The following is a 56,326-nucleotide window of genomic DNA, read 5'->3' on the forward strand; positions in this document are numbered from 1 at the left end:
ACGCTCGGCTGGGAAACCCCAGCCGAGCGCCTGCAAAAACTACTCGCGGCCCGATCAGACCAACCACGTGTTGCAACAACCCCTAGAAACCGCCATCGGTTGGGGGCCTTTGTGCTGGTGGGCGCGGACGGTTTCGAACCGCCGACATCTGCTTTGTAAGAGCAGCGCTCTACCCCTGAGCTACGCACCCGTGGATGAGGCAACAGCGTACATGGCCGAGGGGGCAGCGCCGCAAACTCATGATCTCGGGGTGAGCGCGGGGGGTGTGCGGGGGGGTAGCCCCACCATTGAGACGGTGGGCCGCCGGATCGGACTCGGTGGGTTCTGTTCGTACGGTGGGGGCGTCAAGACACGACTCTCTGGGGGACGATCACCGTGGCCGCAAGCCGTAACCGCAGTCGTACGCTTCTCGCCGTGGGTGGGGCCGTGGTCATCGTGCTCTGCGTCAGTGGGTGCGGCGGCGCGGACGCCTCGGACGCGCCTGCCGAGAAGCGGGCGTTTCCCCTCAGTGGCAAGACGCTGACGATCGAGGCCGAGAACGCGTCGGTCGAGCTGGTGCCCGCCGATGTGAAGGACGTCGAGGTGACCCGGCGGGTCGACGGGTGGGTGTTCATGGGGACCGGGCCCGACGCCAGGTGGAAGATGACGGACTCCACGCTCAGGCTCGCGGTCGAGTGCGACGCGGTGGCGAGCGACTGTACGTCGCGGAATCAGGTGAAGGTGCCGCGCGGGGTGGCGGTGACGGTGACGGGGGACAACGGGAGCGTGACCGCTTCCGGGTTCGACACCGCGCTGCGGATCAATTCGGACAACGGCTCGGTGACGGTACGGGACTCCAGCGGGCCGCTCGACCTGGACAGCGACAACGGGGCGATCACGGCGGAGGGCATCACCGCCAGGACCGTGTCCGCGACATCGAACAACGGAGCGGTACGGCTCGGACTCGCCGTGGTGCCCGACAGCGTGGACACCAGCACAGACAACGGGCAGGTCACGATCGATCTGCCGGGCTCGGGGACGTCCTACGCCGTGTCGGCGTCGAGCGACAACGGCAAGGTGAACGTGGACGTGCCGACCGACGACAGCAGCGCCCATGTGCTGAAGGCGCGTACCGACAACGGAAAGATCACCATCCGAAGCGCGAACTAACCGGCCCGTGTGTTCGTCACTACCTGGTGGGAGAATGAACCAGGCAGGGCGAACTCGGCACGGGAGAGGGATGTGACGGCGACACACGCGCAGCCGCACGCAAAAGCGAAAGCGAGTGCCGTCCGTGACTTCCTCACGCTGATGCTGCTCCCGGTGCCGCTGGTCCTGGCCGTGCTGCCGACGGCCTACGCCGGCGGGGGTACGCGGCGCTGGTTCGGCGGCCGCGGGGAGAGCCGGCGAGCCGACGCCCAGGCCGCGAAGGACGCGGCGGCCGCCGCGTTCTACGAGCTGGACACCGCCCAGCGCGATCTGCGGATCTCGATCGAGACCATCACGGCGGTGGACAGCTCGCCGGGGGCCCGCCGGGCTGTGGACGGTTTCGCGGCTCTGGGGCAGCGGATCGACGAGGCGAGCAGCCGCTATATCAACGCGGTGGACGCGCACGATCTGGACCGCGACGACCTCGAGCCCTCTGCCATGTCCACGGCGCGCGGTGAGCTGACGAAGGCCAAGGACGAGCTGAACCGGATCAAGGGCGAGCTGGACCGCTTCGAGCAGGGGCTGGGGCCGCTGCTCGACAAGGCGGAGACACAACTGGCGCGGCTCGCACCGGCCGTGGAGCGGGCGCGGCAGGCGCTCCTCTCCGCGAGCAACGCTCTCGACGCGGTGCGCGGCTCCGGACTGCGAGCGGACGATCTCGCCGCCCGGCTCGCCGCTCTCGGTCCTGAGCTGACCAAGCTCAACCAGGGCGCGGGGCAGCATGGCGTGCCGGAGACACTCCAGCGCGCCGACCGGGTGCTGCGTGACGCCGAGGCCGTACGGGTCGAGGCGGAGCGGCTGCCCGAGCGCGCCCAGGAGATAGACCGGCGGCTGGTGTCGCTGCGCACCCGCGCCCAGGCCCTGACGAACCGCGCGGGCTCCGTCGAGCCCGTGCTCAGCGAGCTGCGCCGCCGCTTCACCGCGGCCTGCTGGCAGGATCTTCAGCATGTCCCCGACGATGCGGCGGGCAGCGTCCGTCAGGCCGAGGAGAAGCTGAAGGAAGCGGGCACGGCGCGCGAGGAGCAGCGGTGGGCGGACGCCACGGCGCTGCTCAGCACGGCGCGGGCCTTGCTGAACAGCACCGACGAGGCGGTGTCCGCGGCCGGTGACCGGCTCCAGCGGCTGAACGCCGTGTCGAAGGATCCCCAGCAGGAGATCGAGCGCACGCGGTTCGCGATCCGGGACGCCCAGCGGCTGGCCATGGCCGGCCGGAATACGCCCGAGCCCCGCCATGCCCGTCCGCTGGACGACTCCGTGGCGAGGCTGGACCGGGCGGTGGCCGCGCTGGAGGGCCGCCATCCCGACTACTGGCACTTCCTGACGGAGACCGAGGCGGTACGGCAGGCCGTCGCCCATGTGGTCTCGGAGATCCGCGAGGCGCGCGGGGCGGGACACGGCGGCTGACCCGGGCCCGGCCCGACGGCTTACCGGGCCCGGCGCTGATCCGGGCCCGGCGACCACCCCGGCCCGGCGCTGATCCGAGTCGGCGCCGTACCCGGGCGGACGGCTGACCCGGGTACGGCGACTGCCCGGGGCCGACGGCTGATCCAGGCCGGCCCTGATCCGGGCACGGCGACTACCCCAGGCAGGCGCTGACCCGGGCCCGGCGACTACCCCAGGCCGGCAGCTGATCCAGGCCGACGCTGCCCCGGATCGGTGGCCGATCCAGGCCGACGCCGCCCCGGGCCAGCGGCTGATCCAGGCCGACGGCTGATCCAGGCCCGGCAACTGCCCCGGCTCGGCGCTATCCGGGCAGGCGCTGACCCGGGCACGGCGACTGATCCGGGCACGGCGGCTGATCCAGGCGGACGGCTGACCCGGGCACGGCGACTGCCCCCGGGCCGGCGGCTGGTCCAGGCCGACGGCTGATCCAGGCCCGGTGACTGCCTCGGCCCGGCGCTACCCCGGGCCGGCTCTGACCCGAGCACGGCGACTACCCCGGGCCTTCGCTGACCCGGGCACGGCGACTGCCCAGGCTCGGCGCTGATCCAGGCCCGACGCTGCCCCGGGCACGGCGGCTGATCCGATCCCGGCGCGGGCCCGCTCCCCGTGTTGATCCGGGCCTGGCGGCGGATTTGTCCCCCGCGCGTGGCGGGCGGATGCTGGGTGTACGTATGTATCGCCAAAGGAGGCCGTCCATGGCCACCCAAGCGCTCCGTCGCCAGACCCGGCGGCATGTCATGCTCGACGAGCATCTGCCCGTCGATCACCGGCTCAACCAGGTCTACCGCATCGGGGCCGGAGTGACCGGCCTGATTCTCATCGCTTTCGGGATTCTCGGGCTGATCGACAAGATCGGCTTCTTCGACACCGGCGGGGCCACGGTCGCGGGCCTGAATACCAACGGCACGCTGAGCGCGATCTCCATCGGTGTGGGCCTGCTGCTCCTCGTCGGCATGGTCATCGGAAAGAACACCGCCTCGACCCTGAATATGGTCCTCGGCGTCCTTTTCATCGCCAGCGGCTTCATCAATCTCGCCCTGCTGGAAACCCCCTACAATTTCCTCGCCTTCCATATCCAGAATGTGCTGTTCAGCTTTGTGGTGGGCGTGATGCTGATGTTCTTCGGGATGTACGGGAGAGTGAGCGGCGGGTTGCCGCACGACAATCCGTACTGGCGCTCCCGCCACCCGGAGCAGGCCGAGCACGAGCAGCGCCTCAGGGCCAAGGGCGGCAGGGGCCGCCTGGGCGTCGGATAGCCGGAAGGCGGACAGCCCCGCAGAAAGCCAGGACCCGGATAGCCTGGACCCATGCCTCGTTACGAGTACCGCTGCCGCTCCTGTGGTGACACCTTTGAGCTCAGCCGCCCCATGTCGGAGTCCGCTGCCCCCGCGTCCTGTCCCGTGGGTCATGACGACACCGTGAAGCTGCTGTCCACCGTGGCGGTGGGCGGTACGGCCAAGGGCGGCGCCCCTGGCCCCGCCCCGTCGGCCGGTGGTGGCGGAGGCTGCTGCGGCGGTGGCTGCTGCGGCTGACCGACCGGCCGACGGGAGCGGTCAGCCGAGCGGGTCCGGGCCGTGCGGGTCAGCGGCGAGCGTGAGGCGACGCAGGATCTCCTCGCCCGCCGCCACACCCGTATGCGGGAGCGCGTCCACGTGCGGGGCGCTCCAGCCGGTGTCGGCGAGTTCGCCGTGGCCCGGCCGCCAGCCGCGGTCGGCGGCCAGCAGCAGATCGGCGTCGAGGAGCGAGTCCCCTGCGGCCAGGGTGAGTTCCGCGCCGGTCCTGCGGGCGACCTCGCGCATCGCGGCGCTCTTGGTGAGCGGACGCGGTACGGCGTAGATCTTGCGGCCCTGTAGGGAGACGGTCCAGCCGCGCCCCCCGGCCCACTCGGCGAGTTCCTTCACCCAGCCCTCGGGCAGCAGGGCGCGGTCGACGACGAGATAGGCGAAAAGGTCCTCGGCGATCCGCTCCTTGAGGAGCCACGCGGGGTCGGCGGCGGAGAGCAGATGGGCGCGGACTTCCGCGAGGGTGGCGCACTCGTCGGTCAGCCGGCCGGTCACCTGCGCGTGCCAGTCGGGATCGGACACACCGTCGACCAGCAGATGGCCGCCGTTGGCACAGATCGCGAACCGCGGTGCGGGGCCGGGGAGATGGATCCGGCCGTACTGCTCGCGGGTGCGGGTGGTCGTCGGTACGAAGACGGTCGTGCGGGCGAGTCGGTCGAGCAGTCCGGCGGCCGTCTCCGTCAGATACGACAGTGGTCTGCTCTCGTACACCTCGACACAGAGCAGCCGTGGTGCCTCGGCGTCCGGCATCGGGAGCTGGAGCGCCCCGGTCGAATAGATGAGGGTGCGGTCGAGGTCGCTGGCCACCAGAGCCGCCGGCGCCAGAGAAGTGTTCAGAGATGTGTTCAGGGAAGTGGTCACGGCGTGGCCACCGCCTTGCCGTCGGCGCCGGTCGCACCGCGCGTGTACCGGGGGTGGATCAGCCCCACGCAGGTGTACGGAAGGCCGTCGACCTCCTCCACGGGCACTCCGCGCTGTTCGGCCAGCAGCCGGACATGGTCGAGGTCGGCGCCCGCGTCGCGCTGAGCGAGGATCTTCCACGGAACCCGGCGCAGCAGGACGCGGGTCGTCTCGCCCACCCCCGGCTTGACGAGGTTCACATCGTGGATGCCGTACTCCTCGCTGATCCGCTCGACCGCCGCCCAGCCCTCCCAGGTGGGCGCGCGGTCCGCCGAGAGCAGCTCCTTGACCTCGGCGTCCACGGCGTCCGCGACCTCGTCGAAGCGGGCCGCGACGGTGTCCAGGAAGTAGCCGGAGACATCCGCACCGGCCAGTTCGCGGTAGTGCTTCGCCCCGTGGAAGTCATGGGGACCGACCAGGTCGGACCGCAGGACGGTACGGGAAATCAGCCCGGAGACCGTCGAGTTGAGACAGGCGGACGGGATGAGGAAGTCCTCGCGGGTGCCATAGGTCCGTACGCAGCCGCCCGGGTCGGCGAGGACCGCGATCTCGGGGTTGAAGCCGTCGAACGCGGCGAGGGCCTGGGCCAGTTCGCGGGTGATGGCGCCCTTGCCGGTCCAGCCGTCGACGAAGACGACATCGGCGGGATCGTGGTGGGCGGCCAGCCAGCGCAGGGCGTTGGTGTCGATGCCACGGCCGCGCACGATGGAGACGGCGTAGTGCGGCAGGTCCAGTCCGCGCCGCTGCTGGGCCCAGCGCCGCATCAGGACGCCGACGGGCGTGCCGGCGCGGGCCAGGGAGACGAGGACGGGGCGGGGTGACCGCTCGGCGAGCACGGTCTCGGTGACGGTACCTACGGCCCGGGCGATACGGGCTGCCGAGGTGTCCAGGGCGGACTTGAAGAGCTGCTGGTACTGAGCGCTCGGCTGGTACTCGACCGGAAGGGATTCGGCGTAGTGCGCGCCGCCGCTCTGTATGGCCTCCTCGCGCTCCTCCGTCGGGGCCTCCAGCTCCACGTCGGACAGGTCCTGGAGGAGCCAGCCCACATCGTCGGGCGCGTACGAGGAGAAGGCGGGGCCGCGCAGGGGTTCGGGCAGCATGGAGGGTTCCTGCCGTTCAGGTTCACGCGAGGGCGAGGGCGAGGGCGTGGCCGTAGACGTTGACGAGGGCGTTGACGCGGAGGCGGTCGCGGGCGTGGATGCGGGGGTAGTCGAGGGCCCCGGGAGGTACGAGGGCACGACGGTCAGCACGATGCGCGGTATGTGCGCGCCGAGCTGCGCCAGCAGTCCGTCGGGGGCGTGCAGCTCGGCGGAGTCGGCCACGGAGTCCACGACCGCGACCACGGCGTCGAAGCCGCCGCCCGCGACGTTGTACGCGTACCGGTCGCCGGCGCCGTCACCGTCCGGGAAGGCCGCGGTATCGTGCGCGGGGAAGACGAGACGGCTGCGGATCGCGTATCCGGGGTCGTCCACGGCCAGCACCGGCGACCGGGTCGTGGTGGAGTACCGCACCTCCGCGCCGACGGTCCGCTCCAGCTCCTCGGCCAGCCGCAGCGGGGCGTACATCAGCTCTTCGAAGCCGAGCACCAGGACGCGCCGGGCGTCGCCCAGCTCGTCGGTGACGGCGGCCGCCATGGCGGGCAGCGCGGACTCCAGCCGGGCCCGGTGGGCGGGGGTGAAGCCGTGGCGGCCGCCGTCCGGCAGCCCGGCAGGCCAGTCGAGTGCCACACGGGCCACCCGCGCCCCGTCCGGCATCGCATCCCGCACCGCCGGCCCCGCGCCTTCAAGAACGGGAACCGCGCCAAGAGCCGGGGCCTGGGCCGCAGCCTGGGCAGGTGCCGGGGCCTGGGCCGACGCCGCAGCCTGGGCCAACGCCGGAGCCGCTGCCAGTACCGGCGCCTCGTGCTCTGCCACGAGCGCCTGGCCCTTCTCCAGGACCCCGTCCGGCAGCCGGACCGTGCCCGAGGCCAGAGCGACCAGATCGACGCGCGCCCCGATCTCCTGGGCGAACTCCGCGAGCCGCCCCTGATCGGCCGCCGAGCGCATGTCGACCAGGGCGACGATCACGTACCACGCGCGCGGATAGCGCTCATGGAGGGAGCTGATGGTGTTGAGGACGGTGTTGCCCGTGGAGAACTCGTCGTCGACGAGGACCAGCGGGCCGTCCCCGGCGAGCAGCCCGGGATCCTCCGGCAGCAGCAGATGCGAGGTGGCGTGCGAGTGCGCCTCCTCGAAGCCGCCCGCCCCCGCGACACCCGTGACCGGGCGGCGCGTGGAGTGGAGGTACGGGGCGCGGCCCACGCCGTCGGCGACCGAGTGGCCGAGGCCGGTCGCGGTCTCCGCGTAGCCGAGCACCACCGCCCGCTCCACGTCCGCGCCCAGCAGATCCCGTACGCGTTCGCCGAGCTCGACCCCTGTTCCGTATACGACCCGGGGGCGCTGCGGCACATGCTTGCCCAGCACATTCGAGACAAGGAGGTGGGCCCGCTTGGGGTTGCGGCGCAGCGCCAGACCGAGCAGATCCCGCAGTCCCTCCCCACCCGCGAGTTCGACTCCCAGCCGCTCAGCGACCCATGTCCCCGACCACGTCATATTGGCGATCTCTTCCTTCGTCACTCGGCGAGGCCGGCGGTGAGCAGCTCCACGAAACCGATGTCCTCCCGCGCCACACCGAAGACCTCGGCGCGATGGAGGGTACGTACGGCCCAGGCGCGGTGCGGCTTCACCTCGTTCATCTTGTTCGTGTACGCCGAGCGCAGCACACCGCCCCCGCCCCGCTCGGGCCGCAGGATGTCCTGGGCGTCGCTGAATTCCTCATGGCTGACGACCGACAGCGCGTGGACGGGCGGGACGTGCGAGGGATGGATGCAGGTCTTGCCCTGGAGCCCATTGGCGCGGTCGAGCTCTATCTCGCGCAGCAGCCCGTCGAGGTCGTGCTCGATCAGGGCCGTACGGAGCTCCTCGGCCCGGCCTTCGAGGAACGGGCTGCGCCGCAGCTGCGGTTTGAACATCCGCTCCTGCAGCCGGAAGTACTCCCAGACGGGACCGGTGATCGTGAAGCCCGTGCCGTCGGCGCGTCCCAGTACGTTCACGACGTCCGCGATGACCCCGGCCACGATCCGTACGTCGTACGCCGTCATGTCGGGGGCCCGCCGCAGCCCGTACGCCGAGCAGAAGTCGGTGACACCCAGGCGCAGCGCCAGCACCCGGTCGCGGTACTTGTCGACGACGTTGGCGATCCCGGTGAGCGTCGCCGTCCGCGTCTCCAGGTGCAGCAGCTCGGGCGATTCCAGCACAGGCATCGCGTACAGCCTGCGGCCGCTCGTGTTTTCCGCCTCCGCGAGCGCTTCCAGGAAAAGCGTCCCGCGCTCCTCGGTGAATTTGGGGAGTACGAATCCGGACAGCAGCCGGATGGAGGCACCGAGGCGCCGCACCAGGTCCGGAATCTGATCGGGCTCACGGACCCGGATGAAGAGCAGCGGCGTCTCGTCGCCCCGCTCGTCGAGGTCCTCGAACTGCCGGATCAGATTCTCCTCGGCCGCCTCGACCTCGGAGTCGTCGATGGAGTCCTCCAGGCACAGCACCATGGAGACGACCCCGCGACCGACCAGTTTCACCACATCGTCGGCGAGCCGCGGCCGGGTGGCCGGGCTGTAGAGGGTGGCGCCGAGAGCGGCCGACAGCAGGACGGCCGGGGAGTCGGCGGTGAACTCGCACGGCTCCTGATGGAACAGCCGCTGCCGGGCGGCGGCCGGGATATGCCCGAAATGACGCATGTGGATCCCCCGTACTGCCGATGTGGCCGTATGGTCATGTGGCCGGTAATAGTACGTACGGACGGGTGTCAAGAGTTCCCACGCCGCATGAAATCCTGGTAACTCGTCCGCTTCGCGCGCGTGTCCTGTGACGTCGTGAACCAGCCCCACGTTGTCCGCGCGGGCGGTGGGAAGGCAGGATGACCGGCATGACGCACGCGATGCTGAAGGGCTCGAACGTCCCCCTCGACGCCATGGCTGTACGAGCCGTGCTGCGCTGGTCCCCAGGGCCCGGGATCCCTGACGTGGACGCCTCCGCCCTGCTGCTCGGCGCCGGGGGCCGGGTGCGTTCCGACGAGGACTTCGTGTTCTACAACCAGCCGCGGCATCCGTCGGGGGTGGTACGGCGGCTGCCCAAGAAGCAGGTCGGTGAGCAGCTGACCGATACGGTCGAGGCCGATCTCACCGCGCTCGACCCCTCGGTCGAGCAGGTGGTGCTCGCGGCCTCCTCGGACGGCGCGAGTTTCCAGCATGTGAACGATCTCCGGATACTTCTGTACGACGCTGCCGCGGCCGACGGCGAACCGCTGGCCGTCTTCGATGTCAGGCCGGAGACCGGTGAGGAGACCGCGATCATCTGCGGCGAGCTCTACCGGCGCGGGGACGCGTGGAAGTTCCGCGCGGTGGGGCAGGGGTATCCGACCGGCCTCGTCGGTCTGGCCACGGCGTTCGGCATCTCGGTGGACGAGACGGAAGGGGCCGCCGACGACCCGCTGTCCGCGACCGCTCCCGACCCGTCTCAGGCCGCCGAGACGTCCGTACAGCTGCCGCCTCAGCCGGCCCAGCCGCCCACCCAGCCGTTCGCACAGCCGGCGTACGGATATCCGCAGCCCGCGCTGCCGTCGGCCCCGCCCACGTACGGCTATCCGCAGCCGGTGTCGGCGCCGCAGCCCGCGTACGGCTATCCGCAGCCGGCCGCCGCGGCGGCGCCCGCGCCCGACCCGAATTTCCGGCTCCCGCCGATGGGCCCGCAGTTCATCCGCCCCTAGGCCCTGTCCGGCGGATCTTCGCGGGACAGGACCTGGGCCGCGGACGCCCGGGGCGCCGCGGCCGTCCGCGGTCAAGGCCGCCTCAGGTCTTCGTCTTGTAGCCGCGCCCCCACTGCAGGCCCCAGCCGAACAGCCGGTCCAGCTCCGCCTGGAAGCCGTAGACGAACTTCACCTCACGGCGCACCGTCAGCTCGCCCTTGACCCTCTCCATCGAGAACACCGCGCAGGACCGGGCCTGCGGGGCGTGCTCGTCGAGTTCGATCTCGATGCGCGGGCCGTTGCTCGGGTACAGCGTCACGGTGGCGTGCGTACGGTCGAAGGCCGGCGTCTGGTCGTAGATGTAGACGAAGACCAGCAGCCGCTTGATCTCCTCCTGGTGGTCCAGGTTGATGAAGATCGTCTCGCCCGAGGCGGCACCGAACCGGTCGTCGCCGCTGAGCTTGACGTACGGCGGCCCGTTGAGGTCCCCGAAGAAGTTGCCCAGCGGCTGCACCACGCCCTTGCTGCCGTCGGTCAGCTCGTACATGCAGCCGAGGTCCAGGTCCACATTGACCATGCCCTGGGTATGGGCCTGCACCACCTCGGGCTTGAAGAGCTTGAGGGGGTTGCCCAGCAGCCGGCCGCTCTGCTTGGACCGTCCTTCGATGTCGGACGTACGCATCTGCCAGGAGAGGTTCACCCGCAGATTGCCGGTGGCCGCTCCCTGCTTGGAGAGCGAGACCGTCGACCGCCGCTTGGTCAGCTCGATGGAGTTGGACGCGGCACTGCCCGAATCGAATTGCGATGCCCTTTGCCCTTGCCACAGGTTGTCCCAGAAGGCCATGCCCACCCCTCCTCTGTCGTCAACTCGCCACCACCACACGGAACAACGGGGCGGCCGAGAGGCTTCCGCCTGTCGGCCGCCCCGTTCAGAGCGTTCCCTGATTCCTGTCCGGGTCACACCCCGGAGACCGGCTCACCGGAGGGCTCACCGGAGCACGGCTCAGACGTGCAGTGCCGCCTTGTCGCCGTCGGTGTCCTTGTCGCCGCCTTCCGCCTGCAGTGCCTTGTTACGGCGCACCGAGGACCAGAACGAGGCAGCGATCAGGACGATTCCGACCAGACCCGTGATGACCTCGTTGATCGAGTGCTCGATGGTGACCAGCAGGATCACGGCGAGCGCACCGATCGCGTAGTGCGCGCCATGCTCCAGGTAGACGTAGTCGTCCAGGGTGCCCTGGCGGACCAGGTAGACCGTGAGCGACCGGACGTACATGGCGCCGATACCGAGGCCGAGCGCCATCCAGAAGATCTGGTTGGTGATGGCGAAGGCGCCGATGACACCGTCGAAGGAGAAGGACGCGTCCAGGACCTCCAGGTAGAGGAAGAGGAAGAACGCGGCCTTGCCGGCCAGGCCGATGGCAGAGACCGGCTTGCCCTCCGCCTTGGCCTTCTCCTCCTCCTCGTGTTCCTGCTCCTCCTGCTCCTCGAGCCGGTTCTCGAAGAAGCCCGAGAGGCCGCCGACGATGAGATACGTGATCAGACCCGCGACTCCGGCGAGCAGCACGGTGGCCGACTTGTCCTGATAGCCCGTGCTGGTGTGGGCGTGGGTGGCGAAGGTCAGCGCGGTGACGAGAAGGACGATCAGCGCGATGCAGACCGACAGCATGTCGACCTTGCCGAGCTTGGCCAGCGGGCGCTCCAGCCAGCTCAGCCACTTGATGTCCCGCTCCTCGAAGATGAAGTCGAGGAAGATCATCAGCAGGAACATACCGCCGAAGGCGGCGATGCCCGGGTGGGCGTCGGTGACCAGGGCTTCGTACCGGTCGGGGTTGTCGAGCGCGATCTGGACCGCTTCGATGGGCCCGACCTTGGCGCTGATCGCGACGATGACGACGGGGAAGACCAGCCGCATGCCGAACACCGCGATGAGGATGCCGATGGTGAGGAAGATCTTCTGCCAGAAGGCATTCATCTTCTTCAGGACCCCGGCGTTGACGACCGCGTTGTCGAACGACAGCGAGATCTCAAGGATCGACAGGATCAGTACGATCCCGAACGCCTCCCACCCCCACTGCCAGGCCGCGAAGGCGAGGCCGACCGCCGTGATGGCGAACGACCAGCCGAAGGTTTTCAGGATCACTGGCTACCCCATCTGGTGATTAACGGGTTTTCCCCCGCGCAGCATGCTGCTTTACGAAACGTTGACCCCGAAGTCTAGAGCGATGCCCCGAAGCCCCGACGCGTACCCCTGTCCCACCGCCCGGAACTTCCACTCGCCGCCATAGCGGTACAGCTCGCCGAAGATCATCGCGGTTTCGGTGGAGGCGTCCTCACTGAGGTCGTAGCGCGCGAGCTCCTGTCCGTCGGCCTGGTTGGCCACCCGAATAAAAGCGTTGCTGACCTGCCCGAATGTCTGGCCTCGATTGTCGGCCTCATGAATCGAGACCGGAAAGACGATCTTGTCGCAGGTGACCGGCACCTTGGAGAGGTCGACGAGCAGCGACTCGTCGTCGCCGTCGCCCTCACCCGTCAGATTGTCGCCGGTATGTTCGACGGATCCGTCCGGACTCGTCAGATTGTTGTAGAAAATGAACCATTCGTCGCCGAGCACTCTGCCTGACTCGCAGAGGAGTGCGCTGGCGTCGAGGTCGAAGGGCGCTCCGGTGGTGGAGCGCGCATCCCAGCCGAGCCCGACCAGCACCTGGGTGAGGTTCGGTGCGGCCTTGGAGAGGGAGACATTGCCTCCCTTGGCGAGCGTGACGCCCATGATGGTGAGTCCTCCCCGAGGTGATGTGGTGCCGTGCTGCCGGCAAGACGCGCCTGACGTCATGCCCGTTCAAGCCCTGTTCATGCCGTTCGTTCCCGTACCGATGCGCGTCCGGCGCCGCACGGAGTGTGCGGCGCCGGACACGGAAGGACCAGGTCCTGTCGGCTCAGACGTTGACGCCGAAGTCCTGCGCGATGCCGCGCAGTCCCGAGGCGTACCCCTGGCCGATGGCACGGAACTTCCACTCCGCGCCATTGCGGTACAGCTCGCCGAAGACCATCGCGGTCTCGGTCGAGGCGTCCTCACTCAGGTCGTACCGCGCCAGTTCGTTGTTGTCGGCCTGGTTGACCACGCGGATGAAGGCGTTGCGGACCTGGCCGAAGGACTGCTGGCGGCTCTCCGCCTCGTAGATCGAGACAGGGAAGACGATCTTCTCGACGTCGGCGGGGACCGTCGCCAGGTTGACCTTGATGGCCTCGTCGTCGCCCTCGCCCTCACCGGTGAGGTTGTCACCGGTGTGTTCGACGGAGCCGTCGGGGCTCTTGAGGTTGTTGAAGAAGATGAAGTTCCCGTCGACGGCGACCTTGCCCTCGGCGTTCGTCAGCAGGGCGCTGGCGTCGAGGTCGAAGTCGCTGCCGGTGGTCGTACGGACGTCCCAGCCCAGACCCACGGTGACCGCGGTCAGGTTGGGCGCGGCCTTGGTCAGCGAGACGTTTCCGCCCTTGCTGAGGCTGACTCCCACGAGTCCTCCCTATGGTTTCTCGGGGCCGGCGACCGTGATCGGCGGCTGCCGCCGCGGGTCGCGCCCCTGAAGCGTTGGCATCGGATGAACGACTGGATCCTAGTGACCGGTTCCCCGTCGCTGTGCGATTTCGGGGCGGCCGGGGCGCATTCAGAGCGTCCGGGGCGCATTCAGAGAGTGGCGAGCGCCTTGACGTACTCGTCGAGGTCCCTGGCGTCCGGCAGACCGTTGATCACGGTCCAGCGCACGATGCCCTCCTTGTCGATGATGAAGGTGCCGCGCACGGCGCACCCCTTTTCCTCGTCGAAGACGCCGTACGCGCGCGACACCTCGCCGTGCGGCCAGAAGTCCGACAGCAGCGGGTACTCCAGGCCCTCCTGCTCGGCGAAGACGCGCAGGGTGTGGATGGAGTCGTTCGAGAGGGCGAGCAGCTGCGTGTCGTCGTTGACGAACGAGGGCAGCTCGTCGCGGAGGGCGCACAGCTCGCCCGTGCACACACCGGTGAAGGCGAAGGGGTAGAAGAGGAGCACCACGTTCTTCGCGCCGTCGGGTCCGCGGAAGTCGGACAGCCGCACGGTCCGGCCGTGGTTGTCCTTCAGTGCGAAGTCCGGGGCGGGGGCGCCGACCTCGATCGCCATGGAGCACGTCCTTTCACAGGGTTCCGCGGATGCCGTCACATGCCGTCAGACACCCTCCAGCCTATGCACGGGCCCCCGCCGACAGAGATCGGCGGGGGCCCTCAAGGCTGCTTGTTACCGGCTGCGTCTTGCGCGCTCGATGCGGCGCTCGGAGTCAGCGCTTGGACTTCGCCGCCTTGGGAGTGACGAGCCGGCTGCCGGTCCAGTCCTTGCCGGCGTTGACGCTCTTGGTCTGCGACAGGCCAGCGGTCTGGGCGGCCTCGTTGATGTCGCTCGGTTCGACGTAGCCATCCCGGCCGGTCTTGGGCGTCAGCAGCCAGACCGCTCCGCCCTCCTCGATCAGACCGATGGCGTCCACCAGCGCGTCCGTAAGGTCGCCGTCCTCGTCACGGAACCACAGCAGGACGGCGTCAGCCACGTCCTCGTAGTCCTCGTCGACGAGCTCCTGGCCGATGACGGCCTCGATGGACTCGCGGAGCTCCTGCTCGACGTCGTCGTCGTAGCCGATCTCCTGGACCACCTGTCCGGGTTCGAACCCCAGCCGTGCTGCCTGGTTGGTCCGTTCCTCCGCGTGGTCCGCGGTCGCGCTCACGGATTGCCTCCTGATCATGTTTCGGAAAATGCTTCAGCCACGCGCGTGCGCGAGGCATTGGCCGTAGTCCACACGGACGGGACGGATCGCGCAAGTACCCGACCGCCGAGACCGCCGAAACGGTGACGATCCGGGCCGCTTCATCGCATCTCCTGCCACTTCGGCACCGCCTCCTGTGACACACCCCATATATTTCCTCCCACTTTGCAATGTTATGCCGCTTCCGTACGCCAATCGGGTCCGAACGGCCGAACGAAACGCATAGACGGGTTGGGCGTAAGGTTGCGATTTGACCGACGTGGGGACCGGCTTCGGAGCGGGATTTCCCGGAGACCACTGGTTACCCCTCAGTAGAGATGACGTTTCCGCCGTCGCGGTACACGATGGAGGCGGCGTACGTGCCCATGCCCTGGGCCGCTCCGTGGGGTCACCCGCGGGCCCCGGGCCCGCGTAGAAGCAGTATCCCGACGGCGTGCACTGCATCGATCGCGTGCAGGGGCACGACACGACCAAACAGCGAAGGACAAGCGTGGCTTCCGGATCCGATCGCAACCCGATCATCATTGGCGGCCTTCCCAGCCAGGTCCCGGACTTTGATCCCGAAGAGACCCAGGAGTGGCTCGACTCGCTCGACGCCGCTGTCGACGAGCGAGGCCGTGAGCGCGCCCGTTATCTGATGCTCCGGCTGATCGAGCGCGCGCGCGAGAAGCGCGTGGCTGTGCCCGAGATGCGCAGCACGGACTACGTCAACACCATCGCCACCAAGGACGAGCCGTTCTTCCCCGGCAACGAGGAGATCGAGCGCAAGATCCTCAACGCGACCCGCTGGAACGCGGCCGTGATGGTGTCGCGCGCGCAGCGCCCGGGTATCGGTGTCGGTGGCCACATCGCCACCTTCGCCTCCTCCGCCTCCCTGTACGACGTGGGCTTCAACCACTTCTTCCGGGGCAAGGACGACGGCAAGGGCGGCGACCAGATCTTCTTCCAGGGCCATGCCTCCCCCGGCATCTACGCCCGCGCCTTTCTGCTCGACCGGCTGAGCGAGACGCAGCTCGACGCGTTCCGCCAGGAGAAGTCGAAGGCCCCGTACGGCCTGTCCAGCTATCCGCACCCGCGGCTGATGCCGGACTTCTGGGAGTTCCCGACCGTCTCGATGGGCCTCGGCCCCCTCGGCGCGATCTACCAGGCCAGGATGAACCGCTACATGGAGGCGCGCGGCATCGCCGACACCTCCGACTCGCATGTCTGGGCGTATCTCGGCGACGGCGAGATGGACGAGCCCGAGTCGCTGGGCCAGCTGTCCATCGCCGCCCGCGAGGGCCTGGACAACCTGACCTTCGTCGTCAACTGCAACCTGCAGCGCCTCGACGGCCCGGTGCGCGGCAACGGCAAGATCATCCAGGAGCTGGAGTCGCAGTTCCGCGGCGCCGGCTGGAATGTCATCAAGCTGGTCTGGGACCGCTCCTGGGATCCGCTGCTCGCCCAGGACAGGGACGGCGTCCTGGTCAACCGGCTGAACACCACGCCGGACGGTCAGTTCCAGACGTACGCCACCGAGACCGGCTCGTACATCCGTGAGCACTTCTTCGGTGACGACCAGCGGCTGCGCGCCATGGTCGAGAACATGTCCGACGACCAGATCCTGCATCTGGGCCGCGGCGGTCACGACCACCAGAAGGTCTACGCGGCGTACGCGGCGGCCAAGGCCCACAAGGGCCAGCCGACGGTGATCCTGGCGCAGACGGTCAAGGGCTGGACGCTCGGGCCGAACTTCGAGGGCCGCAACGCGACCCACCAGATGAAGAAGCTGACCGTCTCCGACCTCAAGGGCTTCCGCGACCGGCTGCACCTGCCGATCACGGACCAGGAGCTGGAGGACGGCGCGCCGCCGTACTACCACCCCGGCAAGAACTCGGAAGAGATCCAGTACATGCACGACCGCCGCAAGTCGCTCGGCGGGTACGTGCCGACGCGGATCGTGCGGGCCAAGCCGCTGAACCTCCCCGAGGACAAGGTCTACGCGGCGGTGAAGAAGGGGTCCGGCCAGCAGTCGATCGCCACCACCATGGCGTTCGTCCGGCTGCTCAAGGACCTGATGCGGGACAAGGAGATCGGCAAGCGCTTCGTGCTGATCGCCCCCGACGAGTACCGCACGTTCGGAATGGACTCGTTCTTCCCGAGCGCGAAGATCTACAACCCGCTGGGCCAGCAGTACGAGTCCGTGGACCGTGAGCTGCTGCTCGCGTACAAGGAGTCACCGACCGGGCAGATGCTGCACGACGGCATCTCCGAGGCGGGCTGCACCGCCTCGCTGATCGCGGCGGGCTCCGCGTACGCCACGCACGGCGAGCCGCTGATCCCGGTCTATGTCTTCTACTCGATGTTCGGTTTCCAGCGGACCGGCGACCAGTTCTGGCAGATGGCCGACCAGCTCGCGCGCGGCTTCGTGCTGGGTGCGACCGCCGGACGTACGACGCTGACCGGCGAGGGGCTTCAGCACGCGGACGGCCATTCGCATCTGCTGGCCTCGACCAACCCGGCCTGTGTCGCCTACGACCCCGCCTACGGCTTCGAGATCGCGCATATCGTCAAGGACGGTCTGCGCCGGATGTACGGCCCGGACAGCGAGGACATCTTCTACTACCTCACCGTCTACAACGAGCCGATCCAGCATCCCGCCGAGCCGGCCGACGTGGACGTCGAGGGCATCCTGAAGGGCATCCACCGCTACCGGCGGGGCGAGCAGGGCTCGATCCCGGCGCAGATCATGGCGTCCGGTGTGGCCGTGCCGTGGGCGGTCGAGGCGCAGCGGATGCTCGCCGAGGAGTGGAACGTCAAGGCCGACGTCTGGTCGGCGACGTCCTGGAACGAGCTGCGCCGTGAGGCCGTCGAGGTGGAGCAGCACAATCTGCTGCACCCGGAGGAGGAGCAGCGCGTTCCGTATGTGACCCAGAAGCTGTCCGGCGCGGAGGGCCCGTTCGTGGCGGTCTCCGACTGGATGCGTTCCGTACCCGACCAGATCGCACGCTGGGTGCCCGGCACGTACCAGTCGCTGGGCGCGGACGGTTTCGGCTTCGCGGACACGCGTGGCGCGGCCCGTCGCTTCTTCCACATCGACGCGCAGTCGATCGTGCTCGGTGTCCTCACCGAGCTGGCCAGGGAGGGCAAGGTCGACCGTTCGGTACTGAAGCAGGCGGTGGACCGCTACCAGCTGCTGGACACCTCGGCGGCGGACCCGGGCGCGGCGGGCGGCGACGCGTGACCGCGGTGACGGAGCTGTAGGACGACGTCGAAGGGCGGCGGAACCCACGGGTTGCGCCGCCCTTCGGCGTACCGGCCGGCCCGTCGCTGACCGCTCAGTGCTCCCAGACCTTGAAGGCCCGTACGCGGTACGGCGATCGGGGGAGCCAGGTGCCGTCTCCCGGGTAGGTCTGGAACTCGCCGGTCTCCGCGCACTCTTCGGACTGATAGGTGGTCACGGGCCGGCCGGTGCGGTTCGCGAGCGACTGGACGGTGGCGCCTCGCGGGAGCGGCACGCAGCTCCCGATCTCGGTACCGGACAGCTCATGGGTTCGTCGTACGCCCTTGAAGTCGTCCTTGTCCCAGAAGCAGAGCTCGCCCGACGCGCACTCCCCCAGACGCGGTGGAGCGGCGGCGGCGTCGAGGGTCTGCGGCAGCAGGGCGGCGACGGCCAGTGCCCCGACGGCCAGGATCTTCGGCGTGGTCGTGAGCCCGGCTTCGGACTTGGCTTTGGACGTGGCTTTGGACGTGGCTTTGGACGTGGTTTTACGCAGGGTCGTGCGCATGTGGATCAGCCCCCGTGTCGTACGAATCGGTCCTCCGTACCCTGACCCGCGGTGCGCGGCCCGCGGAAGGGGGCGGGGGCGCCCTCCACCCGGATAGGCGACAGCCCCGCCGGAAGGTTCCGGCGGGGCTGTCACAGGCGCGGAGTTGACGTCGGGTCAGCCGGGGGCTGACGTCAGACGTGCACCCCTCCGCCCGCTGCGTCCGCGTTGGCGCCACGCTTCGTCAGCAGAGCGACGAAGACCGCCACGGCCGCGACACCGGCCGCGACCAGGCAGGCCAGCCCCATGCCGGCCACGAACGTGTCGTAGGTGACGCTCGTGATCTTCTCCGCGATGGCGGCCGGGGTGCCCGGCGCCACCGGCGGCACGCCGACCTGAACGGCTTCGGTCGCCGCGTCCGCCTGCGCCCCGGTGAGCGGCGGCAGACCGGCCGCGGTCCAGTTGCCCGGCAGGTCGCTGGAGACCTTCGAGGCCATGATCGCGCCGAGCACGGCCGTACCGAGGCTGCCGCCGATCTGCATGGAGGCCTGCTGGAGACCACCGGCCACACCGGAGAGCTCCATCGGGGCGTTGCCCACGATGACCTCGGTGGCGCCCACCATGACCGGGGCGAGGCCGAAGCCGAGCAGGGCGAACCAGATCGACATGGTGAAGCTGCTGGTGTCCGTGGCCAGGGTCGACATGCCGAACATGGCGACGGCCGTGAAAACCATGCCGCCGGCCAGCGGGATACGGGGGCCCACCTTGGTGATCGCCCAACCCGCCAGCGGCGAGGCGACGATCATCATGCCGGTGAGCGGCAGCAGATGCAGACCGGCGTCGACCGGGCTCATGCCGTGCACGTTCTGCAGGTAGAAGGTGATGAAGAAGATGCCGCCGAGGAAGGCGATGGCCATCAGCGCCATCAGGATCACGCCGGCGGACAACGGCACGGAGCGAAACAGCCCCAGCGGTACGAGGGGTTCCTTGACCTTCGTCTCCCAGAAGGCGAAGAGCCCGAAGCAGACCAGCGAGCCGATGATGAACAGCCACGTGAGCCCGGAGCCCCAGCCCCAGGTCGGGGCCTGGATGATCGCCCAGACCAGACAGAACATGGCCGCGGAGAGCAGCAGGATGCCGAGGATGTCGAAGGACTTCGGGGCGTTCTCCGCCCGGTGGTCCCGGAGGATCACCGCGCCGACCACCAGCGCCACCACGCCCACCGGCACATTGACGAAGAAGACCGACTGCCAGCTGACATGTTCGACCAGCAGACCGCCGATGATGGGGCCGCCGGCCGTCGAGGCGCCGATGACCATGCCCCAGATGCCGATGGCCATGTTGAGCTTCTCGGCGGGGAAGCTGGCGCGCAGCAGGCCGAGCGCGGCCGGCATCAGCAGGGCGCCGAAGAGCCCCTGGAGCACCCGGAAGGTGACCACGAGGGCGATGCTGTGGGAGAGGCCGATGGCCCCCGAGGCCGCGGCGAAGCCGGTGACGCCGATGAGGAAGGTCTGCCGGTGGCCGAAGCGGTCACCGAGCTTGCCCGCGGTGATCAGCGCCACGGCGAGGGCGAGGAAGTAACCGTTGGTGATCCACTGGACGTCGGCGAGGCTCGCGCCGAGGTCGTTCTTGATGGCTGGATTGGCGATCGCGACAATGGTGCCGTCGAGCGCCACCATCATCACGCCGATGGCCACGCTGAAGAGCGTCAACCAGGGGTGGCCACGCAGCCCCTTGGGCGACGCCGGCGCCGGGGATTCCGGGCTCTTCGCCATGTCGACGGTGGTCTGACTAGTCATATCGGCCACGCTAGTGTCAGCCGCTGACATTTGACTAACCAATTCACAAGTTGGTAACTGTCATGTAGCTCACAGAACACCGAGCAGGGCAAAAGTATCGAAAGCGGTGGAATGAGGACCAATCGGTGTTCCTTCCGGCAGGACACAACCACCGGACAGGGAACAGCGGCTGAACAGCCGACAGGGCTGCGCGCCCGCAAGAAGCAGCGCACCCGGAACGCCCTGCTGCGCGTGGCGCTCGAACTGTTCACCACCCAGGGATACGACCGGACGACCGTCGACGAGATCACGGACGCCGTGGAGGTCTCCCAGCGCACCTTCTTCCGCTACTTCGCCAGCAAGGAGGAGGTCGCCTTCGCCGTGGTGGACATGGTCGAGGAAAGGTTCGTCGAGGCGCTGCGCGTGCGGCCCGCCGCCGAGTTCCCGTTCGAGGCGATGCGTAACGCCGTCGCCGCCGCCTGGGACACGATCGGCGAGGCGATCGAGGCCGCCGTTCCGGTCGGGCTGTATATGCGGACGTATCAAATGATCGAATCGACCCCGGCCCTGCTCGCCGTCCATCTGCGCCGCTCCGCCGAGTTGGAGGAAGCCGTCGCGCGGCTGATCGCCGGCCGCGAGGGTCTCGATGTGGACACCGATCCGCGGCCCCGGGTGGCGGTCGCCGCGTTCACCAGCGTGATACGGGTGACCGGCCGGCTGTGGGGGCAGGGGCAGAACATGAGCCTGGAGGCGCACCGCGCGCTGTCCGAGAGCTATCTCGACCACCTGGGCCCGGCGCTCGCCGAGAGCTGGTCGACCGGGGCCCGCCAGCGGTCGTGAGGTCCGTACGGGCTTCCGGTTCCGCGTCCCGTACGCCCCGTAATGCGCCGGAGCGTGCGCGCCCCGCGCACGCAGGGTGAAGTTACCGCCAGTTCAACCCTCCGTCGCCCGTGATCTGCCTCACCCTCGTCATGAGGCCCCCCACCCGCGTCCTAGGGTGTTCCGCAGTGACTTCCTTCGACTCCTCTCCCTCCCTCACCGCATGGCGCACCCTGCTGGCTCTCGCGGTCGTGCTGGTGATGCTGGCGACCACGGGATGGACCGCCGTACGCCATCAGCACAGTCCGGGCGAGCCTCTGCGGATCGCCTTCACCGCCTGGGAGCGGGGCCGGATAGGTGTCCGTCACCTGCCGGACCCGAAGGGGCCGCCGAAACTGCTGGCGTCCTTCTTCGCCTCCCTGACGGCCGGTCAGCGGATCGGGCTGGCAACGGCGTACCCGCTCGTCGTCGGCAATCTCAACGGCGCCCCCGTCACACTGCGCTACCGGGCCAACCGGCTGGCCCTCACCCAGGCGCGTGACGTGGAGCACCGCCGGATGACCGACACCAGACTTTCGGGTGACGGCCGGCAGCAGGCGGGCCGCCGGATGCACCGCTACGCGTCGATGCTGAACGACGGCCGGCAGATCCTCGCCTTCGACCCGTCGGGGAAGGGCCGGGCCGCCGAGGTCTTCGGCGACCTCGACCACGCGCAGCGCGTGTCGGTCGTGGTGCCCGGTGTGGACACCAATGTGCTGACGTTCGAGAGGACGGAGCGCAGGTACACGGCGCCGGTGGGCATGGCCGCGTCGCTGTACGACGCCGAGCGGGCCACCGACCCGGACACCAGAACCGCCGTCATCGCCTGGGCCGACTACACCTCGCCCGCCGGTCTCGGGGTGGACGCGGCGATCGGCAAGCTCGCCGAGGACGGTGCCGTACGGCTCTCCGCGCTCACCGCCGCGCTGCCGGGGACGTCGCGGGTCTCCCTGTTCTGCCACAGCTACGGCTCCGTGGTCTGCGGGGTCGCCGCCGCCGCTCTGCCGGCCAGGGTCACGGACGTGGCGGTCGCGGGCAGCCCCGGAATGCGGGTCGGGAACGCGGACCAACTGAGCACCGACGCCCATGTGTGGGCCATGCGGGACCGTGACGACTGGATCCAGGACGTCCCGTACCTGGCGGTCGGCGGACTCGGGCACGGCGCGGACCCGGTGTCCCGGGGCTTCGGGTCACGGGTGCTCTCGGCGGCCGGCGCGCTCGGGCACAGCGGATACTTCCAGCCGGGTACGGAGAGCCTCGACAACTTCGCGGACATCGGGGTCGGTTCGTACGACGCGGTGAGCTGTGCCGACGGCGATGCCGCCTGCAGGAGCGGAATCGCCGGGTCGGGTGAGACCGGGTCGGGTGAGTTCGGACGCGCGTAGAATTCGTCTGCTTCGGCAGGCGACGCACGGGCGCCCGCGCCCTACGATGAGGCGCATGGGTGATGTGCTTGCGGGGATTCATGCCACCTGGGAGTTCGAAAGCGACTCCGTGCTCATCCGCTTCGAACGGGGGATACGGACGCCGAAGCTCTTCCAGGCGCTGCGTGAACGCCGCATCCCCCACGAGGCGTTGTCATCGGTGACGCTCTCCCCCGGAAAGCGCGGGACGGTGGTGCTGCACGCGGTGCCGAGAGCCGGCGCGGACCCGCTGATGGAGGCCGCGGCGGGGCAGCTCAAGCAGAGTGGCGATCCGTACCGGCTGGTGCTGCCGGCCGAGCGCGAGACCCTCGCGGAGTACTACGCCGACGAGTTGCGGGCCGCGCTGATCCGGGACAGTGCCCGCCGCCCCTGGGACGTACGGGACGGGCAGGAGCCGGCCGAGCGCTATCTGGTGACCGCGCCCGAACCTCCCCTGCACTTCAAGGCGTACGACGGCAAGGCGTCCTTCGACGGCGACCGGGTGTCCTTCCGCTGGTTCTGGACGGGCGCGTCCTCCGCCAAGTGGAAGGCGGGCGACCAGGGTTTCCCGGTCGGGGAGCTGCACGGGGTCGAGTGGCGCTCGCCCGAGGTCTTCGACGGCTATCTGCGGCTGCTGCGGCGCGACGGCCACAGCGCGGGACTCCCCCAGCCGTCCCAGGTGGACCACGATCCGGCGGCTGTCGTCTTCGGGCTCGGCTACGGGCCGGTCCACGAGTCGCTGCCCTTCGCGGCGGCGGTCCTGCAGGCGGTCCAGGGCGCGTCATCGAGCCGCGCGGCGGTCCCGGTCCCGGCGGGGGTGTCCGGCCGCCGCGACCCGGCCGATGTCGCGGACCGGATCCGGCATCTCGGCGAGCTGCATCAGGCGGGCCTGGTGACCGACGAGGAATTCACCGCGAAGAAGGCGGAGCTGCTGGAAGAGCTGTGACGCCCGGGTCCGGGGCGCCGGGGCGGGCTTCGAGGGCTGGGCGTCGGGTCCGGGCATCGGGTCCGGGCATCGGGTCCGGGCATCGGGTCCGGGCGACGGTTCGGGCGACGGTTCGGGTCGCTCGGGGCAGGACATCGGGGGCCGGGCGTCATACCTCGGTATGACGTTCGGACCGGCTCCTGGGTATGACGCGGGAGCCGGGCCGGGGTACCTACGCTGAGCGGGCCATGTCCCATACGCCACCGCCTCACCCGCCTCCGCCCGCGCTTCCGCCCCGTACGCCACCGCAGGCCGACGGTCCGCTGAGCGCCGCGCGGCGCAATCTGCGCGAGCTCGCCCATGGCCTGACCCACCCCTCCCACCCGCCGACGCCCCTGCTCGCGCACGCGCCGAAGCAGTGGCAGCGGCTGCTTCCCTACGTCGTCGTGCTGGCGCTCGCCGCCACGTTCATTCCGGTCACCATCACGGTCCTGACCAGCCAGTACGGTCTGAACGGCGGCCTGGCGGGCACACTCGGCGTCGCACAGGCGGCGCCCCTGCTCATGCTGGCGCACCGGCCGCTGCAAGCCTGGTGGATCATCTTCTCCGCCGATGTCCTCGGCGCCGTGACGCTGCTGACCCAGTCCCTCCACCCGTACAACATCTGGCCGTGGACCCCACCGGTCATCATCGGGTACCTCTTCCTGCTGCTCGCGCTCGCCCTGCGCGAGACCCGGCGGACCGTGGTCGCCGTATGGCTGCTGACGGGTGCGGCGGGCCTCGGCCTGGACTCCCTCGCCCCCGATCGCGACAACGCGAGCGCGTTGCTGCTGTTCGTGCTCGGCGGTGTCGTGCTGCTGATCGGGGTGGCCGTGCGCGAGCGCGGTGAGGCGCAGCGGCGGCTGGTCGAGCAGGAGACCATCAGCGAGGCGGAGCGCGCCCGGCGGACGCTGCTGGAGGAGCGGACCCGGATCGCGCGCGAACTCCACGATGTCGTCGCGCACCACATGTCGGTGATCACCGTGCAGGCCGACTCGGCGCCGTACCGGCTCCAGGGCCTGTCCCCCCAGGCGCGCGAGGAGTTCGGGTCGATCGCGGCGAGCGCGCGTGAGTCCCTGGCGGAGATGCGGCGGCTGCTGATGGTGCTGCGCCGGGAGGACGCGGCCGGTGAGCGGGGGCCGCAGCCGGGTCTGGACCGGGTGCAGCAGCTGGTGGAGGCGACGGTACGGGCCGGAGTGCCCGCCGAGCTGTCCCTGCCGGCCGGCCTCGGACCCGTTCCGGCGACCGTGGACCTCTCCGCGTACCGCATCGTGCAGGAGGCCCTCGCCAATGTGGTGCGCCACGCGCCCGGCGCGCGGACGCGGGTGTCGGTGGTCCCCGACGGCGACCGGCTGACCGTCCTGGTCGTCAACGGCCCCGCGACGGGACGTACTTCACCGCTGGAGACCTCAGGAACCGGCCACGGCCTGGTCGGTATGCGCGAGCGCGTACGGTTGACCGGCGGCACGCTCGACACCGGGCCGCTGCCCGACGGCGGCTTCCGGGTCGCCGCGCGGCTCCCCCTGACCGACCCCGGCCCCGGTCCTGGCGCCCACCCCGGGCCCCACCCCGGGCTCGAACCCCTTGCTAAGGACGTCCCTTGACCATCCGCGTGATCATCGTCGACGACCAGGCCATGGTGCGCGCGGGGTTCGCGGCGCTGCTGTCGGCCCAGGCCGACATCGATGTGGTGGGTGAGGCGCCGGACGGCCGCGAGGGCGTGCGGGTGAGCCGTTCCGTCCATCCGGACGTGGTCCTGATGGACGTCCGGATGCCGGAGATGGACGGACTGGCCGCCGCCCGGGAGCTGTTGAACCCGCCGGTGGGAGTCGTCCACCGGCCGAAGGTGCTGATGCTGACCACCTTCGACGTGGACGACTACGTGTACGAGGCGCTGCGCGCCGGGGCGTCGGGCTTTCTGCTCAAGGACGCGCCCCCGGCCGATCTGATCGCGGCGGTACGGATCGTCGCGGCCGGCGAGGCGCTGCTCGCGCCGTCCGTGACCCGGCGGCTGATCGCGGACTTCGCCCAGCAGCGGCCCGCCCCGCGCAAGAACCGTGCCCTGCGGCTGCGCGGTCTCACACCCCGGGAGACCGAGGTGCTCGAACTGATCGCCCACGGTCTGTCCAACCAGGAGATCGCGGACCAGCTGGTGGTCGCCGAACAGACGGTGAAGACCCATATCGGCCGCATCCTGTCCAAGCTCGCTCTGCGCGACCGGGCGCAGGCCGTGATCTTCGCGTACGAGTCGGGTCTCGTCACCCCCGGCGACGCGTCCGCCTGAGCCGCCTGAGCCGGGGCCCCGGGCCCCCGGCAGCGGTACGGAACCCACCACCACGGGGTACCTCCCCTACCCGGGTATCAGCCGCTGGTCGGCTCCCCGGGGTGACGTCCCGCCGTACACCGTCTCCCTACCTTCCTGCTCGCCACCTCCATGGACGAGCAGCAGAAGGAGACGTACATGCGCCGCTACGAGAGGACCCTGGCCGCCGCCGCACTGGCGACCACCATGGTCACGGGAACGGCGGGCTGGGCCTCCGGCAGCGCGCAGCGGGCCGTGACGGGGCCGCCCGCCGGGAGCGCCGCGTGGCGGGCGGACGGTTCGCTCGGCCGGGCGCTGCCCGATCCGGCGACGGCCTCGCCCGCCCAGGTGGCCCGGTTCTTCGCCGCCCTGCCGTCCCGTCAGCGGCAGGACCTGATCCGCCGTCACCCCCTCGTCGTCGGCAATCTCGACGGTGTGCCGGTCGCGCTGCGCTACGAGGCCAACGCCCTTGCCGTACGGGCCGAGCACAACCCCCGGTACGAGCGGCTGGCGGAGCCCGGCCGGCAGATCCTCGCCTTCGATCCGCGCGGCCGTGGCCAGGTCGCCGAGGTATACGGCGATCTGACGACCGCGCGCCGGGTGTCCGTCGTCGTACCGGGCTCCGACATCGACGCGGCGACCTTCGACCGTACGAAGGATCCGTACGGCACCCCCGCCGGCATGGCCGCCTCGCTGCGGGCCGCGACGGGGAACCGTACCGCCGTCATCGCCTGGGCCGGCTACACCACTCCCGTCGGGGTCGGTCCGGACGCGGCCACCGGCGATCTCGCGGAGGCAGGGGCCGGACGGCTGGCCCGGTTCACCCAGGGGCTCGCGGCCGCCGGGGTGAAGGAACCCGTGCTGTTCTGCCACAGCTACGGCTCCGTCGTATGCGGTCTCGCCGCTCATGAGGTGAACGCCTCCGACATTGTGGTGTTCGGCTCGCCCGGTATGCGCGCCGATGATGTGGCGGATCTCCATACAGACGCGCGTGTCTGGGCCGCCAAGGACCCCTCCGACTGGATCTCCAAGGTCCCGAACGTCGAGTTCGCGGGCCTGGGCCACGGCAAGGACCCGACCGACCCGGAGTTCGGCGCCCGCCGGGTGTCCGCCGGGGACGCCCGGGGCCACGCCGGCTACTTCGCGCCCGGCACCGAATCGCTCCGTACCTTCGCCGCCATCGCGGCCGGAGAGATCACGCGGGGCGAGATCACCCGGGGCGAGATCACCCGGGGAGAAGTCACGCGAGGAGAGGTGCGATGACGCTCGCCGGGACCGTCGGGAAGATCGAGGCGCGGACCCCCGCCCACCGTGACCGCGCGATCGACGGCCTGCGCGCCCTCGCGCTGCTCGCCGTGCCGACCGGGCACTGGCTGCTCGGCGGCTTCACCCTGGACGGCGGCGGCGCGCTGCACAACGCGAGTCCGCTCGCCGTCTTCGGCGGGTTCGCGCCCGTGAGCTGGGTGCTGCAGATGCTGGGCATCTTCTTCCTGGTCGGCGGGTACGCCTCCGTGCTCTCGTACCGTGGGAGGAAGTCCACGACCGCCGCCTGGCTGCGGCAGCGCGTGGCGCGGCTGGGCAGGCCCGTCCTCGGCGTGACGGCCGTCTGGGCGGTGCTGATCCCGGTGCTGTACGCGCTCGGCGTGCCCGGCGCCACCCTGCGCACCGGGTCGACGCTGGTGATCCAGCCGCTGTGGTTCGTGGGCGTCTACACCGTGGTGACCGCGCTGACGCCGTACTGTGTGCGCGCCGCACACACGCTGGGCGCATGGGCCGCCGCTCCCCTGCTGGTGACCGTCGCCGCCGTCGACTTCCTGCGCTACGGACCCGCTGCGGACACCATGCCCTCGTGGCTGAGCATGGTGAACATCCTGCCTGGCTGGCTCTTCGCGTATCAGCTCGGGGTCTCCTGGGCCGAGGGAAGGATCGGCAGCCGCGGGGCACGCGCGCTGCTCATCGGCGGCACGCTCCTCTTCGCCGCGCTGCTGGTCGTCTTCCACTACCCGGCATCGATGGTCGGTGTCCCCGGCGAGGCCCGCACCAACTCGCATCCGCCGTCCCTGCTGGTCCTCGCCCTCGCCGCCGCGCAGAGCGGCGCGGCGATCCTGCTGCGGGACCGGATCGCACGCCTCCTGAGGAAGCCCGCCCTCTGGGCGCCGGTCGTCGTCATCAATCTCTCCGCGATGACGGTCCTGTGCTGGCACCAGACGGCGATGCTCGCCGCCGCGGTGCCCGGCTCCTTCGCTGGTGCGGTGCCGGGCCTGACGACCTCCCCCGACTCCCTCGGCTGGATTCTCGCCCGGCTGACCTGGATGCCGCTCTTCGCCGTCCTGCTCGTCCTGATCGGGCGGTACGCGCGCGGATTCGACGCGCCCTGGCAGACCGGGACGCGCGCGGCGCACGCCCGCCGCGCGGCAGCGGGGCTGCTCGCGGCGGGCTTCGCGGTGTTCGCGCTGGGGCTGGCGTGAGCCGGGTTCGCTGCTTGCGCGGCCGGCCCTACGCGCGGCACGCCCTACGCGCGGCACGCCCTACGCGCGGCCGGCCGAGGTGAAGGTCATGTCCGCGTACCGGGCCCCGGCCACCTGGCCGGCGATCGGCTCCAGCAGCTCCAGCTCGCTCTCGGTGAGGATGAGGTGCGTCGCCCCGGTGTTCTCCTCGACCCGGCTGCGCTTGCGCGTCCCCGGGATCGGTACGACAGCAAGGCCGTGCACCCCCGCCTGCTGCTGCACCCAGGCGAGCGCGACCTGCCCGGGCGTGGCGTTCCGCCCTTCGGCGATCTTGCGCACCGGGCCGAGCAGCGCGGCGTTCGCGGCGGCGTTGTCGCCGGTGAAGCGGGGCTGCTGACGGCGGAAGTCACCGGCGCTCAGTTCCTGCTCGGCGTTGACGAACGCGCCGGTCAGGAAGCCACGGCCGAGCGGTGAGTACGGCACGAGCGCCACGCCGAGCTCGGCGGCGGCCGGTACGACGGTCGCCTCGATGTCCCGGCTGAACAGCGACCACTCGGATTGCAGGGCGGCGATCGGGTGCACGGCCTGCGCGGCGCGCAGCTCACCGGCGGTGACCTCGCTCAGCCCCAGGTGCTTGACCTTGCCCTCGGCCACCAGCTCGGCCATGGCGCCGACCGTCTCCTCGATGGGGACGTTCACATCGCGCCGGTGCATGTAGTAGAGGTCGATCTCGTCCACGCCGAGGCGCCGCAGGCTTCCCTCGACGCACTCGCGGACATAGGCCCGGTCGTTGCGGATGACCCGCTTGGTGGGCTCGGCCGGGTCGATCCCCAGCGCGAACTTCGTGGCGACGACGATCTCGTCGCGGTGCGCCCGGACGAACGGCGAGATGAACTTCTCGTTCTCCCCGTTCCCGTACACATCCGCCGTGTCGTACAGCGTGATGCCCAGCTCGAGGGCGCGCTCCAGGGTGGCCCGCGCCTCGTCGGCGTCCGTCGGTCCGTACGCGAAACTCATGCCCATGCAGCCGAGGCCCTGGGCGCCGACCTCCGGTCCGCCGGTCCCGAGCCGTATCTGTGTGATCTTGCTATCACTCATCGGGGTTCAGACCCTCTCCGGCGCCCCACGGGCGCCCGCGTAAAAGCTGATCTTGTGGTCGAGTACGGCGATCGTGTCCTGGAGCTCCGCGATCCTGCTGAGCACATCGCGGCGAGTCCGCGCCAGCAGCTCCTGCCGCTCCTCGAACGTCTCCTCGCCTACCCGGATCAGCTCGGCGTAGCGGACCATGTCCGCGACCGGCATCCCGGTCAGCCGCAGCTTCCCGACGAAGGCCAGCCAGTCCAGGTCCTGGTTGCTGAAGCGGCGCTGGCCGGTGTGCGACCGGTCGACGTGCGGCATCAGGCCGATCCGCTCGTACCAGCGCAGGGTGTGCGCGGTGAGCCCGGTGAAGGCGGCGACCTCACTGATCGTGTAGCGGTCGTCGCCGTCGGGCCGCGGATGCGCACGGGGCGGCGCGGCGCAGACATCTACGCGATCCGTCCGTGCGGGCCTGCTCTCGATCAGCGTCATGCCTTCAACGCTAGATCCTTGGAGTGCACTCGAAGCAAGCGGAAACGGATACGAGTTTGGTGGCGCGGCGCAGGAGCCTCCCACACCCCCGTACCCCCGGCCCCGTACCTCCCGCCCCGTGCTGCGGCCGACGCTCTAGAGTCGTAGCCATGCAGAGCCTGGCGATGATCGAGAACTGGCCGGTGACGACCGCCGCGGCCGCCGTCGTACGAGAGGACGGGACGGTCGTCGGGTCGCACGGGCCCACGGCGCACTCCTTTCCGCTCGCCTCCGTGACCAAGCCGCTCGCCGCGTACGCGGTGCTCGTGGCGTACGAGGAGGGGGCGATCGAGCTGGACGAGCCGGCCGGGCCCGAGGGCTCCACGGTCCGTCATCTGCTCGCGCACACGAGCGGTCTGGCCTTCGACGAACACCGCGCGACCAGCGCGCCCGGCACCCGCCGGCTCTACTCCAACGCGGGCTTCGAAGTGCTCGGCGACCATGTCGCCAAGGCCACCGACATCCCGTTCGCCGACTATCTCCGCGAGGCGGTGCTCGAACCGCTGGGCATGGCGTCGACCTTCCTGGAAGGGTCACCGGCCAGGGACGGGGTCTCGACCGTCGACGATCTGGTGCGGTTCGCCGCGGAGCTCCAGGCGCCCCGGCTGCTCGACCCGCGCACGGTGCTGGAGGCGATGACGGTGGTCCATCCCGGGCTGTCCGGCGTCCTGCCCGGCTACGGTCATCAGAAGAACAACGACTGGGGCCTCGGCTTCGAGATCCGGGACACCAAGTCCCCGCACTGGACGGGCGCTTCGTCCTCGCCGCGCACCTTCGGGCACTTCGGCCAGTCCGGTACGTTCCTGTGGGTCGACCCGGACGCGCGGGCGGCCTGTGTGGCGCTGGCCGACCGGCCCTTCGGCTCGTGGGCGGTCGAGGCCTGGCCGCCCTTCACCGACGCCGTACTGGCGGAGCTGCGCGCGGCCTGAACCAACGCTGTCCCGGCGGGCGGACCGCAGTCAGGGCCGGTCGGGTCACTCGACAGGCTCTCAGCCCGGCATCTCCCAGACCAGCACCTCCGCCGCCGGGCCTGCGGCCAGTTCCAGTCCCTCGGCGTCCGTGATCCGCGCCGAGTCGCCGGGGCCCAGTTCCGCGCCGTCCAGCCGTACCCCGCCGCGGACCACATGGACATACACGGCCGGCGCGTCCGGCACGGCGGAGCGCTCGCCGTTCTGGAGGCGCCGTACGTGCAGCATGGCCCCGGCCTGCGGCAGGGCGTACGGCGTGGAGTCGGCGATGCCCCGCACGATCTCGTACCCGGGCTCGCCGCCCGGCTCCAGCGGCGCCAGCCACATCTGTACGAAGATCAGCGGCCGCTCGCCGTCGTTGCGCTCCACATGCCGCACCCCGGCGGCCGAGCTGAGCCGCTGGACGTCCCCCGCCCTGACGACCGTCGCGTGCCCGGCCGAGTCGCGGTGCGTCAGCTCGCCCTCGACGACCCAGGTGACGATCTCCGTATGGCTGTGCGGGTGTTCGTCGAAGCCCGCGCCCGGCGCGAGCCGCTCCTCGTTGCAGGCGAGGACCGCGCCGAAGCGGAGGTTGCCGGGATCGTAGAAGCGCCCGAAGGAGAAGGCGTGCAGGGACTCGATGCCGGCGGCCGGATCGCCGCCGAGGTAACGCTCTGCCGCGTGCCGTACGAGAATCACAGGTCCACGGTAGCCCCGGCCCTCGGAGCACCCGCCCAGATAAGGCAGTCTTGTCCACGTGCCAGAACCCACGAACGAAGCCCACCCCCATCCCGCGACGCTGCGTCGGCTGGAGCAGTCCTCGGGACGGCTCGCCGCGAACGCCATCGCCCGTATGGACGGGACGCTGTCGTGGTACCGCGCGATGCCGCCGGAGAACCGTTCCTGGATCGGGCTGGTCGCGCAGGCCGGCATCGCCGCGTTCACCGAGTGGTTCCGGCACCCGGAGACTCCGCAGGCCATCTCCACCGATGTCTTCGGCACCGCCCCGCGCGAGCTGACACGGGCGATCACCCTGCGCCAGACCGTCGAGATGGTACGGACCACGATCGAGGTCATGGAGAGCGCGATCGAGGAGGTCGCGGCGCCGGGCGACGAGGCGATACTCCGCGAGGCGCTGCTCGTCTACGCCCGCGAGATCGCCTTCGCGACCGCGCAGGTGTACGCGCAGGCCGCCGAGGCCCGTGGCGCGTGGGACGCACGCCTCGAGTCCCTCGTCGTGAACGCCGTGCTCTCCGGGGAGGCCGACGAGGGCGCCGTCTCGCGGGCCGCCGCCCTCGGCTGGAACTCCCCCGAGCATGTCTGTGTGCTGCTCGGCACCGCCCCCGACGGGGACAGCGAGCTGACCGTGGAGGCGATCCGCCGGGCCGCCAGGCACGCCAAACTCCAGGTCCTCACCGGGGTGCTCGGCGACCGGCTCGTGGTGATCGCCGGCGGCAGCGACAACCCCCTCCAGGTCGCCAAGGCGCTGATCGGCCCATACGCGGCGGGGCCCGTCGTCGCGGGTCCTGTCGTACCCGATCTGCAGGCCGCCACGAAGTCGGCGCAGGCCGCGGCCGCCGGGCTCAAGGCCTGCTCCGCCTGGCAGGACGCGCCCCGCCCCGTACTCGCGGACGATCTGCTGCCGGAGCGCGCGATTGCCTCCGACCCTGCGGCGCGCGAGCAGTTGGTGGAGGAGATCTACAGACCGCTGGAAGAGGCCGGGTCGGCGCTGCTGGAGACTCTGAGTGTCTATCTGGAGCAGGCGAGCAGCCTGGAGGGCGCCGCCCGGATGCTTTTCGTTCACCCCAACACCGTGCGCTACCGGCTCCGACGTGTGACTGACGTCACCGGCTGGTCACCCTCCGATGTCCGCTCCGCGTTCACGCTGCGAATCGCCCTGATCCTGGGGCGTCTGGCCGACGGGGATCCGCAGTCCTAGACTTTTGTCGTACTCCAACAATTCCCCTGACGGTTCTTCGTCCCTGTCCCCACGGGCGGTGAGGCCCGTCCGCAAGAGAGAGTGTGAGGGTGCTCGTACTCGTCGCTCCCGGCCAAGGCGCTCAGACGCCCGGCTTCCTGACTCCCTGGCTCGATCTGCCCGGCGCCGAAGACCGGCTGCGGAGCTGGTCGGCCGCCATCGACCTGGATCTGGTCCACTACGGTACGAAGGCCGACGCGGACGAGATCCGTGACACCTCGGTCGCCCAGCCCCTGTTGGTGGCGGCCGCGCTGCTGTCGGCCCGTCAGCTCTTCCCGGACACCGGGGCGGTGGCCCGTGACGTCGGCGCCACGGCGGGGCACAGCGTCGGCGAACTGGCCGCTACGGCGCTGGCCGGTGTCGTCACCGACGACGCGGCCATGAGGCTCGTACGGGCCCGTGGTCTGGCCATGGCCGAGGCCGCGGCCATCACCGAGACCGGCATGGCCGCGCTGCTGGGCGGCGACCACGAGACCACCGTCGCGCACCTGGAGAAGCTCGGTCTGACGCCGGCGAATGTGAACGGCTCGGGCCAGATCGTGGCCGCGGGCACGCTCGAACAGCTCGCGGCGCTGGAGGCGGACAAGCCCGAGGGCGTACGCCGCGTGGTGGCGCTCAAGGTCGCCGGGGCGTTCCACACGCACCACATGGCGCCCGCGGTCGCGACACTCGAAGCGGCCGCAGGCTCCCTCGGCGCCGACGCGGCCGACCCGGCCGTACCGTACGTCTCGAACAAGGACGGCCGGACGGTCGCCACCGGCTCCGGGATCCTGACGCGGCTGGTCGGCCAGGTCGCCAACCCGGTCCGCTGGGACCTGTGCATGGAGACCTTCACGGAGCGGGGCGCGACCGCGCTGATCGAGCTGTGCCCCGGTGGCACCCTGACCGGCCTCGCCAAGCGCGCGATGCCCGGTGTGAAGACGCTGGCGCTCAAGACCCCCGACGACCTCGACGCGGCCCGCACGCTGATCGCCGAGCACTCCTCCACGGCTGAATAGGAGCCAGAGAGCATGTCGAAGATCAAGCCCAGCAAGGGCGCCCCGTACGCACGGATCATGGGTGTGGGCGGTTACCGCCCGACCCGTGTCGTGCCCAACGAGGTGATCCTCGAGACGATCGACTCGTCGGACGAGTGGATCCGCTCCCGCTCCGGAATCGCGACCCGTCACTGGGCCTCCCCCGAGGAGACCGTTGCCGCGATGTCCATCGAGGCGTCCGGCAAGGCCATCGCCGACGCCGGGATCACCCCGGCGCAGATCGGCGCCGTGGTCGTCTCCACCGTCTCGCACTTCAAGCAGACCCCGGCCATCGCCACCGAGATCGCGGACAAGATCGGCGCGGGCAGGCCGGCCGCGTTCGACATCTCCGCGGGCTGCGCCGGCTTCGGCTACGCACTGACCCTGGCCAAGGGCATGATCGTCGAGGGCTCGGCGGAGTACGTACTGGTGATCGGCGTGGAGCGGCTGTCCGACCTGACCGACCTGGAGGACCGCGCGACGGCCTTCCTGTTCGGCGACGGCGCGGGCGCGGTCATCGTCGGCCCCGCCAAGGAGCCGATGATCGGACCGACGGTCTGGGGCTCGGAAGGCGACAAGTCGGACACCATCAAGCAGACCGTGCCGTGGGACGATTACCGTAACGGCACGGTGGACAAGTTCCCGGCCATCACGCAGGAGGGCCAGGCCGTCTTCCGCTGGGCCGTCTTCGAGATGGCGAAGGTCGCCCAGCAGGCGCTGGACGCGGCCGGGATCAGTTCGGCGGACCTGGACGTCTTCATTCCGCACCAGGCCAATATGCGGATCATCGACTCGATGGTGAAGACTCTGAAGCTGCCGGACAGCGTCACGGTCGCCCGTGACGTCGAAACCACCGGCAACACCTCGGCCGCCTCGATCCCGCTCGCGATGGAGCGGCTTCTGGCGACCGGACAGGCGAAGAGCGGCGACACCGCGCTCGTCATCGGCTTCGGGGCGGGTCTCGTCTACGCCGCGACGGTCGTTACCCTCCCCTAGGCACACCGGATCTTTCCGGAGCGTGTTCCGATATATCCCTCTGCACACCATCGAAGGAGCGCCAACATGGCCGCCACCCAGGAAGAGATCGTCACCGGTCTCGCCGAGATCGTGAACGAGATCGCCGGTATCCCGGTCGAGGACGTCAAGCTGGACAAGTCCTTCACCGATGACCTGGACGTCGACTCGCTGTCCATGGTCGAGGTCGTCGTCGCCGCCGAAGAGCGCTTCGACGTCAAGATCCCGGACGACGACGTCAAGAACCTGAAGACGGTCGGCGACGCCGCCGACTACATCGCCAAGCACCAGGCCTGACCGGATCGCGCGGCTGACGCCACCCGGTGGTGGCGCCGTAAAAATTCAGCACCCTCTACACGTGGAGAAAGAATTCCAGTGAGCTCGACCAATCGCACCGTGGTCGTCACCGGTATCGGCGCAACCACACCGCTGGGTGGCGACAGCGCATCGACCTGGGAAGGTCTGCTCGCGGGCCGTTCCGGCGTGCGGCCCCTGGAGGGCGAGCGCTTCGCCAGCCTGCCGGTCCGTATCGCTGCCGTCGCGGCGGTCGACCCGGGCGATGTACTGCCTCGTCCGCTCGCCCGCAGGCTGGACCGCTCGGCGCAGTTCGCGCTGATCGCGGCCCGGGAGGCCTGGGCGGACGCGGGTTACACCGCCAAGGCCGGCGAAGACACTTCTGTCGACGCCGACCGGCTCGGGACCGTGATCGCCTCCGGCATCGGCGGCGTGACCACCCTGCTCGACCAGTACGACGTGCTGAAGGAGCGGGGCGAACGCCGCGTCTCCCCGCACACCGTGCCGATGCTGATGCCGAACAGCGCCGCGGCCAATGTCAGCCTGGAGGTGGGCGCCCGCGCGGGCGTGCACACCCCGGTCTCCGCCTGCGCGTCGGGCGCCGAAGCCGTCGGCTACGCCGTGGAGATGATCCGTACCGGCCGCGCCGATGTGGTCGTCGCCGGCGGTACGGAAGCGGCCATCCATCCGCTGCCCATGGCGGCGTTCGCCAACATGATGGCGATGTCCAAGAACAACGACGAGCCCGCCAAGGCCTCCCGCCCGTACGACAAGGGCCGCGACGGCTTCGTCATGGGTGAGGGCGCGGGCATCCTCGTCCTGGAGTCGGCCGAGCACGCCGCGGCGCGCGGCGCGCGGGTCTACTGCGAGGTGCTGGGCCAGGGCCTGTCGTCCGACGCCCACCACATCGCGCAGCCCGAGCCCACCGGCCGCGGCATCGCCAGGGCGCTCCAGAACCTGCTGGACTCGACGGACCTCAAGCCCGCCGAGATCATGCACCTCAACGCGCACGCCACGTCCACCCCGCAGGGCGACGTCGCCGAGATCAAGGCGCTGCGCCGGGTCCTGGGCGACGATCTGGACCATGTCGCCGTCTCCGCCACGAAGTCGATGACCGGTCACCTGCTGGGCGGCGCGGGCGGTATCGAGACCGTGGCGTCGGCCCTCGCGCTGTACCACCGCACGGCCCCGCCGACCATCAACCTCGACGACCTCGACGACGAGGTCGACGCGGATGTCGTACGCGGCGAACCCCGCGCGCTCCCGAGCGGCACGATCTCGGCGATCAACAACTCGTTCGGCTTCGGCGGCCACAACGTGGTCCTGGCCCTCCGCACGATCTGACCCACCGCCAACAGCTCGTCCCACCACGCACAACGCCCGGCCAGGGTCTCCCCCGGCCGGGCGTTTGCGTGCCCTCACCGATTCAGTTCGCCGACCCCGGTCCGGCTGATGCCGCATCAGTGTGAGTAGGAGTACTCACTCTGCCGGCCAAGCCCAGTCCGTAAAATCATGGTCGTTGCCATGGTGAACGATGAGAAGAATGTGGGGGTGGGGAGGCATGGCCTCTTTTGCGGCGGAGTGGGCGCAGGTGAAGCGGGAAGCATCTGCTGAGTCCGGGATGCGCCTGGCGAGAGCTGACGGGAGCCACGGCCCGGGCGGGACGAAGTTGAGCAAGGCCGCGTGGACCGCGGCGGCGAACAGCGTTGGCTTACTCAAGGACGACATCAAGAAAGCGCGGACTGCGCTGGAGCAGGGACAGCGTCGTGCGGCGGGCAACGCCGAAGGTGTGGAGAGCGCGGTGGCCCAGCGGGAGGTCTACCAGTCCTGGAAGCGCTATCTGGACGATGTGAGCGGCAGGTGCGGTGGGCTCCAGGAGCCGCTGGAGAAGGCGGGCCACGACGAGTACAAGAACGACCAGGCCATCGTGAGCGCGTTCGGCAAGCTGGGCGACCGGTACGAGGACACACCCGCGACCGGTGGCCAGAGCCGGGGCCGGTGAGTCCGAGCGATGGACTTCGCAGCACTCAAATCCCTCAAGCTCTCCGAGTTCGAGGACGCGGCGGACGGGTTCCGCTCGACCAGCGGCATGGCGAGTCAGGCTAAGGACACCCTGGAAAATAAGATCACCGCCGCGATGCGCAAGGCTCTTGCGGGTGAAGCCGTGGACGCGGCCGTCGGGGAACTCCAGGACCTGTCGAAGAACTTCCATTACATCCAGGTCGAATGTGGTCTGGTCAGCACGGCCCTCAACGCGTGCGCCTCCGACATGCAGTCGGCCAAGAGGAAACTCGATGCGGCCGTCGCGGACGCGCAGGCCAGGAAGTTCACGGTGAGGTCCGACGGCTCGGTCAGTTACCCGGCGGCGGGCGACAAGGTCGACGGTGCGACCCCGAAAGGCGGTACGGCGGGGGGCACCACTGACGAGACGGCCAACGCGATCAACCGCCAGGCGGCCGGCTTCGACCCCAACCCGAACTACGCCTACGCCCAGGAGTGCGCCGACCGCATCGCCGAGGCCCTCAAGGAAGCGACGGAAGCCGACCAGAAGTGGGCCCCCACGCTGCGGAAGCTGAAGGCCGACGACGACCTGACCGTCTCCGACAAGGACTGGGCGGATACCCAGAAGGACATGGCCGGCGTCCGGAAGGGAGCCGAACACTACCTGGACGGCATCAAGCTCCCGCCCCGGAACGGCGATCCCGCGGATAACGCCGAGTGGTGGAAGAGCCTCACCGACGATGAGCGGGCCGACTACATTTCCATGCACCCCGACCGGGTCGGCGCGTTGAACGGTCTCCCGGCAGATGTCCGCGACGAGGCCAATCGCACCGTACTGAACGAGAAACACGGCGAGTACAGGACGCGCCTGGAGTCGATGCCGCCGGAGCCTGAGCCCAAATATTTATCCGTCGGGCCCAAGCCGAACGGATACACCGCCGAGTGGCGCGAGTGGAATGAGAAGTACGGGGATGAGCGGAAAGAACTGCAGTCAGCCCTGAACGGGATGGACGCGATCCAGAAGCGCTTCGACAGCACCGGCGAAGATGGCCTGCCCGAAGCATTCCTGCTGGGCTTCGACCCCGAGGGCAAGGGAGACGGAAAGGTCATCCTGGCCAACGGCAACCCGGATACGGCTGACCACACGGCAGTATTTGTGCCCGGCACGAGCACGGACTTGGGCGGCATCGGCGGCAACCTCAACAAGAGCGACAACCTATGGAAGACGAGCTCCAGTTTGGCTCCTGGCGACGAGGTATCCACCATCACCTGGTTCGACTACGACGCTCCTGACAACATCCCGGAGGCCACGCACGACAAATATGCGGAGAAAGCCGGACCCGCTTTCCGTGATTTCCTCGACGGCAATCAGACCGCGCACCAGTACGCCACGGGAACCACAGCGCATACCACTGCCATCGGCCACAGTTACGGCAGTACGGTCATCGGGGACGCGGCCAAGTCCGGCACGTGGACAGACGGCCCGCTGGCCGCCGACGATGTGCTCGTGGCCGGCAGCCCGGGCATGCAGGCGGACCGCGCCGCCGACCTGGGCATCAAACCCGACCACATGTGGGCCATGGGCGCCGGAGGTCTCGACAATGTCGTCCGGGAAGGTGGCCGGGGCATGGGGCTCGGCGACAACTGGACCATTCCCACCGATGAATCGTTCGGCGGGAATGTCATGCAGTCGGATGCCGGAGATCACAGCGCCTATTGGGACATGGACGGCAACGGAAATGCCTCTGTCAGCCTGAAGAACCAAGCACGCGTCATCGTAGGCGACTACAAAGGTGTGACACTTGAGTGAATTTGTGTCCGGGTCGCTGCGGCGGACCCGGCGTTTCCCGCTATCGGTCTGTGTTGTAGCCGCCTCGTTGATTCTGATGGGATGCTCCTCTGTGAACAGTGACGGGCTCGATTACAAGCCGGAAGTGCGCGCGGTGGCACCTGCCAAGGAGGAGGTCAACAAGATTTCCAGCAGTCTGATTGACTGGATGAGCATCAAAGGAAAGGTCAGCGGGCCGGGAGCGGGGGTCAGCGTCTGCGAAGCAGTCGACCCCGACTTGAAGACGCACTACACGATCTATCATCCGTGGTCGATCTACGACCTGAACAAGGGAACGTTCGCGGAGGCGATGCAGAGCCTCCGCGAACAGTTGCCAAAACACGGCTGGGACATCACAAAGGACGGCGAGACGAAGTCCCGCGCGAAGAACCCGGAGATCGTGGCGGTGAACCCCACGTCCCATCACACGGTGCAGATCGAGTGGGCCAGGGAGAGGTCCGGAGACCTCAAGGAGTTGATCAGCATCAGCATCACCTCCCGTTGCTATCGCGCCCCTGAGGGAACCGACCTTCACTGACCTGGACAGGAGACGCCGGACTGCCTGCGACGACCACCCGATCGGGTGAACCGGGCTGAAGCTGACGGTCCAACCCCCCAGGCCGTCAGCTGTCGAAGCTCGCGAAGTAGGACGCCGCCATGTCCTCGTCGCCGTGGCCCTGGGCTTCGGCGCGGTGGAAGCGTTCCGCGCCGGCGGCCGCGAGGTCCATGCGTACGCCCGCGTCCGCGCCGGCCTGCACGATCAGGCGGGCGTCCTTGCCCGCTGTGGTGACCGAGAAGTTCGGGGCGTAGTCGTCGTTGAGGATGGCGGCGGACTTGGTGCGCATGTAGCCGCAGTCCAGGGGGCCGCTGATGGCCTCCAGGAAGTGCTGCGGGTCCACGCCCAGGCCCTTGGCCAGGGAGAGGGCCTCGGCCGTGCCGTGGTTGACGACCAGGACCCAGCTGTTGCAGACGAGTTTGAGGCGGGTGGCGGGGCCGGAGGCGGCGTCCTCGCCGAGCCAGACGGTGTGCCGGCCGATGGCGTCGAGGACGGGGGCGAGCGGGGCGTGCGCCTCCTCGGGGCCCGCGGCCAGCACCATGAGCTCGCCGCTCTCGGCCGGGGCCTTCGTGCCGAGTACGGGCGCGTCGATGAAGACCAGCCCCTGCTGACGGGCGAGATCGGCCATGGAGGCGACAGCCTCGACGCCCGCGGTCGTCGACTGGAGCCAGAAGGCGCCGGGGCGCAGGGCGGGTCCTGCGGCCTCCATGACCTCCAGGGCGGCCGGCCCGTCGTACAGCATGGTGAGGACGACATCGGCGCCGGTCACGGCCTCGGCGGGGGTGCCGGCGACATGCGCGCCGTCGGCGGCGAGGGGTTCGGCCTTGGCGGGAGTGCGGTTCCAGACGCGGACGTCGTGTCCGGCGCGGCAGAGGTTACGGGCCATCCCGGCGCCCATGATGCCGGTGCCGAGGACAGCTACGGTGAGTTGATCAGCCATGGGACCACGGTAGGACGCCGTGGCCCGGTGCGCTCAGACGACTTGGTGCAACCAGCGGACCGGGGCGCCCTCGCCCGCGTACCGGAAGGGCTCCAGCTCGTCGTCCCACGGCTTGCCGAGCAGCTTGGCGACCTCCGCCTCCAACTGGGTCTCGCCCTGCTGGGACCGCGCCAGAGCGGCGCGCAGCCGGTCCTCGGGGATCAGGATGTCACCGTGCATTCCGGTGACGGCGTGAAAGATACCCAGGTCGGGCGTGGCGCTGTACCGCTCGCCCTCGGCGGTGGGGCAGGGCTCGGCGGTCACCTCGAAGCGCAGCATCTGCCAGCCGCGCAGGGCGGAGGCGAGTTTGGAAGCGGTACCCGGCTGGGCCTTCCAGGAGACCTCGGCCCGCCAGGTGCCGGGCGCGGCGGGCTGCCGGATCCAGTCGAGCTGGACCCGCAGGCCGAGCACGCCTGCCACCGCCCATTCGACGTGCGGACACATCGCTCGGGGTGCGGAGTGAACGTACAGAACTCCACGTGTCGTCACCGGGACCTCCAGTGTGGGACGAGGTTCGCCTTTCCCAGCGGCCTCAGTAAACAGCATCGGGAGAGAAACTCCGCAAAAGGGACAGCATGTGACGTGATGTAATTTACCGGAGTCGAGGGGATCAGGCGCCTCTGGTTCGACGTGGGAAAAGCTACCGTGCGCCGGGGGGCCCGGGGTGACGTACCGTCGGTCCCGGCGCCGATATGCGCGAAGCTTTCACTCGCCAGGACGCCGCCGGATGCCTGAAGACGCCACACTTCGTCAGAGGACACCAATGGGGAGGGTCGTGATGCGGGAGAGCCGCCGGAGCGGAAGCCGGAATCCTGGCCGGAACCGGAGCCGCCGGTCACGCGCCGGCGTCGCGGCGGTGACGGCGGTGGTGCTCGCCGGGGCCGGCGCCCTGGCCGGCTGCGACTCGGCCGGATCCGCGGACTCGGCGGCGAAGCGGGCGGGACCGTCCCCGCGCCCCACGCCCGACTGGGACCGCAGCCCGGCCTCGGTGGCCGCGGTGGGTGACTCGATCACCCGCGGCTTCGACGCCTGCGCGGTGCTCGCGGACTGCCCGGAGGTGTCCTGGTCGACCGGTACGGACAGCACGGTGCGCAGCCTCGCGCTACGGCTCCTCGGCGCGCCCGCGGTGACGGAGCGCAGCTGGAACCACGCCGAGTCCGGGGCGCAGATGTCCGATCTGCCGGGCCAGATGGCGCAGGCCGCGCAGCGCGACCCCGAGCTGGTCACGGTCATGGTGGGCGCCAACGACGCCTGTCAGGACACGGCGGAGCAGATGACGCCGGTCGCCTCGTTCCGCGCGTCGTTCGTGGCGTCGATGCGTCAGCTGCGGGCCGGGGCGCCCAAGGCGCAGGTGTACGTGTCGAGCGTGCCGGACCTCAAACGGCTCTGGTCGACCGGGCGGGTCAATCCGCTGGGCCGGCAGATCTGGAAACTGGGGATCTGCGCGACGATGCTCGGGGACGCGCAGAACATGAGCGAGCGGGCGCAGAAGCGGCGGAACATGGTGTACGACCGGATCGTGGCGTACAACGACGCGCTCAAGGACGTGTGCGCGAAGGACCCGCGCTGCCGGTACGACGGCGGGGCGGTCTTCGACTTCCGGTTCACCGGCGAACAGCTGAGCCACTGGGACTGGTTCCACCCCAGCAAGAACGGGCAGGGCCGGCTGGCTGAGATCGCGTACCGCAATGTCACCGCGGCGGCGCCCCCTTCGTGACGGGGCGTAAGGTGCTTGCCGTGACTGTCATGAACACGGAACGCGTTGGGGTGACCGCTGAGGGTACACCCGTCCACCGATGGACCCTCGAACGGGCCGGTACCCGGCTACGTCTGCTGACGTACGGCGGTGTCGTGCAGTCGGTCGAGGTGCCCGACCGGGACGGGACCGTCGACAATGTCGCGCTCGGCTTCCCCGATGTGGAGGGCTATCTCGGCTCCCGGGGGCCGTATTTCGGCGCGCTGGTCGGCCGTTACGCCAATCGCATCGCGGGCGCAGCCTTCACGCTGGACGGCACCACCCACCGGCTCGCGCGCAACGACGGGCCGAACAGCCTGCACGGCGGCGAGCGGGGCTTCGACCGGCGGGTGTGGGACGCGGAGCCGGACGGCGACCACGGGGTGCGCCTGTCACGGATCAGCCCGGACGGTGAGGAGGGCTTCCCCGGCCGCCTCGATGTCTCGGCGACGTACGCGCTGGAGGCGGACGGCGCGCTGCGGATCGACTACCGCGCGGTGACGGACGCCCCGACGCCCGTCAATCTGACGAACCACACGTACTGGAATCTGGGTGGCGCGGGCAGCGGCAGCGCGACCGGGCACGAACTGCGGATCGCGGCCGGCCGGATCACCCCGGTGGACGGCGCCGCCCTGCCGACCGGTGAGCTGACGCCGGTCGAGGGCACGCGCTTCGACTTCCGCGAGCCGCGTCCGGTGGGCCTCGGCTACGACCACAACTTCGTCCTGGACGCGCCGGGACGGGCCGGGGAGCCGCCGGCGGCCGAGCTGTACGACCCGGTCTCGGGCCGGGTCCTGACGGTCACGACGACGGAGCCGGGAATGCAGCTGTACACCGGCGACCACTTCGACGGAAAGCCGTACGGCCCCGGCGCCGGCATCGCGCTGGAGACGCAGCACTTCCCGGACTCCCCGAACCGGCCCGCCTTCCCGAGCACGGTGCTGCGGCCCGGTGAGGTGTACGTGTCGACGACGACGTACGGGTTCGGCGTGCGCTGACAGGGACGCACGGTACGTGCGTACGGCCCCGGCGCGGCGTCAGGTACACGCGTACGGCCCGGGCGCGGCGTCAGGTCCGCACCGGGGCCGTACGTTTCGCTACGCCCGCGCGTCGACCGTGGCGCTCAGCCGGCGGTCGGCGACCGAGCGGCCGGCCTGGACCTCGTACGCGCCGGGGACGAACGACCAGGAGCCCGACTCCTCGTCCCAGATCTCGAAGGCCCGCCGCCGCAGCGGGATCCGCACCTCGACGGTCTCCCCCGGGCCCGCCTCGACCGAGGCGAAGCCGGCCAGCCACCGGGCCGGGCGCTCCACCGCGCCGTCCACCGCGTCGTCCACCGGCGCCAGATAGATCTGGACGACCTCGCGGCCCGTACGGACACCGGCGTTCCGCAGCCGCACCCGGGCGTCGGACGTCGTGGCCGCGATCGTCTCGTACTCCCAGTCGGTGTAGCCGAGGCCGTGGCCGAAGGGGTACGCGGGGCTCGCGCCGGCCCGCTCCCAGGCCCGGTAGCCGATGAACACGCCCTCGGTGTAGTGGAGTTCACCGTCGGACGGGGTGGTCGCCGAGACCGGCACGTCCGCCAGGGCGACCGGCCAGGTGGTGGGCAGCCGGCCGCCGGGCTCCTCCGCGCCGAGCAGGACATCGGCGAGGGCGGCCCCGCCCTCCTGGCCGGGGAACCAGCTGAGCAGCACCGCGGCCACGTCCTCGCGCCACGGCAGCTCCACCGGGGAGCCGGTGTTGACGACCACGACGGTGTTCGGGTTGACCGCGGCGACGGCCCGTACGAGATCGTCCTGGCGGCCGGGGAGCTTCAGGTTCTCGCGGTCGAAGCCCTCGGACTCGACGCTCTCGGTGGTGGCCACCACGACGACCGCGGTGCCCGCGGTACGGGCGGCCTCGACGGCCTCCGCGATCAGCTCGTCGGGGTCGTGCCGCGGGCCGAGGTGGAGGAGGGAGAGGGCGACGGCCTTGATCGGGGCGTCCGGCATTTTGTGGACGGTGTGGTGGAGGGAGACCTCGACGCGCTCGCCCTCGACGAGTTCGGCGCGGGCGCGCTCCACCGGGGCGCCGAAGAACGCCTCGAACGGGTCGCCGGCCGCGCGGGGCCCCTCGGAGCCGTCGAAGAGGACCTCGCCGCCGACGGTGAGGACGAAGCCGCCCAGACCCCGGGTGCCGAAGGTGTGCTCGCCGCTCTCGCGCGGGGTGAAGCTCCCCGTCAGCTCGATGGTGTGCAGCTCGTCGTGGGTGACGCCGTCGGGCAGGTCGCTGCCGGCCCACTGCACCCTGCCGCCGGGGACCGAGGCGGTCCCGAGGACCCGTCCGTCCGCGGCCCGGCAGACGGCCCTGAGCTCGAACCCCTTCTCCGCGGGGCCGACCTCACCGCTGGGGTCGGCGCCGATGGAGTAGGTCAGGGCGCCCTCGGGCAGGGCCGCGGTGAGGCCGTCGAGCGGGGAGACGATGTGGTCGGGGAAGACCACCGCGGAGCCGCCGCCGAGGACCCGGGCGTCGCGGGCCGCGGCGCCGATGAGCGCGACCGTGCCGGTCCTCTCCGGGTCGATCGGGAGTGCGGGGTGCCCGTCGCGTACCTCGTTGCGTACGAGGACGAAGGAGCGGCGGGCTATCTCGCGGGCCAGGGCCTCGCCGTCGACGGGCGCGGGAGGTTCGGTGACGGCGGCGGGGGCGCCGTCCAGGATGCCCACCCGGGCGGCGAGCCGCAGCACATTGCGTACGGCCTCGTCGACGGCGGACTCCGCCGCCTCGCCGGCCCGCACGGCGGCGGCGAGCGCCTCGCCGTACACGGTCCGCGGTCCCGGCATCGCGACATCGAGGCCGCCGAGCAGGGCGCCGACGGTGGAGCGGGCGGCCAGCCAGTCGGAGACGATGTAGCCGTCGAAGCCCCACTCGCCGCGCAGGACGTCGTTCTGCAGATAGCGGTGTTCGGTCATCGTCGAGCCGTTGACCTGGTTGTACGCGGCCATGATGCCCCACGGGTGGGCGTTGGCGACGATGGTCTCGAACGGGGCGAGATAGAGCTCGCGCAGCGGGCGCGGGGCGACGATGTTGTCGACGGTGAAGCGGTCGGTCTCGGCGTCATTGGCGACGAAGTGCTTGACGGTGGTGCCGACGCCGCCGTCCTGGACGCCCAGGACATATCCGGTGCCGATCTCGCCGGTGAGGTACGGGTCCTCGCTGTACGCCTCGAAGTGACGGCCGCCGAGCGGCGAGCGGTGCAGATTCACGGTCGGCGCCAGCAGGACGTGCACGCCCTTGCGGCGGGCCTCCTGGGCGAGCAGCCGGCCGGCCCGGCGGGCCAGACCGGGATCCCAGGAGGCGGCGAGCGCGGTCGGCGACGGCAGGGCGACGGAGGGGTCGTCGGCGGTCCAGCGGACCCCGCGGACCCCGATCGGCCCGTCGGACATGACCAGCGACGCCAGCCCGATCTCGGGGAGTTCAGGCAGGGACCACATGTCCTGGCCGGCCAGCAGCCGGGCCTTGGCGTCCAGGTCCAGCTTGCCGAGCGCCGCCTCGACAGCGGCGTTGCGGGCCTGCTCGGCCCGGGTGTCGGATGCGCCTGCCACAGCCGTACCTCCTCGTCGAGTACCGGTGAATGGTGACATGGACAGGATCTGGGCGCCATGGTCATCCACCCCCTCCGGAGGCGATACTTCCGCCACCCGACGGAAGGAATCCCGTGAGACTCATGAGGACCAAGGGCCGGATACGTGTACGCCCGGACCTGCTCGGACTCGTCCTGCTCACCTCCGCCGCTCTCACCCTCGCGGCGCCACCGCCGCTCGCCACCGCCCAACCGGGGCCCTCGGCCGCGGCGTTCACCGTCGAGGAGCAGCGCCTCGACCGGGCCGTGCCGCAGGAGATCCTGCGGCGCAGCGGCTTCGACGCGGTGGCACCGGACTTCGTCAGGTCACTGCGGAGCGCGGACTCGTACGCCGAGGCCGAGCGGGCTGTCGTACGGCAGGGCGGGCGGCTGTGGCAGCGGGCGGTGGACCGGGCGCAGGGGCGGGGCCCCGCACGCGGCGATCTGAGCCGGGACGACGACCGGCCGCTGTACTGGGCGCGGCTCGCGATGACCCGTGAACTGCGCGCGTGGGAGCCGGGGTTCGGGCTGTCCGACTCCGCGCGGGCAGGTCTGCTCGGGAAGCTGGAGCGCTCGTCGCGCGGCCAGGACTCGCTGACCTTCCCGGCGCGCGGCGGCGGCCACGACCGTGGCATCAAGCGGATCGTGGTGACGGGCTTCGACCCGTTCACGCTGGACCGCGACATCCGGATCAGCAATCCGTCGGGGGCGACGGCGCTGGCGCTGGACGGCACGGTCATCAGGACCGCCGACGGGCCGGCCCGCATCGAGACGGCCGTCTTCCCGGTCCGCTGGCAGGACTTCGCCGACGGCACGGTGGAACAGGCCCTGCGCCGGCCGCTGTCCCAGGCCGACCTGTTCACGACGGTCAGCCAGGGCCGGGTGGGCCGGATCGATGTGGAGCGGTTCAACGGCGCCTGGCGCGGCGGGTTCGGGGACAACGACAATGTCTCGGAGACCGGGCTCGTGCCGGTCGGTGATCCGGCGTCGCAGCCGCAGTGGACGGTGACCAGCCTGCCGTATCCCGCGATCGTGGCGGCGGACACCGGCCGGTTCCCGGTGTACGACAACACGTCGGTGACCGAGGTCCCGGCGGGCGCGACCGCGCCGGTGGTACGGCCCGACGGGCCCACGCCCGGTTCGGCGGCCCGCGCGGGCGGCGGCGGGGACTATCTCTCCAATGAGATCGCCTACCGGGCGACCCTGCTCCGCGACCGGCTGGGCCGGGACATCCCGGGCGGCCATGTGCACACGCCGGTACTGGAGTTCGGGGCGGGGAACACCGACCCGGCGACCGGGACCGTGACGGATCCGGCGTTCGTACAGAACCGGCTGGACATCATCGCCCAGCTCCGGTCGATCATCACCGTGGCGGCGGAAGCCTCCTGAGGAAACGACACCGCCGCCGGATCCGATACGGCTCCGGCGGCGGCGTCATGTCCTGGACTACTGCTGCCCGCTCTTGCCCAGGGAGAGCGTCGCTCCCGGCGGGCGGGGGCCGTCCTCGTCGTCCCGGTCCTCCTCCGGCGCCACCAGATCGCGGGCCATCAGCGTCGCGCCCGCCACCGCGCCCGGCATCAGGAAGACCGCCACGAGCGGCACGAGAAAGGCGAGGGTCAGCGGGACACCGAAGCCGAGGACGAGCATGCGGCGGCCCCTGAGCAGGACGAGGCGCTCCTTCAGTTCGATCCGGCGCCGCTGGAGCGCCACCGCCGTCAGCTCCTCCGTCAGGAAGAAGCCGGAGACGCAGAAGCCGAGCACGGGGATAACGGTCTGCCCGACGACCGGTATGAAGCCGAGCGCGAAGAGCAGGACGCCGTACAGCGCCACCCGCGCCAGGATCCGCAGGCTGTCCCGGGTGGAGATCCACAGCTCCCGCCAGAACGACAGTCCCGACTCGGGGACGTCACCGCCCTCGGAGCGGTCGACCTCCTCCGAGAGCGACTCGTAGAAGGGCTGGCCGACCAGCAGGGTCACGGCGGTGAAGGTGATGACCGCGAGAAAGAGCCCGAGGACGAAGAGCAGCGCGGTGAGGAAGCCGCGGAACAGACCGAGCCAGGGCGAGGACCAGTCGTCGGCGAACGGCGTCGCCCAGGCCGTCAGATCGTCGGCGCCGTAGCCGAGACCGATCAGCGCGCCCGCGTACAGCACCAGCGTGACCAGACCGGGCAGCAGCCCGAATCCGAACCAGCGGCCGCGGCCGACGACCCAGCGCTGGCCCTTCATCAAGTACCCGAAGCCCGTCCCGAGATCACGCATGGGGTTCACCCTACCGGCCGATCGCCGACGCCTCTTGAAGTCGGGGAGCACAACCTGTAGACCCTGCTTACCGATCTCCGCCGATCACCGTCGATCGCCACCGATCATTTTTGATCAGTTCCGCCATCCCGGAGGTACCACGCATGGGGATACCCAGACCTGTTCTGCTCACCACCGCCGTCACAGCGGGGGCGCTGCTGCTCGCCCCGCTCCCCGCCTCCGCCGTTCCCGGCCGTGCCGACCCCCGGCCGCATCACGTCCGTGACAGCGGGGCCCAGGACTCCGCGGCCGGCAGGACCGGCCAGGCGTCCGCCGCCGCCCCCCTCGCCGCGCTCGGCACACCCGGTCCCGCGCTGCGCAAGGACGGCGGCTACCCCCGCCGTACGGTCCTCGAAGCGCCGCCCGAGAACCCCGCCGACAAGTCGATCAAGCTCGGTCTGACTCCGTATCACGCACTCGCCCCGCGCCTCAACGCCCTCCAGGAGCTGGGCAACCGCGTCAGCGTGGAGGTGGCGGGACGCTCCGCCGGCGGGCACGACCTGTATCTCGTCACCGTCACGGCGCCCGAGACCGAGCGGGAGGCCCGCGAGCAGGACCGGATGCGCGAGCGGATCGAGGACTTCCCCGCGGCCGCCGCCAAGGACCGCGGTATCAAGTCCGGCTACAAGACGCCGGTGTTCATCAACAACAACATCCACGGCAATGAGTGGGAGGGCACCGACGCCGCGCTGAAGCTCATCGAGGAGCTGGCGAAGGCGAAGGACGGCAGGACAAAGGATCTGCTGGCCAAGAACCGGATCTATCTCAATGTCACGTCCAACCCGGACGGCCGGATCGCCGGAACCCGCCCCAACGCCAGTGGCTTCGACCTCAACCGCGACTTCATCACCGCCTCGCAGCCCGAGACGCGCGCCGTCCGGCAGATCGCCATCGACAAGCAGCCGGCCGTCATGCTCGACCTGCACGGCTACGTCAACGGCACGCTGATCGAGCCGACGACCCCGCCGCACGGCGAGAACTACGAGTACGACCTCTTCCTCAAGAACTCGTACGCCAACGCCCTCGGCATGGAGAAGGCGGTGAACGATCTCGGCTACACGCCCGCGAAGGACGGCGTCCAGCCGCCCGTCATCCCCTTCCGCGACCAGCAGGAGGGCTGGGACGACTGGCCGCCGATCTTCACCCCGCAGTACATGGCGTTCCAGGGCGCGGTGGCCACGCACACCATCGAGATCCCGCTGAGGGTCAACGGCACCGACTACACCAACCTGCCGGTCGAGGAGCTGCGCCGCAGGTCCGCCATCAACACCGACATCGCGGGCGCCGCGATGCGCGCGGCGCTCGGCTACACGCTGGACCACCGCGCGTCGGTGATCGCCGATCAGATCGAGACGTTCCGGCGCGGCGCGGCGGGCGAGGCCCAGCGCCCGGTGTCCGAGGAGACCGTGCCGGGCGTACCGGGCATCGGTCCCGAGGATGTGTACACCACGGAGTTCCCGCGGGCGTATGTGATCCCGGCCGGCGGCGGACAGCGCTCGGCGCCGGCGGCGGCCCGGCTGGTGGACCATCTGGTCGCCAATGACGTACGGGTGGAGCAGGCGCGCAGCGGCTTCCGGCTCGCGGGACGTTCGTACCCGGCGGGCTCGTACGTGGTCGACATGCACCAGCCCAAGCGCGGTGTGGCCAATGTGATCCTGGCCGCGGGCCGTGACATCAGCGCGGACGTCTCCACGATGTACGACATCTCGGGCTGGAGCCTGGGGCTGCTGTGGGGCGCGAGCGTCGACACGGTGCAGAAGGTCACCGGCGGGCTGGACATCGCGGGCCGTACGGTCCAGGCGGCCTCGCCCACCGGATCCGTGGCGGGCCACGGCGATCTGCGCCTGCGCCTCGACGACCCCAAGGAGCTGGCCGCTCTCAACTCCCTGCTCGGCCAAGGCGTGAAGGTACGCCGGGCGGCGGACGGCGCGGCGATCGTGCCGTCCTCGGCCCGCCGTCAGGCCCGTGTCCTCGCCGACCGTTACGGCGTCGTCTTCGCCGCCACGAAGGAGAAGGGGACCGGGTCGCTGCACCGTACGCGCGTCGCGGCCGCGGTGACCGCGGGCGAGCAGTTCGCGCTGCGCGAGATGGGCTTCGAGGTGCTGCCGGTGTCGACCGCGACGCTGAACGCGGGCTTCGACTGGTCGGCGGCGGACGTGCTGTACGTCTCCTCCGGTCTGCAGTACGGCGGTCTGAACCCGGCCGCCCGCGAGGCCCTGGACGGCTTCCTCGACGGGGGCGCGGGACTGGTCGCGCTCGGTTCCGCCGGGGCGGCCTTCAACACCGCCGCCGGACTGCTCACCGCCACACCAGTGGCGGGCAACGGCGACGCCAACGGCGTGGTGCGGGTGGCCAACGCCGGCGGCCGGATCACGGGTGGCGCCCCGGCGCACACCTTCGTCTACTCGCCGCTGTGGTTCACCGGTCTGGGTACCGGAGTGCGGGTGGAGCAGTCGTACGGCACCGGCAATCCGCTGGTCTCGGGCCACTGGCGGGCGAACGAGAACGGCTCGGGCGGCCCGGCGGACGCCGCGGGCAAGCCCTCGATCGTCAGCGGTACGTCCGCGCAGGGCACGCCGGTGGTGCTGTTCGGCACGGAGCCGCTCTTCCGTGACCACCCCAAGGGGGCGTTCGCGCAGCTGGGACGGGCACTGCTCGGTTCCGCCAAGTAACCGGGCGCCCGTGACCGGCCACACGTAACCGGCCGGGCGCTCGAAAACCCGAGGGCCGGACCCCGCGTGGGGTCCGGCCCTCGGTCATGCTCAGCGGTGCGGGCGGTCAGACGACGGAGAGCTCGACCTTGATGTTGCCGCGGGTCGCGTTGGAGTACGGGCACACCTGGTGCGCCTTCTCCAGCAGCTCCTTGGCGGTCGCCGCGTCCACGTTCGGGATGGAGGCCGAGAGCTCGACCTCCAGTCCGAAGCCGCCGGCCTCGGACTTGCCGAAGCCGACCTTGGCGGTCACGGTCGAGCCGGAGATGTCGGCCTTCGCCTGGCGGGCGACGACACCGAGCGCACCCTGGAAGCAGGCGCTGTAACCGGCGGCGAACAGCTGCTCCGGGTTGGTCCCGGCGCCACTGCCACCCATCTCCTTGGGCGGGTTGACGACTACGTCGAGCTTGCCGTCGTCGCTGGAGACGCGGCCGTCACGGCCGTTCTCGGCGGTGGCGACGGCGGTGTAGATGACATCGATCTTCTGGATGGTCATGCGGTGCATTCCTCCTGTTGTACGCCGCGGTTCGCGCCCACGGACCGCAGCGGCCTGGCGTCGAGCCTAAGCGATGTCCCAATGCCCTGTCCGGGTCCGGCTCTTGTCCGGACCCGGCTGTTGTCCGGATCTAGCCGTTGAGCGTAACGATCATCTTTCCGGTGTTCTCGCCGCGCAGGACCCCGAGGAAGGCGTCGAAGCCGTTCTCGATGCCCTCGACCACGGTCTCGTGGTATTTGAGCTCGCCGGAGGCGAGCCAGCCCGCGATGTCCTTGACGAACTGCGGCTGGAGCGCGAAGTGATCACCGACGAGCATGCCCTGCAGACGCAGCCGCTTGCCTATGACCAGGGCGAGATTGCGCGGGGCCGGGGACGGCTCGGTGCTGTTGTACTGCGCGATCATGCCGCAGATGGTGGCCCGGCCGTGAAGGTTGAACGAAGAGAGCGCGGCCTCCAGATGGTCACCGCCGACATTGTCGAAGTAGACGTCGATGCCGTCGGGCGCCGCCTCCTTGAGCTGATCCTTGACGGGCCCGTTCTTGTAGTTGAAAGCGGCGTCGAAGCCGTACTCCTCGACGAGCAGCTTGACCTTCTCGTCGGAGCCGGCCGAGCCGATCACCCGGGAGGCGCCCTTGATCCTGGCCAGCTGGCCGACCTGGCTGCCGACGGCTCCGGCCGCGCCGGAGACGAAGACCGCGTCCCCCTCCTTGAAGGAGGCGACCTCGAAGAGCCCCGCGTAGGCGGTGAGGCCGGTCATGCCGAGCACACCGAGGTACGCGGAGAGCGGCGCGAGCGAGGCGTCGACCTTCGTACCGCGGCCGGCCGGGAACTCGGCGTACTCACGCCAGCCGAGACCGTGCAGGACATGGTCCCCGACCTCGAAGCCCTCGGCGCGCGAGGCGATGACCTCGCCGACCGCGCCACCGTCCATGGGCTGGTTCAGCACGTAGGGGGGTGCGTACGACTTCACATCGTTCATCCGGCCCCGCATATAGGGGTCGACCGAGAAGTGCAGATTGCGGACCAGGATCCGGCCCTCGCCCGGCTCGGTCACCGGGACCTCGCGCAGAGCGACGTCTCCCGGCTCGGGCCAGCCGTGCGGGCGGGCGGCGAGATGCCAGGCACGGCCGGACGCGGGAAGTGCGGTCATGGTGCGGAGCCTCCTCAGATAGTCCTTCGGCGGTGAACCGCGAGAAAAAGCTTCACTGCCTGAAACAACCATGCTCCTAGATATTTCATGTTGTCAAGTAACTGGGTACGCTGGTGCCCATGGCCACTTCGCGCACGGACCCCCTGACCCTCGAGGTCGTCGAACTCATCGGCACCGTCGTGGCCCGCTACTACGAGGAGTACGAGCAGGCCGCGGCGGAGCACTCCCTCACGGGCGCTCAGGCGCGCGTGCTGGGGCTGCTCTCCGTAGAACCTATGCCCATGCGCCGGATCGCGCGGAAGTTGAAGTGCGAGCCGTCCAATGTCACCGGCATCGTGGACCGGCTCGAAGCGCGCGACCTGGTGGAGCGGCGCCCGGACCCGGCCGACCGCCGGGTGAAACTGGCCGCGCCCACCGAGAAGGGCCTCGCGACCGCCGCGCAGCTGCGGGACGCGCTGGGCTTCGCCCGCGAGCCACTGGCCGAGCTGTCCGTGGAAGAGCGCCAGGTGCTGCGCGATCTGCTCAAGCGGATGCTGGGCGAGAGCGTGGTGTAGCGCCTGGCCGACGCCGGCCGGAGCGGGGCTCCGGGCCTCGGGTCACCAGCAGAACCAAATGATGATGGTGCAGGTCTCGGTCGGCTCCGGCGCGGGTGGGGGCGGGGGTGGCGGGGGCTCCGGGGTCGGGGCGCCCGGCGTGGGCTGCCCCGTCGGGTCGGCGGGACCGGTCGTCCCCGAGCTGGGGTCGCCGGGCCCTGGCGAGTCCGACGCCGTAGCACTGGCGCTCGGGCCGACGGAGGACGACGCGGACGCCGCCGGGGGGCCCGACCCGCCGGAACCGCCCGGCTCGCCGGTGGCGGCCGGGCTCGCCGATCCGCTCGCACCGGGGCTGGGCGTCGCCACGGGGCCGGGATCGTCGGGGGCGACGGGGCGTTCCGTGTCCTGCGGTCCGCCCTCGAAGTCGACGGGCGTCTCCTCCTTCACGGAGGTGGCCTGGTTCTTGCGCGGCGCTTCCAGGGCCAGCTCGGCCAGGCTCAGCACGGCCGCCGCGAGCACCACACCGAGCGTGCCGATGAGTATCCGGCGGCCCCGCTTGCTGCGCGCCCGGCGCGGCCGGGTACGGCGTGTCGACTTACGGCGTGCGTTCTTACGGCGCGCGGCCGCACGCCCCTGGGACGGGTCGCGCTCCGGGTGGTGACCGATCAGGCCGAAGTCACCCTCCGGCGCTCCCTCGTACCCGTCGTGATCACGGTCGCCCCGGTTGTCCTGGCCCGGGTGGCGGCTGTGGTGCGACCCGGGCGGGACAGAGGTTTGCTGCCGCAGCTCCTCGGCGGGGGTTCCGCATCCGGCGCAGGTCAGCGCGCCGTTGAGGTGCCGTCGGCACTGGTAGCAGTAGTCCATGGCGCCCGCAGAGTATGCGGCGGCGGCGCAACGCGGATAGCCGAGACTGTGAGGATCGTGTGTGGAATGCCGACTTCCGTGTGTGTCGGCCCGCGCGGGGCGCGGCGGGCAGGATGGCGGTATGACCATCAATGGGCCGTTCGGGCCGCTCGACTTCCAGCTCGTACTGCTGCGCCGGATGGCCGATCACCAGCCGGAGCTGGTCGATGAGGCGCGGCGTGAACTGGGCGTGTCCCTGGCCGGCATGCGCGAGGCCAACCGCCGCTGGCAGGCGATGGCGCGCTCGCCACGGGCAGGCGGCACGCTGGCCCGCTACCGCTCCGTGCTCGGCGCCCCTGAGCTGACGTTCCGGCGGGTGATCGGCGATCTGGAGTGCGACGCCCTGCTGTGGCCCGTACCGCTCTGGCCCGATCTGCGCTTCGAGGTGATGGCCGCGCCCGGCGGGGCCGTATGGAACGAATGGCTGGTCCGCGCGCCGGGGGCGGCGAGCCCTGCGCTGCGTACGGCCGAGGACCTGCGCCCCTGGGCGTACACCGTGGACGAGGTCGCGCGGGCCTTCCCGCCCGCCCGGCCGACGGAGGGCACCGCCCCGACCCGGATGGGGCTGGCGTTCACCCTCCCCGACGGCGAGCCCCGCGTCGCGGAGTTCACCTGGGGGCTGTTGCAGCGCTGGTCCGCCCGGGCGTCCTAGTACCCCGCTCGACACCGGTTCGCAGGTCCGCGAGGACGGTTTCTGACGGACCGTCAGCTCGATACGCCCGACCGGCGTAGCCCAGCGCGCGCGGCGGGCCTCGTCCGCGCACGATGCGAACAGGGCCGGCGGCCGCCGGTGAACCACATCAGCGCTCTCGGGAGAACCTGCCGTGACCGTCAGCATTGACCAATTGCGCCGTTGCCATATCGCCGTCGACCTGGGGGCCGCCAGGACCCGGGTCTTTGTGAAGGGCGCCGGACTCGTCGTCGACGAGCCGAGCGCCGCCGCCGTGAACACCCGCACCGGCGCGCTCATCGCCGTCGGCTCCCTCGCCGAGCAGATGACCGGCCGTACCCCCGACTACATCCGCGTCGCCCGTCCGGTCACCGGCGGCACCGTCGTGGACATCGAGATGGCTCAGCGGATGCTCCGCCTTCTCCTCGGCGACAAGCTCCGCCGTCAGCTGCGCCGTAAACCCCGGCTGCGGGCTGCCGCCACCACGCCGCACGACAGCGACCCGCTCGCCCAGCGCGCCGCCGTGGAGACCCTGGTCGGCCTCGGCGCGCGCCGGGTCGAACTGGTCGACACGCTGATCGCGGCGGCCGTCGGCTGCGGACTGCCGGTGGAGCAGCCCACCGCCACCATGATCCTGGTGTGCGGCGCGGCGACCACCCAGGTCGCGGTGCTCTCGCTCGGGTCGATCGTCACCGCCCTGCGGATCCCGGTCGGCGGCAACGCCATCGACCACGCGGTGATCCAGCACCTGCGCCACCAGCACGAACTGCTGCTGCCCAGCCATGCCGTACGCCCCCTGCAACTCGCGCTCAGCAACAACGGCCTCAGCCCGCACGGTCCCGCCACCACCGAGATCCACGGCCGGGACGTGGCCACCGGCATCGCCCGTTCCGTGCTCGTGAACACCGCGGCCGTACGGGACGCGATCTACACCCCGCTGACCGCTGTCCTCGACGGCATCGGCAAGGTGCTCCGCGACTGCCCGCCCGATCTGGTGGCCGACCTCGCCGACCGCGGGATCATGATGGTCGGCGGCAGCGCGCTGCTGCCCGGCCTCGACACGATGCTGCGCGACGCGACGGGCATGCCGGTGACCATCGCCGAGCGTCCCGATGTCTGTGCCGTGCTGGGCCTCGGCGCGATGCTGGAGGGACAGGTCCAGCCGATGGTCCTGAACCCGCTCTCCCAATCCACCTGAGGGCGGGGCGTGCGGTGCGATGAGCGACGAGGACCGCGGGGCCGGCGAGACCCCCGGTGCCTCCGGCGACGCGGCACCGGCGCCCCGGCTGCCCATGCTGCTGGAGGCCGTACTCGGCATCGGCACCGACCTCGAACTGCGCACCACGCTCCAGCACATCGTCGACACCGCCACCGAACTCATCGGCGCGCGGTACGGCGCGCTCGGTGTGATCGACCCCGAACGCGGCCGGCTCACCGAGCTGTTCACCGCCGGCATGAGCGACGCCGACCGGCAGCGGATCGGACGGCTGCCCGACGGCCACACCGGCATCCTCGGGGCCCTCGTCCAGGACCCCCGGCCCCTGCGGCTCGACGATCTGACGGCCGACCCCCGGTCCTCGGGCGTGCCGCCGGGCCACCCCGGGATGCGCTCCTTCCTCGGCGTCCCGATCCAGGTGGACACCGACGTCTTCGGCAGCGTCTATCTGACGGACAAGGGGACCGGTCTCTTCACCGAACAGGACCAGGCCCTGCTGCTCGTGCTGGCCTCGCAGGCGGGTATCTCCATCGCCAACGCCCGGCTGTACGGGACGGCGTTGCAGCGTGAGCGGTGGATCGAGGGGGCCGCCGCCGTCACCACCGCCCTGCTGACCGGGCAGACCCCCCACGACGCGCTGA

The 56,326-nt window shown here is 70.4% G+C and carries 51 protein-coding genes and 1 tRNA gene (1 of these 52 cut by a window edge); 30 read left to right on the plus strand and 22 right to left on the minus strand.

Annotated features, from left to right (window positions below; all coding sequences use genetic code 11):
• Positions 1–115: 115 nt before the first annotated feature.
• Positions 116–190, minus strand: a tRNA-Val gene (locus ACZ6MZ_RS33165).
• A 224-nt stretch (positions 191–414) separates the two neighbouring features.
• On the opposite strand from ACZ6MZ_RS33165, the gene ACZ6MZ_RS33170 reads away from it, so the two are divergent.
• The 4 genes from ACZ6MZ_RS33170 (at position 415) to ACZ6MZ_RS33185 (ending at position 4,163) form a co-directional block, all read left to right on the plus strand.
• Entirely contained in the window at positions 415–1,149 is a 735-nt protein-coding gene (locus ACZ6MZ_RS33170; RefSeq protein ID WP_469356233.1) for a DUF4097 family beta strand repeat-containing protein, read from the plus strand.
• Between the two features lie 72 nt (positions 1,150–1,221).
• The gene (locus ACZ6MZ_RS33175) at positions 1,222–2,592 is read left to right on the plus strand and encodes a hypothetical protein (RefSeq protein WP_469356235.1); all 1,371 of its coding nucleotides are present in this window, start codon (positions 1,222–1,224) and stop codon (positions 2,590–2,592) included.
• A 734-nt stretch (positions 2,593–3,326) separates the two neighbouring features.
• A complete protein-coding gene (locus ACZ6MZ_RS33180) occupies positions 3,327–3,887 on the plus strand; it encodes a DUF4383 domain-containing protein (protein ID WP_469356237.1) in 561 nt (186 codons plus the stop codon).
• Positions 3,888–3,938: 51 nt separating this feature from the next.
• A complete protein-coding gene (locus tag ACZ6MZ_RS33185; RefSeq protein ID WP_384331681.1) occupies positions 3,939–4,163 on the plus strand; it encodes an FmdB family zinc ribbon protein in 225 nt (74 codons plus the stop codon).
• A gap of 21 nt (positions 4,164–4,184) precedes the next feature.
• Here the strand turns inward: ACZ6MZ_RS33185 and ACZ6MZ_RS33190 are convergent, their stop codons facing one another.
• Genes ACZ6MZ_RS33190 through ACZ6MZ_RS33200 form a run of 3 tightly spaced genes read right to left on the minus strand, consistent with a single transcriptional unit; the run spans position 4,185 to position 8,868 of the window.
• Entirely contained in the window at positions 4,185–5,054 is an 870-nt protein-coding gene (locus ACZ6MZ_RS33190) for an HAD family hydrolase (RefSeq protein WP_469356239.1), read from the minus strand.
• Positions 5,051–7,684 carry a phosphoribosyltransferase gene (locus ACZ6MZ_RS33195; protein WP_469356310.1) on the minus strand — a complete coding sequence of 878 codons (2,634 nt, stop codon included), beginning with the start codon at positions 7,682–7,684 and terminating at the stop codon, positions 5,051–5,053. Before ACZ6MZ_RS33195 ends, ACZ6MZ_RS33190 begins: the two co-directional genes overlap by 4 nt.
• Before the next feature lie 20 nt (positions 7,685–7,704).
• Entirely contained in the window at positions 7,705–8,868 is a 1,164-nt protein-coding gene (locus ACZ6MZ_RS33200) for an HpcH/HpaI aldolase/citrate lyase family protein (RefSeq protein ID WP_384183835.1), read from the minus strand.
• 188 nt (positions 8,869–9,056) lie between these two features.
• Between ACZ6MZ_RS33200 and ACZ6MZ_RS33205 the strand changes: the two genes are divergently transcribed.
• Positions 9,057–9,896, plus strand: coding sequence for a TerD family protein (locus tag ACZ6MZ_RS33205; RefSeq protein WP_384331675.1), 840 nt, complete (start codon positions 9,057–9,059; stop codon positions 9,894–9,896).
• A gap of 82 nt (positions 9,897–9,978) precedes the next feature.
• On the opposite strand, the gene ACZ6MZ_RS33210 is transcribed toward ACZ6MZ_RS33205, so the two are convergent.
• The 6 genes from ACZ6MZ_RS33210 to ACZ6MZ_RS33235 form a co-directional block, all read right to left on the minus strand.
• A complete protein-coding gene (locus ACZ6MZ_RS33210; RefSeq protein ID WP_469356241.1) occupies positions 9,979–10,719 on the minus strand; it encodes a TerD family protein in 741 nt (246 codons plus the stop codon).
• Between the two features lie 159 nt (positions 10,720–10,878).
• Complete coding sequence (locus ACZ6MZ_RS33215; protein WP_469356243.1) at positions 10,879–12,018, minus strand: DUF475 domain-containing protein; 1,140 nt, start codon at positions 12,016–12,018, stop codon at positions 10,879–10,881.
• A gap of 51 nt (positions 12,019–12,069) precedes the next feature.
• Entirely contained in the window at positions 12,070–12,645 is a 576-nt protein-coding gene (locus ACZ6MZ_RS33220) for a TerD family protein (RefSeq protein WP_384183844.1), read from the minus strand.
• 166 nt (positions 12,646–12,811) lie between these two features.
• Complete coding sequence (locus ACZ6MZ_RS33225; RefSeq protein WP_384013462.1) at positions 12,812–13,387, minus strand: TerD family protein; 576 nt, start codon at positions 13,385–13,387, stop codon at positions 12,812–12,814.
• A gap of 170 nt (positions 13,388–13,557) precedes the next feature.
• The gene (locus tag ACZ6MZ_RS33230) at positions 13,558–14,025 is read right to left on the minus strand and encodes a peroxiredoxin (protein WP_384183847.1); all 468 of its coding nucleotides are present in this window, start codon (positions 14,023–14,025) and stop codon (positions 13,558–13,560) included.
• A 154-nt stretch (positions 14,026–14,179) separates the two neighbouring features.
• Positions 14,180–14,617 carry a DUF3052 domain-containing protein gene (locus ACZ6MZ_RS33235; RefSeq protein ID WP_384183850.1) on the minus strand — a complete coding sequence of 146 codons (438 nt, stop codon included), beginning with the start codon at positions 14,615–14,617 and terminating at the stop codon, positions 14,180–14,182.
• Between the two features lie 529 nt (positions 14,618–15,146).
• Here ACZ6MZ_RS33235 and aceE point away from each other — a divergent pair.
• Positions 15,147–17,879, plus strand: a complete 2,733-nt coding sequence (gene aceE / locus ACZ6MZ_RS33240; protein ID WP_389784206.1) for a pyruvate dehydrogenase (acetyl-transferring), homodimeric type — start codon at positions 15,147–15,149, stop codon at positions 17,877–17,879.
• Between the two features lie 94 nt (positions 17,880–17,973).
• Here the strand turns inward: aceE and ACZ6MZ_RS33245 are convergent, their stop codons facing one another.
• Together ACZ6MZ_RS33245 and ACZ6MZ_RS33250 are read right to left on the minus strand one after the other, a co-directional pair.
• Positions 17,974–18,423: a peptidase inhibitor family I36 protein gene (locus tag ACZ6MZ_RS33245; RefSeq protein ID WP_469356246.1), complete on the minus strand. Its 450-nt coding sequence runs from the start codon at positions 18,421–18,423 to the stop codon at positions 17,974–17,976.
• A 173-nt stretch (positions 18,424–18,596) separates the two neighbouring features.
• Positions 18,597–20,201: an MFS transporter gene (locus tag ACZ6MZ_RS33250; RefSeq protein WP_469356248.1), complete on the minus strand. Its 1,605-nt coding sequence runs from the start codon at positions 20,199–20,201 to the stop codon at positions 18,597–18,599.
• A gap of 111 nt (positions 20,202–20,312) precedes the next feature.
• On the opposite strand from ACZ6MZ_RS33250, the gene ACZ6MZ_RS33255 reads away from it, so the two are divergent.
• The 7 genes from ACZ6MZ_RS33255 (at position 20,313) to ACZ6MZ_RS33285 (ending at position 28,175) form a co-directional block, all read left to right on the plus strand.
• The gene (locus ACZ6MZ_RS33255; RefSeq protein WP_469356250.1) at positions 20,313–21,020 is read left to right on the plus strand and encodes a TetR/AcrR family transcriptional regulator; all 708 of its coding nucleotides are present in this window, start codon (positions 20,313–20,315) and stop codon (positions 21,018–21,020) included.
• A gap of 167 nt (positions 21,021–21,187) precedes the next feature.
• Positions 21,188–22,423: an alpha/beta hydrolase gene (locus ACZ6MZ_RS33260; RefSeq protein ID WP_469356252.1), complete on the plus strand. Its 1,236-nt coding sequence runs from the start codon at positions 21,188–21,190 to the stop codon at positions 22,421–22,423.
• Between the two features lie 55 nt (positions 22,424–22,478).
• Complete coding sequence (locus ACZ6MZ_RS33265; protein ID WP_469356254.1) at positions 22,479–23,387, plus strand: DUF4429 domain-containing protein; 909 nt, start codon at positions 22,479–22,481, stop codon at positions 23,385–23,387.
• Positions 23,388–23,614: 227 nt separating this feature from the next.
• On the plus strand, positions 23,615–25,009 hold the full coding sequence (locus ACZ6MZ_RS33270) for a sensor histidine kinase (RefSeq protein ID WP_389784194.1): 1,395 nt from the start codon (positions 23,615–23,617) through the stop codon (positions 25,007–25,009).
• The gene (locus tag ACZ6MZ_RS33275) at positions 25,006–25,689 is read left to right on the plus strand and encodes a response regulator (protein WP_469356256.1); all 684 of its coding nucleotides are present in this window, start codon (positions 25,006–25,008) and stop codon (positions 25,687–25,689) included. The genes ACZ6MZ_RS33270 and ACZ6MZ_RS33275 overlap by 4 nt, the downstream gene beginning before the upstream one ends.
• Positions 25,690–25,866: 177 nt before the next feature.
• Entirely contained in the window at positions 25,867–26,970 is a 1,104-nt protein-coding gene (locus ACZ6MZ_RS33280; RefSeq protein WP_389784433.1) for an alpha/beta hydrolase, read from the plus strand.
• Entirely contained in the window at positions 26,967–28,175 is a 1,209-nt protein-coding gene (locus tag ACZ6MZ_RS33285; RefSeq protein WP_389784191.1) for an acyltransferase family protein, read from the plus strand. The genes ACZ6MZ_RS33280 and ACZ6MZ_RS33285 overlap by 4 nt, the downstream gene beginning before the upstream one ends.
• Before the next feature lie 60 nt (positions 28,176–28,235).
• Here ACZ6MZ_RS33285 and ACZ6MZ_RS33290 read toward each other — a convergent pair whose 3' ends face one another.
• Together ACZ6MZ_RS33290 and ACZ6MZ_RS33295 are read right to left on the minus strand one after the other, a co-directional pair.
• The gene (locus ACZ6MZ_RS33290; protein WP_469356258.1) at positions 28,236–29,252 is read right to left on the minus strand and encodes an aldo/keto reductase; all 1,017 of its coding nucleotides are present in this window, start codon (positions 29,250–29,252) and stop codon (positions 28,236–28,238) included.
• A 6-nt stretch (positions 29,253–29,258) separates the two neighbouring features.
• The gene (locus ACZ6MZ_RS33295; protein ID WP_384183877.1) at positions 29,259–29,723 is read right to left on the minus strand and encodes a MerR family transcriptional regulator; all 465 of its coding nucleotides are present in this window, start codon (positions 29,721–29,723) and stop codon (positions 29,259–29,261) included.
• A gap of 149 nt (positions 29,724–29,872) precedes the next feature.
• On the opposite strand from ACZ6MZ_RS33295, the gene ACZ6MZ_RS33300 reads away from it, so the two are divergent.
• Positions 29,873–30,691: a serine hydrolase domain-containing protein gene (locus tag ACZ6MZ_RS33300; RefSeq protein ID WP_469356260.1), complete on the plus strand. Its 819-nt coding sequence runs from the start codon at positions 29,873–29,875 to the stop codon at positions 30,689–30,691.
• A gap of 60 nt (positions 30,692–30,751) precedes the next feature.
• Here the strand turns inward: ACZ6MZ_RS33300 and ACZ6MZ_RS33305 are convergent, their stop codons facing one another.
• Positions 30,752–31,408 carry a pirin family protein gene (locus ACZ6MZ_RS33305; RefSeq protein WP_469356262.1) on the minus strand — a complete coding sequence of 219 codons (657 nt, stop codon included), beginning with the start codon at positions 31,406–31,408 and terminating at the stop codon, positions 30,752–30,754.
• Positions 31,409–31,466: 58 nt separating this feature from the next.
• Between ACZ6MZ_RS33305 and ACZ6MZ_RS33310 the strand changes: the two genes are divergently transcribed.
• The 8 genes from ACZ6MZ_RS33310 (at position 31,467) to ACZ6MZ_RS33345 (ending at position 39,378) form a co-directional block, all read left to right on the plus strand.
• Positions 31,467–32,648, plus strand: a complete 1,182-nt coding sequence (locus tag ACZ6MZ_RS33310; RefSeq protein ID WP_384183885.1) for a PucR family transcriptional regulator — start codon at positions 31,467–31,469, stop codon at positions 32,646–32,648.
• Positions 32,649–32,737: 89 nt separating this feature from the next.
• A complete protein-coding gene (locus ACZ6MZ_RS33315) occupies positions 32,738–33,685 on the plus strand; it encodes an ACP S-malonyltransferase (protein ID WP_469356264.1) in 948 nt (315 codons plus the stop codon).
• 12 nt (positions 33,686–33,697) lie between these two features.
• The gene (locus tag ACZ6MZ_RS33320) at positions 33,698–34,699 is read left to right on the plus strand and encodes a ketoacyl-ACP synthase III (protein WP_384183888.1); all 1,002 of its coding nucleotides are present in this window, start codon (positions 33,698–33,700) and stop codon (positions 34,697–34,699) included.
• A 66-nt stretch (positions 34,700–34,765) separates the two neighbouring features.
• The gene (locus tag ACZ6MZ_RS33325; protein ID WP_384183890.1) at positions 34,766–35,014 is read left to right on the plus strand and encodes an acyl carrier protein; all 249 of its coding nucleotides are present in this window, start codon (positions 34,766–34,768) and stop codon (positions 35,012–35,014) included.
• A gap of 78 nt (positions 35,015–35,092) precedes the next feature.
• On the plus strand, positions 35,093–36,355 hold the full coding sequence (gene fabF / locus ACZ6MZ_RS33330) for a beta-ketoacyl-ACP synthase II (RefSeq protein WP_389784183.1): 1,263 nt from the start codon (positions 35,093–35,095) through the stop codon (positions 36,353–36,355).
• A 217-nt stretch (positions 36,356–36,572) separates the two neighbouring features.
• Positions 36,573–37,013 (plus strand): hypothetical protein, encoded by a 441-nt coding sequence (locus ACZ6MZ_RS33335; protein ID WP_469356266.1) that lies wholly within the window; start codon positions 36,573–36,575, stop codon positions 37,011–37,013.
• 9 nt (positions 37,014–37,022) lie between these two features.
• Positions 37,023–38,822, plus strand: coding sequence for an alpha/beta hydrolase (locus ACZ6MZ_RS33340; RefSeq protein WP_469356268.1), 1,800 nt, complete (start codon positions 37,023–37,025; stop codon positions 38,820–38,822).
• Positions 38,815–39,378, plus strand: a complete 564-nt coding sequence (locus ACZ6MZ_RS33345; protein ID WP_389784179.1) for a hypothetical protein — start codon at positions 38,815–38,817, stop codon at positions 39,376–39,378. The genes ACZ6MZ_RS33340 and ACZ6MZ_RS33345 overlap by 8 nt, the downstream gene beginning before the upstream one ends.
• 85 nt (positions 39,379–39,463) lie before the next feature.
• On the opposite strand, the gene ACZ6MZ_RS33350 is transcribed toward ACZ6MZ_RS33345, so the two are convergent.
• Positions 39,464–40,336, minus strand: a complete 873-nt coding sequence (locus tag ACZ6MZ_RS33350) for an NAD(P)-dependent oxidoreductase (protein WP_469356270.1) — start codon at positions 40,334–40,336, stop codon at positions 39,464–39,466.
• A 33-nt stretch (positions 40,337–40,369) separates the two neighbouring features.
• The gene (locus tag ACZ6MZ_RS33355) at positions 40,370–40,864 is read right to left on the minus strand and encodes a DUF3145 domain-containing protein (protein WP_384183898.1); all 495 of its coding nucleotides are present in this window, start codon (positions 40,862–40,864) and stop codon (positions 40,370–40,372) included.
• 289 nt (positions 40,865–41,153) lie between these two features.
• On the opposite strand from ACZ6MZ_RS33355, the gene ACZ6MZ_RS33360 reads away from it, so the two are divergent.
• Positions 41,154–42,092, plus strand: a complete 939-nt coding sequence (locus ACZ6MZ_RS33360) for an SGNH/GDSL hydrolase family protein (RefSeq protein ID WP_469356272.1) — start codon at positions 41,154–41,156, stop codon at positions 42,090–42,092.
• Positions 42,093–42,121: 29 nt separating this feature from the next.
• Positions 42,122–43,108, plus strand: a complete 987-nt coding sequence (locus tag ACZ6MZ_RS33365) for an aldose epimerase family protein (protein ID WP_469356312.1) — start codon at positions 42,122–42,124, stop codon at positions 43,106–43,108.
• 99 nt (positions 43,109–43,207) lie between these two features.
• On the opposite strand, the gene ACZ6MZ_RS33370 is transcribed toward ACZ6MZ_RS33365, so the two are convergent.
• Entirely contained in the window at positions 43,208–45,730 is a 2,523-nt protein-coding gene (locus tag ACZ6MZ_RS33370; RefSeq protein ID WP_469356274.1) for a beta-glucosidase, read from the minus strand.
• Between the two features lie 83 nt (positions 45,731–45,813).
• Here ACZ6MZ_RS33370 and ACZ6MZ_RS33375 point away from each other — a divergent pair, with 83 nt between their 5' ends.
• The gene (locus ACZ6MZ_RS33375; RefSeq protein ID WP_389784429.1) at positions 45,814–47,097 is read left to right on the plus strand and encodes a pyroglutamyl-peptidase I; all 1,284 of its coding nucleotides are present in this window, start codon (positions 45,814–45,816) and stop codon (positions 47,095–47,097) included.
• A gap of 57 nt (positions 47,098–47,154) precedes the next feature.
• Here the strand turns inward: ACZ6MZ_RS33375 and ACZ6MZ_RS33380 are convergent, their stop codons facing one another.
• Positions 47,155–47,967 carry an EI24 domain-containing protein gene (locus ACZ6MZ_RS33380; RefSeq protein ID WP_469356276.1) on the minus strand — a complete coding sequence of 271 codons (813 nt, stop codon included), beginning with the start codon at positions 47,965–47,967 and terminating at the stop codon, positions 47,155–47,157.
• 143 nt (positions 47,968–48,110) lie between these two features.
• On the opposite strand from ACZ6MZ_RS33380, the gene ACZ6MZ_RS33385 reads away from it, so the two are divergent.
• On the plus strand, positions 48,111–50,678 hold the full coding sequence (locus ACZ6MZ_RS33385) for a M14 family zinc carboxypeptidase (RefSeq protein ID WP_469356278.1): 2,568 nt from the start codon (positions 48,111–48,113) through the stop codon (positions 50,676–50,678).
• A 106-nt stretch (positions 50,679–50,784) separates the two neighbouring features.
• Here ACZ6MZ_RS33385 and ACZ6MZ_RS33390 read toward each other — a convergent pair whose 3' ends face one another.
• Together ACZ6MZ_RS33390 and ACZ6MZ_RS33395 are read right to left on the minus strand one after the other, a co-directional pair.
• Positions 50,785–51,213: an organic hydroperoxide resistance protein gene (locus ACZ6MZ_RS33390; protein ID WP_384183911.1), complete on the minus strand. Its 429-nt coding sequence runs from the start codon at positions 51,211–51,213 to the stop codon at positions 50,785–50,787.
• Between the two features lie 130 nt (positions 51,214–51,343).
• Positions 51,344–52,363: an NADP-dependent oxidoreductase gene (locus tag ACZ6MZ_RS33395; protein WP_469356280.1), complete on the minus strand. Its 1,020-nt coding sequence runs from the start codon at positions 52,361–52,363 to the stop codon at positions 51,344–51,346.
• Between the two features lie 119 nt (positions 52,364–52,482).
• Here ACZ6MZ_RS33395 and ACZ6MZ_RS33400 point away from each other — a divergent pair, with 119 nt between their 5' ends.
• The gene (locus ACZ6MZ_RS33400) at positions 52,483–52,917 is read left to right on the plus strand and encodes a MarR family winged helix-turn-helix transcriptional regulator (RefSeq protein WP_469356282.1); all 435 of its coding nucleotides are present in this window, start codon (positions 52,483–52,485) and stop codon (positions 52,915–52,917) included.
• A 42-nt stretch (positions 52,918–52,959) separates the two neighbouring features.
• On the opposite strand, the gene ACZ6MZ_RS33405 is transcribed toward ACZ6MZ_RS33400, so the two are convergent.
• Positions 52,960–53,760, minus strand: coding sequence for an SCO2400 family protein (locus tag ACZ6MZ_RS33405; RefSeq protein WP_389784165.1), 801 nt, complete (start codon positions 53,758–53,760; stop codon positions 52,960–52,962).
• A gap of 121 nt (positions 53,761–53,881) precedes the next feature.
• Here ACZ6MZ_RS33405 and ACZ6MZ_RS33410 point away from each other — a divergent pair, with 121 nt between their 5' ends.
• The 3 genes from ACZ6MZ_RS33410 to ACZ6MZ_RS33420 form a co-directional block, all read left to right on the plus strand.
• Entirely contained in the window at positions 53,882–54,451 is a 570-nt protein-coding gene (locus ACZ6MZ_RS33410; RefSeq protein WP_469356284.1) for a hypothetical protein, read from the plus strand.
• Between the two features lie 172 nt (positions 54,452–54,623).
• Entirely contained in the window at positions 54,624–55,667 is a 1,044-nt protein-coding gene (locus ACZ6MZ_RS33415) for a rod shape-determining protein (RefSeq protein ID WP_384183923.1), read from the plus strand.
• Positions 55,668–55,686: 19 nt separating this feature from the next.
• Positions 55,687–56,326: the beginning of a GAF domain-containing protein gene (locus ACZ6MZ_RS33420; RefSeq protein WP_469356286.1), read on the plus strand. Its footprint extends 998 nt past the window's final position; only the first 640 of its 1,638 coding nucleotides appear in the window; the start codon lies at positions 55,687–55,689; the stop codon falls past the right edge of the window.

Source organism: Streptomyces sp. NPDC042201, assembly GCF_055582185.1.

What these genes read in the sequence shown, in the direction of transcription:
- ACZ6MZ_RS33390 (WP_384183911.1), bottom strand. Translation starts at nt 51,213, where the DNA reads ATGACCATCCAGAAGATCGATGTCATCTACACCGCCGTCGCCACCGCC.
- ACZ6MZ_RS33210 (WP_469356241.1), bottom strand. Translation starts at nt 10,719, where the DNA reads ATGGCCTTCTGGGACAACCTGTGGCAAGGGCAAAGGGCATCGCAATTC.
- ACZ6MZ_RS33270 (WP_389784194.1), top strand. Translation starts at nt 23,615, where the DNA reads ATGTCCCATACGCCACCGCCTCACCCGCCTCCGCCCGCGCTTCCGCCC.
- ACZ6MZ_RS33280 (WP_389784433.1), top strand. Translation starts at nt 25,867, where the DNA reads ATGCGCCGCTACGAGAGGACCCTGGCCGCCGCCGCACTGGCGACCACC.
- ACZ6MZ_RS33365 (WP_469356312.1), top strand. Translation starts at nt 42,122, where the DNA reads ATGAACACGGAACGCGTTGGGGTGACCGCTGAGGGTACACCCGTCCAC.
- ACZ6MZ_RS33245 (WP_469356246.1), bottom strand. Translation starts at nt 18,423, where the DNA reads ATGCGCACGACCCTGCGTAAAACCACGTCCAAAGCCACGTCCAAAGCC.
- ACZ6MZ_RS33180 (WP_469356237.1), top strand. Translation starts at nt 3,327, where the DNA reads ATGGCCACCCAAGCGCTCCGTCGCCAGACCCGGCGGCATGTCATGCTC.
- ACZ6MZ_RS33320 (WP_384183888.1), top strand. Translation starts at nt 33,698, where the DNA reads ATGTCGAAGATCAAGCCCAGCAAGGGCGCCCCGTACGCACGGATCATG.
- ACZ6MZ_RS33255 (WP_469356250.1), top strand. Translation starts at nt 20,313, where the DNA reads ATGAGGACCAATCGGTGTTCCTTCCGGCAGGACACAACCACCGGACAG.
- ACZ6MZ_RS33200 (WP_384183835.1), bottom strand. Translation starts at nt 8,868, where the DNA reads ATGCGTCATTTCGGGCATATCCCGGCCGCCGCCCGGCAGCGGCTGTTC.
- ACZ6MZ_RS33230 (WP_384183847.1), bottom strand. Translation starts at nt 14,025, where the DNA reads ATGGCGATCGAGGTCGGCGCCCCCGCCCCGGACTTCGCACTGAAGGAC.
- ACZ6MZ_RS33380 (WP_469356276.1), bottom strand. Translation starts at nt 47,967, where the DNA reads ATGCGTGATCTCGGGACGGGCTTCGGGTACTTGATGAAGGGCCAGCGC.
- ACZ6MZ_RS33350 (WP_469356270.1), bottom strand. Translation starts at nt 40,336, where the DNA reads ATGGCTGATCAACTCACCGTAGCTGTCCTCGGCACCGGCATCATGGGC.
- ACZ6MZ_RS33325 (WP_384183890.1), top strand. Translation starts at nt 34,766, where the DNA reads ATGGCCGCCACCCAGGAAGAGATCGTCACCGGTCTCGCCGAGATCGTG.
- ACZ6MZ_RS33265 (WP_469356254.1), top strand. Translation starts at nt 22,479, where the DNA reads ATGGGTGATGTGCTTGCGGGGATTCATGCCACCTGGGAGTTCGAAAGC.
- ACZ6MZ_RS33340 (WP_469356268.1), top strand. Translation starts at nt 37,023, where the DNA reads ATGGACTTCGCAGCACTCAAATCCCTCAAGCTCTCCGAGTTCGAGGAC.
- ACZ6MZ_RS33250 (WP_469356248.1), bottom strand. Translation starts at nt 20,201, where the DNA reads ATGACTAGTCAGACCACCGTCGACATGGCGAAGAGCCCGGAATCCCCG.
- ACZ6MZ_RS33195 (WP_469356310.1), bottom strand. Translation starts at nt 7,684, where the DNA reads ATGACGTGGTCGGGGACATGGGTCGCTGAGCGGCTGGGAGTCGAACTC.
- ACZ6MZ_RS33395 (WP_469356280.1), bottom strand. Translation starts at nt 52,363, where the DNA reads ATGACCGCACTTCCCGCGTCCGGCCGTGCCTGGCATCTCGCCGCCCGC.
- ACZ6MZ_RS33335 (WP_469356266.1), top strand. Translation starts at nt 36,573, where the DNA reads ATGGCCTCTTTTGCGGCGGAGTGGGCGCAGGTGAAGCGGGAAGCATCT.
- ACZ6MZ_RS33295 (WP_384183877.1), bottom strand. Translation starts at nt 29,723, where the DNA reads ATGACGCTGATCGAGAGCAGGCCCGCACGGACGGATCGCGTAGATGTC.
- ACZ6MZ_RS33185 (WP_384331681.1), top strand. Translation starts at nt 3,939, where the DNA reads ATGCCTCGTTACGAGTACCGCTGCCGCTCCTGTGGTGACACCTTTGAG.
- ACZ6MZ_RS33360 (WP_469356272.1), top strand. Translation starts at nt 41,154, where the DNA reads ATGCGGGAGAGCCGCCGGAGCGGAAGCCGGAATCCTGGCCGGAACCGG.
- ACZ6MZ_RS33300 (WP_469356260.1), top strand. Translation starts at nt 29,873, where the DNA reads ATGCAGAGCCTGGCGATGATCGAGAACTGGCCGGTGACGACCGCCGCG.
- ACZ6MZ_RS33410 (WP_469356284.1), top strand. Translation starts at nt 53,882, where the DNA reads ATGACCATCAATGGGCCGTTCGGGCCGCTCGACTTCCAGCTCGTACTG.
- ACZ6MZ_RS33290 (WP_469356258.1), bottom strand. Translation starts at nt 29,252, where the DNA reads ATGAGTGATAGCAAGATCACACAGATACGGCTCGGGACCGGCGGACCG.
- ACZ6MZ_RS33205 (WP_384331675.1), top strand. Translation starts at nt 9,057, where the DNA reads ATGACGCACGCGATGCTGAAGGGCTCGAACGTCCCCCTCGACGCCATG.
- ACZ6MZ_RS33285 (WP_389784191.1), top strand. Translation starts at nt 26,967, where the DNA reads ATGACGCTCGCCGGGACCGTCGGGAAGATCGAGGCGCGGACCCCCGCC.
- ACZ6MZ_RS33405 (WP_389784165.1), bottom strand. Translation starts at nt 53,760, where the DNA reads ATGGACTACTGCTACCAGTGCCGACGGCACCTCAACGGCGCGCTGACC.
- ACZ6MZ_RS33370 (WP_469356274.1), bottom strand. Translation starts at nt 45,730, where the DNA reads ATGTCACCATTCACCGGTACTCGACGAGGAGGTACGGCTGTGGCAGGC.
- ACZ6MZ_RS33385 (WP_469356278.1), top strand. Translation starts at nt 48,111, where the DNA reads ATGGGGATACCCAGACCTGTTCTGCTCACCACCGCCGTCACAGCGGGG.
- ACZ6MZ_RS33400 (WP_469356282.1), top strand. Translation starts at nt 52,483, where the DNA reads ATGGCCACTTCGCGCACGGACCCCCTGACCCTCGAGGTCGTCGAACTC.
- ACZ6MZ_RS33375 (WP_389784429.1), top strand. Translation starts at nt 45,814, where the DNA reads ATGAGGACCAAGGGCCGGATACGTGTACGCCCGGACCTGCTCGGACTC.
- ACZ6MZ_RS33220 (WP_384183844.1), bottom strand. Translation starts at nt 12,645, where the DNA reads ATGGGCGTCACGCTCGCCAAGGGAGGCAATGTCTCCCTCTCCAAGGCC.